The 57671-nt window shown below is 43.1% G+C and carries 47 protein-coding genes, 2 tRNA genes, 1 pseudogene and 2 other annotated features (2 of these 52 only partly in view); of the genes and pseudogenes, 7 read left to right on the top strand and 43 right to left on the bottom strand.

Translation table 11 applies throughout. The features are described from left to right. The 34 genes from CST_RS05240 to CST_RS05075 all read right to left on the bottom strand — a co-directional run. Positions 1–33, bottom strand: the 5' end (the start) of a protein-coding gene (locus tag CST_RS05240; protein ID WP_015358801.1) for an extracellular solute-binding protein. The gene continues 2931 nt to the left of window position 1, outside the view; 33 of the gene's 2964 nt are visible here — the first part of the coding sequence; it begins with the start codon at positions 31–33; its stop codon lies off the left edge, out of view. Between the two features lie 270 nt (positions 34–303). Then, positions 304–1866 carry a glycoside hydrolase family 43 protein gene (locus CST_RS05235; RefSeq protein ID WP_015358800.1) on the bottom strand — a complete coding sequence of 521 codons (1563 nt, stop codon included), beginning with the start codon at positions 1864–1866 and terminating at the stop codon, positions 304–306. Between the two features lie 19 nt (positions 1867–1885). Then, on the bottom strand, positions 1886–2866 hold the full coding sequence (locus CST_RS05230; RefSeq protein WP_015358799.1) for a glycoside hydrolase family 43 protein: 981 nt from the start codon (positions 2864–2866) through the stop codon (positions 1886–1888). Positions 2867–3091: 225 nt separating this feature from the next. Beyond that, positions 3092–3583, bottom strand: a complete 492-nt coding sequence (locus tag CST_RS05225; RefSeq protein WP_015358798.1) for a GNAT family N-acetyltransferase — start codon at positions 3581–3583, stop codon at positions 3092–3094. Between the two features lie 62 nt (positions 3584–3645). After that, the gene (gene glmM, locus CST_RS05220; protein ID WP_015358797.1) at positions 3646–4995 is read right to left on the bottom strand and encodes a phosphoglucosamine mutase; all 1350 of its coding nucleotides are present in this window, start codon (positions 4993–4995) and stop codon (positions 3646–3648) included. A 105-nt stretch (positions 4996–5100) separates the two neighbouring features. Continuing rightward, entirely contained in the window at positions 5101–5724 is a 624-nt protein-coding gene (locus CST_RS05215; RefSeq protein ID WP_015358796.1) for a DUF47 domain-containing protein, read from the bottom strand. Between the two features lie 78 nt (positions 5725–5802). Then, positions 5803–6858 (bottom strand): inorganic phosphate transporter, encoded by a 1056-nt coding sequence (locus CST_RS05210; protein WP_015358795.1) that lies wholly within the window; start codon positions 6856–6858, stop codon positions 5803–5805. Positions 6859–6886: 28 nt separating this feature from the next. Then, the gene (locus tag CST_RS05205) at positions 6887–8614 is read right to left on the bottom strand and encodes a Na/Pi cotransporter family protein (protein WP_015358794.1); all 1728 of its coding nucleotides are present in this window, start codon (positions 8612–8614) and stop codon (positions 6887–6889) included. Between the two features lie 69 nt (positions 8615–8683). Beyond that, positions 8684–10024 carry a CdaR family protein gene (locus CST_RS05200; protein WP_015358793.1) on the bottom strand — a complete coding sequence of 447 codons (1341 nt, stop codon included), beginning with the start codon at positions 10022–10024 and terminating at the stop codon, positions 8684–8686. Continuing rightward, a complete protein-coding gene (gene cdaA, locus CST_RS05195; RefSeq protein WP_015358792.1) occupies positions 10017–10889 on the bottom strand; it encodes a diadenylate cyclase CdaA in 873 nt (290 codons plus the stop codon). The genes CST_RS05200 and cdaA overlap by 8 nt, the downstream gene beginning before the upstream one ends. A gap of 217 nt (positions 10890–11106) precedes the next feature. After that, complete coding sequence (rplT, locus tag CST_RS05190; RefSeq protein ID WP_015358791.1) at positions 11107–11463, bottom strand: 50S ribosomal protein L20; 357 nt, start codon at positions 11461–11463, stop codon at positions 11107–11109. Positions 11464–11482: 19 nt separating this feature from the next. Continuing rightward, entirely contained in the window at positions 11483–11680 is a 198-nt protein-coding gene (gene rpmI, locus CST_RS05185; protein ID WP_015484955.1) for a 50S ribosomal protein L35, read from the bottom strand. 63 nt (positions 11681–11743) lie between these two features. Continuing rightward, complete coding sequence (gene infC / locus CST_RS05180; RefSeq protein ID WP_015358790.1) at positions 11744–12274, bottom strand: translation initiation factor IF-3; 531 nt, start codon at positions 12272–12274, stop codon at positions 11744–11746. Between the two features lie 229 nt (positions 12275–12503). Continuing rightward, on the bottom strand, positions 12504–13430 hold the full coding sequence (locus tag CST_RS05175) for a sensor histidine kinase (RefSeq protein ID WP_015358789.1): 927 nt from the start codon (positions 13428–13430) through the stop codon (positions 12504–12506). Positions 13431–13686: 256 nt separating this feature from the next. After that, positions 13687–15039: a glucose-6-phosphate isomerase gene (locus tag CST_RS05170; RefSeq protein WP_015358788.1), complete on the bottom strand. Its 1353-nt coding sequence runs from the start codon at positions 15037–15039 to the stop codon at positions 13687–13689. 120 nt (positions 15040–15159) lie between these two features. After that, positions 15160–16554: an oxaloacetate decarboxylase subunit alpha gene (locus CST_RS05165; RefSeq protein ID WP_015358786.1), complete on the bottom strand. Its 1395-nt coding sequence runs from the start codon at positions 16552–16554 to the stop codon at positions 15160–15162. Positions 16555–16629: 75 nt separating this feature from the next. Beyond that, on the bottom strand, positions 16630–17052 hold the full coding sequence (locus tag CST_RS05160) for a biotin/lipoyl-containing protein (protein WP_015358785.1): 423 nt from the start codon (positions 17050–17052) through the stop codon (positions 16630–16632). 74 nt (positions 17053–17126) lie between these two features. Beyond that, positions 17127–18677: an acyl-CoA carboxylase subunit beta gene (locus CST_RS05155; protein ID WP_015358784.1), complete on the bottom strand. Its 1551-nt coding sequence runs from the start codon at positions 18675–18677 to the stop codon at positions 17127–17129. Positions 18678–18903: 226 nt separating this feature from the next. After that, positions 18904–19467, bottom strand: coding sequence for a tRNA 5-(aminomethyl)-2-thiouridylate-methyltransferase MnmM (gene mnmM, locus CST_RS05150; RefSeq protein ID WP_015358783.1), 564 nt, complete (start codon positions 19465–19467; stop codon positions 18904–18906). 78 nt (positions 19468–19545) lie between these two features. Then, entirely contained in the window at positions 19546–20343 is a 798-nt protein-coding gene (gene spo0A / locus CST_RS05145) for a sporulation transcription factor Spo0A (protein ID WP_015358782.1), read from the bottom strand. A gap of 165 nt (positions 20344–20508) precedes the next feature. Next, positions 20509–21411, bottom strand: coding sequence for a LiaI-LiaF-like domain-containing protein (locus tag CST_RS05140; RefSeq protein ID WP_015358781.1), 903 nt, complete (start codon positions 21409–21411; stop codon positions 20509–20511). After that, entirely contained in the window at positions 21408–21824 is a 417-nt protein-coding gene (locus tag CST_RS05135) for a PspC domain-containing protein (RefSeq protein WP_015358780.1), read from the bottom strand. The genes CST_RS05140 and CST_RS05135 overlap by 4 nt, the downstream gene beginning before the upstream one ends. A gap of 72 nt (positions 21825–21896) precedes the next feature. After that, positions 21897–23558, bottom strand: coding sequence for a peptidoglycan D,D-transpeptidase FtsI family protein (locus CST_RS05130; RefSeq protein ID WP_034837968.1), 1662 nt, complete (start codon positions 23556–23558; stop codon positions 21897–21899). 40 nt (positions 23559–23598) lie between these two features. Further along, complete coding sequence (locus CST_RS05125; protein WP_237266375.1) at positions 23599–24537, bottom strand: bifunctional riboflavin kinase/FAD synthetase; 939 nt, start codon at positions 24535–24537, stop codon at positions 23599–23601. 49 nt (positions 24538–24586) lie between these two features. Beyond that, positions 24587–25498: a tRNA pseudouridine(55) synthase TruB gene (gene truB / locus CST_RS05120; RefSeq protein ID WP_015358777.1), complete on the bottom strand. Its 912-nt coding sequence runs from the start codon at positions 25496–25498 to the stop codon at positions 24587–24589. Further along, positions 25499–26488 (bottom strand): DHH family phosphoesterase, encoded by a 990-nt coding sequence (locus CST_RS05115; RefSeq protein ID WP_242823594.1) that lies wholly within the window; start codon positions 26486–26488, stop codon positions 25499–25501. Next, entirely contained in the window at positions 26457–26810 is a 354-nt protein-coding gene (gene rbfA, locus CST_RS05110) for a 30S ribosome-binding factor RbfA (protein WP_015484952.1), read from the bottom strand. Before rbfA ends, CST_RS05115 begins: the two co-directional genes overlap by 32 nt. Before the next feature lie 33 nt (positions 26811–26843). After that, on the bottom strand, positions 26844–30200 hold the full coding sequence (infB, locus tag CST_RS05105; protein WP_015358774.1) for a translation initiation factor IF-2: 3357 nt from the start codon (positions 30198–30200) through the stop codon (positions 26844–26846). Further along, positions 30201–30527 (bottom strand): L7Ae/L30e/S12e/Gadd45 family ribosomal protein, encoded by a 327-nt coding sequence (locus CST_RS05100; protein ID WP_015484951.1) that lies wholly within the window; start codon positions 30525–30527, stop codon positions 30201–30203. Next, complete coding sequence (gene rnpM, locus CST_RS05095) at positions 30517–30801, bottom strand: RNase P modulator RnpM (protein WP_015358772.1); 285 nt, start codon at positions 30799–30801, stop codon at positions 30517–30519. The genes CST_RS05100 and rnpM overlap by 11 nt, the downstream gene beginning before the upstream one ends. A gap of 65 nt (positions 30802–30866) precedes the next feature. Beyond that, complete coding sequence (gene nusA / locus CST_RS05090) at positions 30867–32000, bottom strand: transcription termination factor NusA (protein WP_015358771.1); 1134 nt, start codon at positions 31998–32000, stop codon at positions 30867–30869. A gap of 46 nt (positions 32001–32046) precedes the next feature. Next, complete coding sequence (rimP, locus tag CST_RS05085; RefSeq protein ID WP_015358770.1) at positions 32047–32511, bottom strand: ribosome maturation factor RimP; 465 nt, start codon at positions 32509–32511, stop codon at positions 32047–32049. Positions 32512–33499: 988 nt separating this feature from the next. After that, a tRNA-Arg gene (locus tag CST_RS05080) sits at positions 33500–33576 on the bottom strand. A 3-nt stretch (positions 33577–33579) separates the two neighbouring features. Then, positions 33580–33653: transfer RNA gene (locus tag CST_RS05075), tRNA-Gly, on the bottom strand. Positions 33654–33865: 212 nt separating this feature from the next. Here CST_RS05075 and CST_RS05070 point away from each other — a divergent pair. Beyond that, positions 33866–34936, top strand: coding sequence for an IS30-like element ISCth3 family transposase (locus CST_RS05070; protein WP_015357916.1), 1071 nt, complete (start codon positions 33866–33868; stop codon positions 34934–34936). A gap of 153 nt (positions 34937–35089) precedes the next feature. Here CST_RS05070 and CST_RS05065 read toward each other — a convergent pair whose 3' ends face one another. The 3 genes and pseudogenes from CST_RS05065 to leuA all read right to left on the bottom strand — a co-directional run bounded on the left by CST_RS05065 (position 35090) and on the right by leuA (position 39077). After that, positions 35090–36100, bottom strand: coding sequence for a M15 family metallopeptidase (locus CST_RS05065; RefSeq protein ID WP_015358768.1), 1011 nt, complete (start codon positions 36098–36100; stop codon positions 35090–35092). Positions 36101–36358: 258 nt separating this feature from the next. Further along, positions 36359–36695, bottom strand: a pseudogene (locus tag CST_RS13900) (M15 family metallopeptidase); the annotation flags it as partial. A gap of 714 nt (positions 36696–37409) precedes the next feature. Continuing rightward, on the bottom strand, positions 37410–39077 hold the full coding sequence (leuA, locus tag CST_RS05055; RefSeq protein ID WP_015358766.1) for a 2-isopropylmalate synthase: 1668 nt from the start codon (positions 39075–39077) through the stop codon (positions 37410–37412). Positions 39078–39143: 66 nt separating this feature from the next. After that, positions 39144–39489 (bottom strand) — a binding site (T-box leader). A gap of 157 nt (positions 39490–39646) precedes the next feature. On the opposite strand from leuA, the gene CST_RS05045 reads away from it, so the two are divergent. Then, positions 39647–40888, top strand: a complete 1242-nt coding sequence (locus tag CST_RS05045) for a nucleotidyltransferase (RefSeq protein ID WP_015358764.1) — start codon at positions 39647–39649, stop codon at positions 40886–40888. Positions 40889–40928: 40 nt separating this feature from the next. On the opposite strand, the gene pheT is transcribed toward CST_RS05045, so the two are convergent. The 3 genes from pheT to CST_RS05030 form a co-directional block, all read right to left on the bottom strand. Then, positions 40929–43307 carry a phenylalanine--tRNA ligase subunit beta gene (gene pheT, locus CST_RS05040; protein ID WP_015358763.1) on the bottom strand — a complete coding sequence of 793 codons (2379 nt, stop codon included), beginning with the start codon at positions 43305–43307 and terminating at the stop codon, positions 40929–40931. Positions 43308–43344: 37 nt separating this feature from the next. Beyond that, the gene (pheS, locus tag CST_RS05035; protein ID WP_015358762.1) at positions 43345–44364 is read right to left on the bottom strand and encodes a phenylalanine--tRNA ligase subunit alpha; all 1020 of its coding nucleotides are present in this window, start codon (positions 44362–44364) and stop codon (positions 43345–43347) included. Positions 44365–44437: 73 nt separating this feature from the next. Beyond that, positions 44438–44728: a binding site (T-box leader), on the bottom strand. A gap of 162 nt (positions 44729–44890) precedes the next feature. Then, the gene (locus CST_RS05030; RefSeq protein WP_015358761.1) at positions 44891–46573 is read right to left on the bottom strand and encodes a hypothetical protein; all 1683 of its coding nucleotides are present in this window, start codon (positions 46571–46573) and stop codon (positions 44891–44893) included. A 422-nt stretch (positions 46574–46995) separates the two neighbouring features. Between CST_RS05030 and CST_RS05025 the strand changes: the two genes are divergently transcribed. Further along, on the top strand, positions 46996–48798 hold the full coding sequence (locus tag CST_RS05025; RefSeq protein WP_015358760.1) for an outer membrane protein assembly factor BamB family protein: 1803 nt from the start codon (positions 46996–46998) through the stop codon (positions 48796–48798). Positions 48799–48890: 92 nt separating this feature from the next. Further along, positions 48891–49985, top strand: a complete 1095-nt coding sequence (ychF, locus tag CST_RS05020) for a redox-regulated ATPase YchF (protein WP_015358759.1) — start codon at positions 48891–48893, stop codon at positions 49983–49985. Between the two features lie 86 nt (positions 49986–50071). On the opposite strand, the gene CST_RS05015 is transcribed toward ychF, so the two are convergent. Beyond that, positions 50072–51790: an AMP-dependent synthetase/ligase gene (locus CST_RS05015; protein WP_015358758.1), complete on the bottom strand. Its 1719-nt coding sequence runs from the start codon at positions 51788–51790 to the stop codon at positions 50072–50074. Positions 51791–51926: 136 nt separating this feature from the next. Then, positions 51927–52628, bottom strand: a complete 702-nt coding sequence (locus CST_RS05010) for a Crp/Fnr family transcriptional regulator (RefSeq protein WP_015358757.1) — start codon at positions 52626–52628, stop codon at positions 51927–51929. 105 nt (positions 52629–52733) lie between these two features. Between CST_RS05010 and hcp the strand changes: the two genes are divergently transcribed. The 3 genes from hcp (at position 52734) to CST_RS04995 (ending at position 57438) form a co-directional block, all read left to right on the top strand. Then, complete coding sequence (hcp, locus tag CST_RS05005; RefSeq protein ID WP_015358756.1) at positions 52734–54296, top strand: hydroxylamine reductase; 1563 nt, start codon at positions 52734–52736, stop codon at positions 54294–54296. A 268-nt stretch (positions 54297–54564) separates the two neighbouring features. Then, positions 54565–54750: a zinc-ribbon domain-containing protein gene (locus CST_RS05000; protein WP_015358755.1), complete on the top strand. Its 186-nt coding sequence runs from the start codon at positions 54565–54567 to the stop codon at positions 54748–54750. Positions 54751–55056: 306 nt separating this feature from the next. Continuing rightward, the gene (locus tag CST_RS04995) at positions 55057–57438 is read left to right on the top strand and encodes an ATP-dependent DNA helicase (protein WP_015358754.1); all 2382 of its coding nucleotides are present in this window, start codon (positions 55057–55059) and stop codon (positions 57436–57438) included. Between the two features lie 52 nt (positions 57439–57490). Here the strand turns inward: CST_RS04995 and CST_RS04990 are convergent, their stop codons facing one another. After that, positions 57491–57671: the final stretch of a LacI family DNA-binding transcriptional regulator gene (locus CST_RS04990; RefSeq protein ID WP_015358753.1), read on the bottom strand. The gene runs 839 nt beyond the window's last position; the window shows 181 of its 1020 coding nt (coding positions 840–1020); its start codon lies off the right edge, out of view; its stop codon occupies positions 57491–57493.

Raw genomic sequence — 57671 nt, 5'->3', positions numbered from 1 at the left:
GGCGGATAAACCTTTTCGGATTTGAAATGCCATGGTATCCCCACCAATACATTTTAACTATAAATATTTTATTAAATTTAAAAATTAAATATAATATAAAATAATTTATAAATTTATGAAATATCTATATAGATTATACACAACATTCTATGCTAAGTCAATATAATTTTGGCAATATTCCCATGGAAATACATGATAATTATTTCCACTGTTGGAGTTTAACTGATTTTTATAGAAAATCAAGCTATTGATTATAAAATACCAAAAAAATTAAAAAAGCCGGATCAGAAATGATCCGGCAAACTATTCAATGGCCCAAATACCGCTTCCCCATATCGCAACGCCTGTATCCGAAAGAGCGGTAAAAGTCATAACATTCTTTTTTCCGTATTCATCCCACTGCATTACGAACACGCCTTTATAGACCTCTTCACCGATGACAATCTCAACACTTCTTCCGTCGTCTTTAAGTTTCCAGGTGCCTTTTACAGCTCCCGTAATCGTATAATCCTCATTCAGTTGAATCAACTCAGATACTATCGCCTCTCTGTTAATGGATTTTCCATGGTTTATATATTTATAAATTCCTGTTACCTGTTCTTTCGTATATGTTCCCAATGTTTCCCCAGTATACCTGTAAGGAGCCACAACCGGCCATCCGTCCTCGTTTATGAAGAACTGATGAACGCGAACTTCATGGACTTCGCCCCTGCCTTCAAATCTTGTGTGAAAGATGAGGAAATACTTACCCGTCTTCTCATCATAATACGCAGAATTATGCCCCGGTGAAAGATACCCAAAACGTATTTTCGACTGCTCACCCTCAATCCATGCAAACCGGTGACCGCCCATCAGCTTGACACCATATCCTTCTATGGACGGATCATGAAAGAAGGTTCCCGGCGCACCCTTGCAGTTTATCATATCATTTCCGCTTGCATCATAATACGGCCCGTCGGGATTTTTCGAACGGGCAACCCTTATATTGTAACCCCCTTTTGAATCAAGACCTCCGAAGGATAAAAACAGGTAATAATACCCGGTCTCAGGGCTGTATAATACAAACGGGCCTTCAATCCGTGCGTGGTTTCCTCCCAATATTTTTTTACCATATCCCTTATTAAGGGGAAAACCCGTTTCGGGATCCATTTCCAGAATGTAAATCCCGCCGGAATATGAGCCATATACCATCCAAAGCCTTCCTTCAGTGTCATAGAACAGACATGGATCAACAACGTTCGGATGCACATTGGCATTATACATATTTCCGTCTTCACTGGGCATATCATATCCCATCCCCGATTTCAGTATAATACCGAGATCCCTGTACGGTCCTTCAATGTCGTCAGATACGGCAACGCCCAGCGCAGACAAAGGAGAACTCCCTTCGCAGGTGCAATAATACATGTAATACTTTCCGTTCTTTAAGCGTATTACGTCAGGAGCCCAAAAAGTGTTGGTTTTGGACCACTCAAAGGCCTCCCTCATTTCCTCCAGGGCATTGGGAATTATGGGGTTGGAGGCGTTCACTCCCGAACCGATTAATTCCCAGTTCATAAGGTCTTTTGACTTTGCAGCCGCCAGATGGGATCCGAATATGTAATAGGTGCCGTTGTCTTCGACTATTGACGGATCATGAACAGAAACGTTGGCAAAGGAGTAATTAATCGGATTGTCCGCAGTTAACTTAACATCCCTTCCGATGACAATCCCGCCTGTATCCGAGTCATTACTTTCAGTGCCGGTAGGCTGAGCACGATTATCCTTCGTTTCGGCCGGGACTTCATTGCCCGCTGTTCTTTTCCCGCAGGCCGCAGTCAGTAATAAAGCCCCGACGGCCAGCATGAATATAATTTTTTTCCTCATTTTCAACTCCCCCGCTAATTTATTCATAAACCTGTTTTTGATACTCAAAAACAGGCATTCCGTCATCACTCCAGCCGATTTCCATTGTTAATGTATGACGGTTGGGATCATATAAAGGATTACCTATTATTTCTTCATACTGCCTTGCATGGAAAAACATTATATCTTTTGTGCCGTCTTCTGATTTTGTAAAGCTGTTATGTCCGGGCCCAAAAATTCCTTTTTCCCTGTCGGTAGCCAATACAGGGTACCTGGACTTCTTCCATGACAACGGATCCAGTAAATCGGAATTTTTATTTGCATAAAGCATTCCCATACAGTAATTGGCGCTGGTATCGCTGGCCGAATAGGTAAGGAATATGTATTCGCCATGTTTTAGAACCGCAGGTCCCTCGTTCACCCAGAATCCTCTCCGCTCCCAGTCATAGTCAGGGGTTGACAGCATAACCTGCACGGTCTTTAATTTCCACGGTGTTTCCATTTCGGCTATATACAGATTTGAAATCTGTCTGCCCACTCCCACTTTTTCAGCCCATACAAAATAATATTTTCCGTTGTTTTCAAATACCGTCCCGTCCAGCGAAAAAGAGCGGAAAGAAAATTCGTCCTCATCGGCACATTGCATCTTTCCCAGTTCCTTCCACTCACCCGCAACAGGATCGGCATCCCTGCACTCCAGCACGTATGGTCTTATCTCCCACTGATTTTCGGCTTTTCCCGCCGCAAAATAAATATACCAGGAATTATTAATGTAGTGTATTTCCGGAGCCCATATATGTTTGCTCATCTCACCGCTTTCATGTTTTCTCCATATAACATGTTCTTCCGCATTTCTTAATCCCTTAATTGTTTCAGATTTTCTTAAAATAATTCTGTCATATTCCGGTACCGAGGCCGTAAAATAATAATATCCGTCAGTATGCCTGTATATATACGGATCGGCTCTTTGTTCCAACAGCGGCTTGTTATAGGGCGTTGTTCTTATGTTCGAATTCTGCATTGCAAGTCCCCCTCAAATCTGTTTGTAAAAAAATCATAGACTTACTTTATATTATAATAAAATATTTTAGGTTTTTATGAATTACTATTTAATAATATAACATAACCTTATTCATGTCAACAATTAACGAAAATAATAAAAATCCCCACCTACAAATCTCAACGATTGTAGAATGGGGACTTCATTACAACTTATATTGGATTCCGTGCCTGTAATAAACTCAGACTACAATACACGGTAATGAGGAATAATATCCTCATATGTACCGTCTTTATTTAAAAATCCTCCGGGAATAACTCCAAGTTTAACAAACCCTAATTTTTCGTATAAGCGGAGCGCTCTCTGATTTGACTTAACCACCGCATTAAATTGCAAAATTCTGAATCCCAGCTCTTTTGCCTTGCTCATACAATGCTGAACGAGCTTTTCGCCGATTCCTTTTCCACGCATGTCCTTCCTTACTGCATAGCTCGCATTACAAATGTGCCCGCACCTGCCGACGTTATTGGGATGAAGTATGTAAAGCCCTACAATTTCTTCGGTTTCGGTGTCAAAAGCAATACCCGTAAACGACTGCCGTGAAAAAAACTCATGCCCGCCTTTTTCATCAAGAAGCTCGGTTTGCGGAAATGCATTGCCTTCTTCAACAACCTCGTTCCATATTTTAACGGCTTCCGTCACGTCGGCTTTCGTATATTCCCTTATTTCAACATTCACCTGTCTTCACCCCTGAAGTTGTGTGGTTAAACCATCCGGTTAAAACTTTACCTAAATTGTTCCTATCCCAGCTTCCGTTCTATAAACTCAGCCAGTTCTTCAGCTTTTTTTGAAATATAGTCATAATCCCTGCCTTCGATCATTACCCGTACCAGGGGCTCTGTTCCCGACGGACGTATCAGAACCCTGCCTTCGCCATGGAAAGCATTTTCCAGCTCCCTGCATTTTGCAGCAATTTCGGGGTCATCCATAAATCTGTTTTTGTTTTCGTTTTTAACCCGTGCGTTTTTAAGGACCTGCGGATATACTTTCATTATCGAAGCCAGTTCGGCCAGACTCTTTCCGGAATTCTTCACAATCTGAACCAGTTGCAGCGCCGTAAGCTGACCGTCGCCGGTAGTGTTGTAATCCAGCATGATAATGTGCCCTGATTGTTCACCGCCAAGAGCATATCCGTTTTTCAGCATATGCTCCAACACATACCTGTCGCCCACTTTTGTTTTTTCCAGCACCAGTCCGTGTTCCTTTGCCATTATGTCAAATCCGATATTGCTCATGACAGTGACAACAATCGTATTTTGGGGCAGTTTATTCCGCCTTTTGAGTTCAAGGCCGATAATACCCATAATCTTGTCGCCGTCTACATAGTTTCCTTCAGAATCAACTGCCAGAACTCTGTCGGCATCACCGTCAAATGCGAGACCAAGATCGCATTTGTTTGCCAGTACGGTTTCCCTCAGCATTTCCATATGGGTTGATCCGCAGTTTACATTAATATTCATACCGTCAGGGGTATTGTTTATTACAATCACGTCGGCTCCCAGTTCGCGGAAAACCCTCGGCGCCGTTTCATACGCTGCACCGTTTGCACAGTCGAGCGCTATTTTCAAACCTTCAAAAGATGTATTTACCGTATTTTTAAGATAAGATATGTAATCCTCTTTTGCTCCTTTTATTTCGGTTACACGTCCAACTGCACATCCCGTAGGATTTGGAAGTTCCTCACTGTTGTCAAGAATTATGGATTCAATCCTCTCTTCAACGCTGTCAGGCAGTTTATACCCCTGCCTGTCAAAGAACTTAATCCCGTTAAATTCCGCGGGGTTATGGGATGCTGATATAACAACTCCGGCATCCGCGTTGTAATGACGTGTCAGATACGCAACCGCCGGCGTTGAAACCACACCAAGGCATATCGCTTCGGCCCCGGCGGAACATATCCCTGCGATAAGGGCCTTTTCAAGCATGTCACCCGATCGTCTTGTATCCTTACCTATAACAATTCTCGGGGTACCTTTCGATTCCTCGGCCAAGACATAAGCCCCGGCCTTTCCCAGTTTATACGCCAACTCGCATGTCAGTTCTGAATTGGCAATACCTCTTACCCCGTCAGTTCCGAACAGTCTTCCCAAAATAATTCCTCCTAACGCTTAAATAGACTCTTTAACAATTTCTCACAAAAATTCCACAATCATTATACTCCAATGCCGTCAGCACTATCAACAAATTTCCCGGTTTCAGGAATTTTTCAGCATAATGTATTCAATCACGTTTGCAACTTCCTCACAGGCATCACAGCAGTTTTCCAGATAATCATAGGTTTGATCCCATGCCATTATTTCAACTACGTTTTTGCTGTTAACATACAAATGGTGAACTGCGTCGGTATAAATCCTGTCCCCCTCTTCTTCAAGAACATTGACTTCCACAATTAAGTCATGCAAAACCTTCGATTTTTGAAAATCCCTGAACTCCGACACCGCCTTTTTCAAAGCATTGCAGCATTTTACAATAATCTCTGCCATCTGCTTTGCATGCTCCTTGATACTCCGTATATTGAACATATACAGGCGCAACAGGACATCTTCTATCGTGTCGGTTACATCATCAATTGCATCGGCCAGCGCCATGATGTCCTCACGATCTATTGGCGTTATAAACTCCCGTGAAAGCCTGCGGATCATTGCATGCCTTTCGGTATCTCCGCCATGTTCAATTTCGTGCATCTCGCTCATTTTATCACGAAGTTCTTCAGCATTGAAATCATTCATAATGTTATATAACAAATTTGCCGCTTTACAGGAATGATCAACAAGTCTGACAAAAGTGTCAAAATAATCTTCGCCTCTTTTTCTCGCCATACTCCTATACCTCTTTTTTAATATTTTTAACTTTTTATAATCACTGTTCCTTACAGTCACGAACTAAAAAACAGTCCGTTAAAAAACCAGCATGAATAATTTTGCCATCAGGAAGCCTATTATACCACATCCGGGGAAGGTAAGCACCCATGCACTTACCATATCCTTAACCACACCCCAGTTGACATTTGACAGCCTTTTTGCCGCGCCGACTCCCATAATTGAAGTTGTTTTTGTGTGAGTCGTGCTTACCGGCAAGCCAAAAACAGAAGCTATAAAAAGGCTTAACGAAGATGCCAGATCGGCAGAAAAACCCTGATATTTTTCCAGTTTGACCATGTCCATACCAACGGCTTTTATTATTCGGTAACCCCCGATGGAAGTTCCAAGGGCCATCACGACCGAACATAGGAATATAAGCCAGATGGGTATTTCGAATTCGGTGACATCAGTCCTGCCCTGGGCCAAAAAAACCCCCAGCAGAAAAACACCCATGAATTTCTGTCCGTCCTGCGCGCCGTGCATAAATGCCATTCCTGCACTGCCGACAATCTGGGCATACTGGAAAAATACCGACGTTTTTCTTCTGTTAAAATTCCTGAAAATCAGCTCAACCAGTTTTACAATTATCCAGCCCATTATGAATCCCATAAACAGGGAAAGGAACAGGCCGTAAATAACTTTTACCCATTCCCGTGGATTAATCCCTGCCAGTCCTCCCTGAACGGCTATTGCAGCCCCTGTTATGCCCGCAATCAAAGCATGGCTTTCGCTGGTAGGAATACCAAACCACCATGCTGCAGTTGCCCACAATACAATGGCAAACAGCGCAGCACACAAAGAAACAAGCGCATCATGGGGATTTCCACCGAAATCCACCATACTGTAAATAGTCTGCGCCACCATTGAATTAAACAGCGTCATTACAAGCACGCCGAAAAAGTTAAATATTGCGGCCATAATAATGGCTGCTCTCGGACCCATTGATCTGGTTGAAATAGATGTCGCTATTGCGTTAGGCGCATCGGTCCAGCCGTTTACAAAGATAACTCCCAAAGTCAGAATTACAGTTATTGCAAGTGCAGGGTTGCTGAAAAACTGTTGCAGAAAATCATTAAGTTCTATTCCCACCATTCATTTTCCTTCCTGATATAGTTTTTATTTAATTAATGTTTTTAAGCATTTTATATTCCAGAGCTCTGCCTTCGGTATCATAGTGTCCGGCCAGCCGGTGATTTATATCATCAATGACCGATTCCGCAATGTTTTTGCAGTTGTCGGTCATTCGTTCAATCGTATGGATTAATTCCACGTAAGTTACAGCCGTAACCGGGTTGCATTCACCCCTTTTCAGGCGTTCCAGATGCCTCTCCCTTAAAACTTTTTCTATGTCATCCATTTTATTTTCTTCAGACAGTACCGACAATGCCAAATCTTTATCATTATTTTCCAAGGCAACAAGAGTCTGATCCATGATAAGTTCAATTTTCTCAAAAGCTTCACGGATTTCGACCAACGCTTTTTCGGAGTACTGAATTTTATTTTCCATATTATTCTGCCCCAGCAGTGTCGAACTTTCGCAATGATCGCCTATTCGTTCCAGATCATGAACTATGCGCATGTATCCGGTCAATCTTACTGATTCCGATTCGCTCAGTGTATTTTCGGAAATAATTTTTGAAAGGTAATTTAATATTTCGTTCTGAAGCATATCGACTGTTTCTTCCATTTCCTCGACATCCTTTATCAGCGATTCCTTCTGTTCCAGTATGACTGTTTTTGTGCAGGATATCATTTTCTGAATTAACCTGCCCATCCTCACCATTTCCCTCATGGCGAGATCCATGGCAACCGCCGGAGACGAGACTTTATCGCCGATATACACAAGAACCCTGTCGGTAAGCTCACCTTTTCCTTTGTATACACGCGTAACCAATCTCGCGAGCAAATCTATGAAAGGCGCAAAAAGAACAGCATTTACAATATTGAATATACTGTGGGAGTAGGCTATGGCCAAATCCATCCGATGCGGCTGGATACTTCCGCCCATTAATATGGAAACTATATACTCATAAGGATTTATAAGACAAATAAATATCAGACTGCCTGCCACATTAAAAATAGTATGGGTCAATGCAGCCCTTTTTGCGTTTACACTTGCGCCTATCGACGCCAGAAGCGCAGTAACCGTTGTCCCGATATTGCTTCCGAAAAGAATGGGAAGTGCTGCACGAAGTGTTATCAGCGGCTCGCCTGATGCAGTCGTCTGCAGTGCCAGCTTCTGTAAAATCGCAATAGCCGCGCTGCTGCTTTGGATTATGGCTGTAAATACCGTACCTATAAACAGACCCAAAAATCTGTCACTGCTTACCTTTAGCATCGTGTCTGCCACAGCCTGAGACTTCGCAAGGGGAGCCATCTGATCGCTCATTACATTCAAGCCTACAAAGAGGAGCCCGAACGAAAAAACTATATATCCTATATTTTTTATTTTTTTTGATTTCGGAAAAAAGTAAAGAATAAAACCTATCCCTGCAAGGGGTAACGCCAGCTCACCGATATCTATGGATACAAGCCAGGCAGTTACTGTTGTACCGATATTGGCACCTATTATAACTCCTATTGCCTGTTTCAGAGTCATTAAGCCTGCGCTGACAAACCCGATAACCATTACCGTTGTAGCGCTGCTGCTCTGAATGACTGCCGATACGGCAGTGCCGACCAGAATTCCGATGATAGGATTGTTGGTCAGAATACTTATTATATATTTAAGCTTTTCGCCGGCAACCTTTTGAAGTCCGTCACTTAGCATGTTCATGCCGAACAGAAAAATGGCCACACCGCCCAACAGACCGGGCAAAAAGCCCAATATGCCCGCCGCAGTATTCATATGCACCTCCAAAAAACGACATCGGTTACTATTTTAACACAAAGAAATTCAGGTACACAAGTATATAATTTATGTACCGGACGGGCTTTCTCCCGTTCCTTCCGAATTTGGAGCAGGTGTGGGCGATAATTCGGATTCACTGCCCGGGACGGGCGTGGGTGTAGGTGTTGGTGAGGGTGTGGCCCTTTCTGTTTCAATATTTACATAAACTTCCCCTTCAAGATATATTCCGGACGGAAGGGATATACGGACTATAACAGGCTGAACACCTTCGGTTGTGCCCGAAACATCAACAAAGCCTTTAACCGATTTAACATTCAATGTTTCCAGTATTTCCGAAGGTCCCTTCACGCTGAAGGTTATCTCGTCTTCAAGGATTCTGTATTTTGTCTGACCGCTGATATCTCCTCCGAAAATGGTTATCGATGACCTTGGGATGGTCACAATTTTATGCGAATATTTCCTGATATTCACATGCGCCGTTACAAAGGGCGGGCTATTATAAAGCTGGACATTATCAGGAAGAATTAAATTTAAATCTTTCTGAAAGGATTCACTTGCGTTTTCGACACTTAACTGTTCGGCCTCTATGGATTCTATCCTCTTCAGCACATCATAATTCCCTGTAATTTTGACTGTATTCTGGGATAATGTATAATCCTGAACATAATAATCATCTTTAGGTTCTCCTGTAAGAGTTGTGGAAACCGGTACAGTTTTTGCAACGTTGTAATCTACGGCAACCTGAACACTTCCGTCAAGCGAAGATATAAGCCTGCCGTTGCTGTTATACACCTCTATCCGTTTGGTTATTGTCTCACCCGTCAACACCTGTTCAACGTCCACCGACACAACAACGCTTTCCACGCTGTCCATCACGCTTTCCAAATCCTGCAGAATGACGGTGTTGGGATTTAACTTGACATTTACAATTTCATACCCTTCCGGAAGTTCACCAACCCACTTTACATTAACGGGAAATTCTTTCCTTACTATATTTTCCAGCCTTATTTTTACAACTTTAGGATTGACATCGGCAACAATAATATCCTGATCTCCTGTATATTTGGGAAGATCTATCCTCAATTCGGTGATGCTGGTATCCTGAATTCCGCTGAAATCCAGAAATGCTTCAAAGTCGTTGGCGGTAACCTTATCAACACGCTGTTTCCTTCCTTTTATAACAACATCCACATTGGTGGGGATATTTGATGAAACCAATCTTATATTGCTGGAATCAAGTATCTGCACATTTGTTCTCAGGGGAATTGAAATTGTACGCTCTACAAGCGGGTTTTGGTGATCAAGGACTATAAACCAGATCAAAATACCGATAAGTACCGATATTACCCTTAAAAACGAATCCTTTTCCACAATCTTGTTTAAGTTTATATTTTTTATTTTAATCATTGGTTTTCACCTTTCTGAACCAAAAGCGCTTTTTATTCGTGTTTTTGTCAATAAGGAAACGGTACAGCGCCTTTCTCAGGGTATCAGGAGTAAGGTTCCGTGTAAGGTTTCCGTTATGAGCATAGGAAATCTTCCCTGATTCTTCCGAAACAACGATTGATATAGCGTCAGAAACCTCGGTTATGCCCAGCGCAGCCCTGTGCCTTGTCCCAAGTTCCTTGCTGAGTGTGGTATTTTCAGTAAGCGGCAGGTAACAGCCTGCCGCTTTTATTTTATTGTTTCGTATTATTACGGCACCGTCATGCAGGGGCGTGTTGGGCGTGAATATATTTGTCAGCAGTTCATAGGATATTATTGCATCCATTTGTGTTCCGGTATTTATTACATCACCTATTTTGGTGTTTCTTTCAATCACTATCAGGGCGCCAATATATTCCTGTGAGAGGTGTGTACAGCACTTTACTATTTCTTCAATCGCAGCCGTTGTTCTGAGTTGATCCTCGTCAGAGTCCAGCGGCAACAAATTTTGAAATCCGCTGTTACCTATTTTTTCAAGTCCTCGTCTGAGTTCAGGCTGGAAAATGACAATCAACGAAAAACCCAGTAACGATATGGCGCCTTCAAGAATAAAAGCTACCGTTTTAAGGCCTATTAACTGGGCTACTTTAAGGCCGATGACAATAATCAGTATGCCCTTTACCAACTGCATTGCGCGGGTTTCACGTACAAGCTGGATAACCTTGTACACAATATATGAAATTATGCCTATATCAATAATCATCAGAAAAAAGTCCAAAGGTTTCTCCAGTCCCAAGTAATTCCCGATTAGTATAAAAAATTCCCTGACATTACTTATATCTGCCACTTTTTAAGCTCCCCGATCCTTTGTCCTGTTTTTTCGTATAATAATATACGCAAAAGACAGACAAAAATCCTCTTCACCTTTTTAACATTTTATCAAAAGCATTCTTTACAATGAGAATTATATCTCTTTATTCCATGAATTTGTACCTCTCCGTTTACTTTGTAATAAAAATGAAAAAACTTTCGGAATAAAAAAAAAGCGGCAATAAGCCGCTTTATCACGCTAACTGTTCTTTGGCCTTTTCAACAAGCTTTGCAAACGCCTCAGCATCATTCACAGCCATATCGGCAAGGACTTTTCTGTTCAGTTCAATGCCGGCTTTTTTAAGTCCGTTCATAAACCGGCTGTATGAAATACCGTTTCTTCTTGCTGCAGCATTTATTCTTGTTATCCAAAGTTTTCTGAATTCTCTTTTCTTTTGTCTTCTGTCCCGATATGCATACATCAGGGACTTCATAACAGCCTGGTTGGCAACTCTATATAATTTGCTTTTTGCACCAAAGTAACCTTTAGCAAGTTTCAGGATTTTTTTATGCCTTGCCCGTGTTCTGACACCGCCTTTAACTCTTGCCATATTTCACACCTCTTTCTAATCATTTGTATGGAAGCATTGCCTTAATTGTCGCAGTATTTGCGGACGAAGCAATGGTTGCTTTGCGAAGATTTCTCTTCCGCTTTGAAGACTTTTTGGTAAGAATATGACTTTTATATGCTTTATTCCGTTTTACCTTACCGTTAGACGTTATTCTGAACCTTTTTTTCGAAGAACTATGGGTTTTTAATTTTGGCATGGATAAAACCTCCTCTGCTATAAATAAAGTCTGCCATGATTGTAGGCTCTGCAATTATACCCTTTACTGCTTATCCTTAATGGGTGCGAACGTAACTGACATGCTTCTGCCGTCCATTGTAGGCTTATTTTCCATCTTACCGTATTCCTTTATCATTTCGGCAAACCTGTCAATTACGTCATAAGCCATGGAGGTGTATTGCATCTCCCTGCCTCTGAACCTTATGGATATTTTAACCTTATCCCCGTCTTTAAGAAATTTTATTGCATTTTTTGCTTTAAACGCAAAGTCGTGCTCTTCAATTTTTGCCGAAAGCCTGATTTCTTTCACAGAGATACTGGCCTGTTTCTTTTTTGCTTCCTTTTCCTTTTTGGCCAATTCATACAAATACTTGCCGTAATCCATAATCTTGCAGACAGGGGGATTTGCATTCGGTGAAATTTTAACCAGGTCTAAATCCCTTTCATTGGCCTTCATTTGAGCTTCCCTGGCTGACATAATTCCCAGCATTGTGCCGTCAACATCAATCAACCTTACTTCCTTATCCCTGATCTGACTATTCACCTGAATCTGATCTTTCTTAATAAATAACACCTCCGTATTTTTAACCCATTAATTCAAGGGTATGTAGTATAGTTTTTAATTTAAACATAAATTTGACAAATAAAAAAGCAGGTAAGCCACTTCACCTGCGTTAAATCACAGCAACATACTGCTACGATTTAAACCCTGAAGTCAACAGGACACAGGGTGAGAAGTGGACACTTCTACTTTGTTGTCAATTCAACTATACACGAACTAATTGAAGTTGTCAAGCAGAAATTTATATGACATAAATATCCGAAAATTCTATTTCAAGATACTCGGTCCTGCTTTTTATATAATCGGGAGAAAGCTCTTCCTTCACTGTACACGACTGGGGCAGTTGCAGATTTGGCAGCGAAAAGGTCAGAGTGGCGCCTTTGTCTTCATTGTTGCAAAACCATATCCTTCCGTTCATCTTGTCCAAAAGTTTCTTCACCAGATACAGCCCCATTCCGCTGCCCTTTTTCTCTATCAGACTTTTCCCGCTTGTCTGGCAATACCTTTCAAATATCATGTTTCCATATTCTTCGGGAATCCCGGGACCGGTATCCGAAACCGATATTAGTATTTCCTTTTCCTCCACTTTCAGAATGACTTTAATATTTCCGCCGGAAGGAGTAAATTTTATGGCATTGGACAGAAGATTTAACATTATGCGTTCGAGCTGAAAAATATCTATTGCTGCGATATGATGATCTTTGTTACTTTCAAATGCTATGTCAATATTCTTTATTTTCGCGTATTCTGTAACAGAAAAGGTCATTTCCCGTACTATATTAACAATGTCTTCGTTTTTCAAATCTATGTTAAAAAATCCTGAATCCAACCTGTTAATCTCAATAAGATTATTCACCATTTTAAGGAGGCGGTAACAGTTCTGCTTCATAATTTCAAGATATTTTGTCTTCACTTTGCTGTATTCGCTGTCTTCACATTTTTTCATTCCCAGCTGCGCTAACTGAATAGTGGACAGAATAACATTCAGAGGCGTTCTTAATTCATGAGAAAGAGCAAAAATCCAGTCATTTTTGTCCGCATCAAGTTCTTCAAAATTTGCGGAATTCCCATTCAACGGTTTCTTCTGTGAATTCCCCTGTTTGCTGTCAACATTCTTGCCTGATTCTGAATATGAAATATTAGTGGCCACTTTCTCTTTCACCTTCACAAAAGAACCCCCTTATAAAAAGGCGCATTCGCCTCTGAAATTATATGCTTTCTCTCTAAAATTTATTACACTTGCAGGATGTGACATATCATTTCAGGCAAATAAACTTAGTTATGCAAATATTAATCAAAGAAAACATTTAATGATTGTATTATAGATCAAATTTTTGGTAATGATCAATACCATGTTTGAAAATTATACCCATTCTTAATGAAAAAGTCAGGTAAAATTCAGTATTTACCTGACTTTCAAAAAATTATCTCTGCCCGCCTTGCAACCGCTTTTCAAGCCGTTTCATTTCCTGCTCATAGCCCGGTTTTCCCAGCAGAGCAAACATGTTTTTCTTGTATGCTTCCACGCCGGGCTGATCAAAAGGATTCACTCCCAGAAGATAGCCGCTTATCCCGCAGGCTTTTTCAAAGAAATAAACCATCTGTCCAAAGTAATACGGTGTCATTTCAGGTATATTTACAACCAGGCTGGGAACTCCGCCGTCATGGTGGGCCAGAATTGTTCCCTCCATAGCCTTCCGGTTCACATAGTCAAGACTTTTATCTGAAATATAATTCAATCCGTCAAGATCCTTTTCGTCTTTGGTGATAAATATTTCCTTTCTCGGCTTTTCAACATTCAGAACGGTTTCAAATATATTCCTCAGACCGTCCTGGATATATTGCCCCATGGAATGCAAATCGGTTGTAAAATCAACGCCGGCAGGAAATATCCCTCTGCCATCTTTTCCCTCACTTTCTCCGAAAAGCTGCTTCCACCACTCGGTTACATAGTGAAGCGAAGGTTCATAATTCACCATTATTTCTATGGTTTTCATCTTCCGATATAATATGTTCCTGCAGGCTGCATACAAATACGCAGGATTTTCTTCATAAGGCTTTCTGTATTCTTCATAGCCTGCACGGGCACCTTCCATCATGCTGTCGATATCAATTCCGGCAACGGCTATCGGAAGAAGCCCCACGGCAGTCAATACCGAAAAGCGGCCCCCGACATCGTCAGGTATAACAAAGGTTTCATACCCCTCGGTATCCGCCATGGTTTTTAACGCTCCCCTGGCTTTGTCGGTAGTGGCATATATCCTGGTTCTTGCCTCGGCTTTTCCGTATTTTTTCTCCATATAATCCTTAAGAATCCTGAAAGCAATGGCGGGTTCGGTTGTTGTCCCCGACTTTGATATCACATTAACGGATATGTCTTTTCCGTCTATAATGTCCAAAAGTTCGGCAAGGTAAGTGGAGCTTATCTGATTGCCTGCAAAGAAAATCTGCGGGGCTTTCCTTTTCTCTTTCGGAAGGAGATTGTGAAACGAATGGGCAAGCGCTTCTATAGCCGCTCTTGCGCCAAGGTAAGAACCCCCTATGCCGATTACAATGAAAACATCGGAATTGTTTCTGATACGTTCCGCAGCTTCCTTTATACGGGAAAATTCAGACGTATCATAGGAAACAGGCAGTTCAAGCCATCCAAGAAAATCATTTCCGGGGCCCGATTTTTGATGCAGCATGGTATGGGCAGTCTCGACCATAGGCTTCAAATATTCTATTTCATGCTCGTGAATAAAACCTTCGGCTTTTTTATAATCAAATCTGATCATGAATATTTCCTCCCTGTTCGCTGAAAATTATTTCAACCTTTCCGGCAATTATACAAAAGAGGCGGTAAACCGCCTCTTATATACTACTCTCTTTCACGCAATCGGCCACTGCCGCAGACCTTAAACCGGATGAACTCTTTCCTCATAATTCACCATGTCGGGATCTATCTTATATTTTGCAGCCTTTCTGTATTCAAAGAATTTCTTTGCAACCTGCGGGAACAGTGCATAGGTCAGCACGTCTTCATCCTGTTCAAGGTACTCTTTCATTTCGTCCCTGATCTTATCCAGTTCGGGCTCGAGCAGATCGGCAGGACGGCATGTAATCCTCTTTTCATCGCCTATAATCTTTTTAATGATTTCTTCCTTTATCGGTGCAGGGGTTTTCCCATATTCGCCCTTAACAAGCGCTTTGGTTTCTTTCGGAACCATCTTGTAACGTTCGCCTGAAATAACATTCATAACGGCCTGAGTTCCGACAATCTGGCTTGTGGGTGTAACCAGCGGCGGATATCCCAAATCTTCGCGTACCCTCGGCACTTCCGCAAGAACTTCTTCAAATTTGTCCTCCTTGCCGAACTGTTTGAGCTGCGAAACAAGGTTCGAAAGCATACCACCGGGTACCTGATACAGCAGCGTGTTGATATCCACACCGAGAACCTTGGTATCCAGCAGCCCCGATTTTAGATACTTTTCCCTCAGCGGACGGAAATAATCGGCAATCTCCGACAGCAATTTCAAATCATACCCGGTATCATAAGGCGTTCCCTGCAGCGTTGCCACAATTGCTTCGGTGGGTGGCTGGCTTGTTCCCATTGACATCGGCGAAATGGCGCAGTCTACCACATCACATCCTGCCTCAATGGCTTTCAGGTATGTCATTGAAGCAACTCCGCTGGTATAGTGGGTATGCAGCTGAATCGGGACCTTTACGTTTTCCTTCAGGGCTTTTACAAGCTCATAAGCATTGTATGGCGTCAAAAGTCCGGCCATATCCTTAATACATATTGAGTCGGCACCCATTTCAACCAACTTCTTTGCGTCCTTTACAAACTGTTCAAGACTGTGAAAAGGACTTATAGTATAGCACACAGCCGCCTGTGCATGGCCGCCTTCCTTCTTGGTTGCCTTTATTGCCACTTCAACGTTTCTCGGGTCGTTTAATGCATCAAATATGCGGATAATATCAATACCGTTGGCAACCGCTTTCTGAACGAAATATTCAACCACGTCGTCGGCGTAGTGTTTATATCCCAGAAGATTCTGCCCGCGCAGAAGCATCTGGAGTTTTGTGTTCTTTGCCTTGTCTCTTATTTTTCTGAGCCTCTCCCAGGGATCCTCATTCAGGAAACGAAGACACGCATCAAAGGTTGCGCCGCCCCAGCATTCCAAAGAATGATAACCCACTTTGTCCATTTTTTCAATTATCGGAAGCATGTCTTCAGTTTTCATTCTCGTGGCTATCAACGACTGGTGCGCGTCCCTGAGAACGGTTTCAGTTATTTTTATTCCCATGGCTTTAAGCCTCCTTTACCGGTTTTGTTGAACTCGCGTGGCAACCGCCAAATTCCGCCCAAACAGGTTATCCTGTCAGTTTAACGATACGAGCAGATCACCACTGTTAACAGTTGTTCCCTTGGAAACATGTATTGCAGCTACAGTACCGTCCTGCGGCGCCAGAATTTCGTTTTCCATCTTCATTGCTTCCAGAATAAGCAGAATATCGCCGCGTTTTACCCTGTCGCCCGGATTAACCTTAATGTCAAGAATGGTTCCCGGGATTGGGGCGTTTACTTTAACCGCGCCTGCAGGTGCCGATGCCGCCGGTGCCGGAGCCGGTTTCGGGGCTTCAGCCTTCGGTGCTTCGGTTGCAGCAGCCTGTGCCGGAGCGGGAGCTGCCTGAGCGGCAGGCGTCACAACGGGCGTAACAGGTGCCGCAGGCTGTACTGCACCTACTTCTTCAACTTCTACTTCATATTGATGTCCGTTAACGGTTACAATAAACTTCCTCATATTATATACCTCCATAATTCTCAGATTAACATTTTCTTAATGTCGTTTGTCATTCGGCGGTACAGAATATTGTTTTACAGAGGAATATTTCCATGTTTCTTTGCCGGCCTTGTTTCCCTCTTGCCAACGAGCATTTCGAGGGCAGAAGCAATGTGTATTCTTGTCCTGGCCGGTTCAATCACATCATCTACATAGCCTCTTGCTGCGGCTATATACGGATTTGAGAACTTATCCCTGTATTCCTGAATTTTTTCAGCGCGGAATTTTATCGGATCATCGGCCTGACCGATTTCTTTCTTAAAAATAATGTTTGCAGCGCCTTCAGGACCCATAACCGCTATTTCGGCAGTGGGCCATGCAAATACAATATCAGCGCCAAGATGTTTGCTGTTCATCGCAATATACGCCCCACCGTATGCCTTGCGGACAATAACATTTATTTTCGGTACGGTGGCTTCTGAGAAAGCATATAAAAGTTTTGCACCGTGACGGATGATTCCGCTGTGTTCCTGCTTAACACCGGGCAAATACCCCGGAACATCGGTAAATGTAACAATGGGAATATTGAACGCGTCACAGAATCTTACAAACCTGGCCGCTTTGTCTGACGAATCCACGTCCAGCGCTCCTGCATTAACCTGCGGCTGATTTGCAATTATTCCCACCGTTCTGCCGTTAATGCGGCCGAAACCAACAATTATATTCCTTGCAAAGCCTTCCTGCACTTCAAGGAAATCGGCATTGTCAACAACCGAAAGTATGATTTGCTTCATGTCATATGGTTTATTTGCATCATCGGGAATAACGGAATTCAGTTCCGGAATTATACGGTTAACATCATCGTTTGTATTGACAAGTTCGCTGTCTGAAAGGTTATTGTCGGGTAGAAAACCTATAAGACGTCTGATTTGCTTCATGCATTCCTCTTCGTTTGCACATTTGAAGTGAGCCACGCCGCTTAATGTATTATGGGTTTCGGCCCCGCCGAGTTCCTCAAGGGTCACATCCTCACCGGTTACCGGCTTTATTACTTGAGGTCCGGTTATAAACATATGGCTGGTTTTATCCACCATGAAGATAAAATCGGTAATGGCCGGGGAATATACCGCTCCGCCAGCACATGGACCCATTATGACCGATATCTGGGGTATTACGCCTGAAGCAAGGGTGTTTCTGTAGAATATCTCACCAAAACCGCTAAGAGCATCAATTCCTTCCTCGATCCTCGCGCCGCCTGAATCATTAATGCTGATAAACGGCGCACCCATTTTCATGGCCATATCCATGACTTTCGTTATTTTTTTCGCATGCATTTCGCCCAGTGAACCGCCTATTACGGTGAAATCCTGAGCCGAAACGAACACCAAACGCCCGTCTATCGTACCGTATCCGGTAACGACGCCATCTCCCAATGCCTTTTTCTTTGGCATGTCGAATTCGATGCTGCGAGTTTCTACAAAGGCATCGATTTCAACAAAACTGTCAGGATCCAGTAACATCTGAATTCTTTCCCTGGCGGTTTTTTTGCCCGATTCATGCTGCTTCTTGATACGTTCCTCACCGCCGCCGAGCAAAGCTTTCTGTCTCCTGGCATAAAGGTCGTTAATCTTGTCCATTGTAGCCATTATTAACCCACCTCATGATTATTTAGAATTGTTCATCATAAAACGCCATTTATATTAAATTATCATTCAGTATCACCACTAATAACAGCATTATTAACAACAATTACTAAGAATTATAACGTAATTGAACAATCTTTTCAATAAAATAAAGCCAAGTTTTTGCTAAAATTTTAACAATTATGTTTATTTATTTTTTACCCTGTTTTTTTAACACGTAACCGCTGTCTTAGCCCAATTTTTCAATACATACGAGAATAGGCGGATTATTCGGAAGATTAATGAAACTTGTCATCATAACTGCAGCTTTTTTGGGATTTAAATCAGGAAGCGCTTTCAGCAGATAATCCCGTTCTTCAAAACCCGTATCTCCGCCGTGATATATGACCAAAACAATAAGGCCGTGAACCACCAGCAGATTAAGGGCTGTTTCGACGGCTTTTATGGTTGTCTCCCCTCTGGTGCATATTGAATGGTCACCGCCGGGCCTGTACCCAAGGTTGAACAAAACAAGCTTAACGGGTTGGTTAACATAACGGTGCATGTTCTGATGCCCGTCAGGAATTAAAAAACATCTGTGAAGCATCCCGTTTTCCAGAAGTCTTTTCCGTGTGATCCCCAACGCTTCCTTCTGAATATCAAAAGCATACACTTTTCCTGAATCTCCCACCAGTCCGGCGAGAAACAAAGTGTCATGACCGTTACCGCAGGTGGCGTCAATTACGGTGTCACCTTCCCTCACAACCTTTTTTGCGTATTCGTGCGACTGAGCTAAAGCCTGCTGCAAAATCATAAAAATTACCTCCAAAAAAAAGGTATCAGAGCTGCTCTGATACCTTAAATTTTACAATTTATGCGTTATATTTTCAATTTAGCTCACTTTATTTTCAAGACGCAGCTTGTCTGCGATCATTGCTATAAATTCAGAGTTTGTAGGTTTGCCTTTTTTTGTGTTTATTGTGTATCCAAACAGTTCATGTATAGTCTCCACCTGACCTCTGGTCCATGCAACTTCAATAGCATGCCTGATGGCACGTTCAACCCGGCTTGGAGTGGTTTTATACCTTTTGGCAAGCTCAGGATACAGTCTTTTTGTAACAGAACTTATCATTTCCATATCATCAACAACCAGAAGTACTGCATCTCGCATATACTGATACCCTTTAATATGAGCGGGTACTCCTACATCCCGCATTATTTGGGTGACACGGCTTTCCAGGCTGACAGGCTTTGCTGACTGCTGCTGTTTGGGTGGCTTCGGCGCTGTTTCAGGACGGCTGACCAAATTATCCCCTTTTCCCAGTTGTCTGATTCTTTCAACCAGGATTTCCAGATCAAAAGGCTTTACGATATAATATTCTGCCCCGAGATTAACCGCCTGCTGTGTTATTTTGTCCTGTCCCACTGCTGACAGAATAATGAATTTGGGCTTGGTAGAAGAGGGAGCTTTATGGTAGTGTTCCAATACTGCCAATCCGTCCATATGAGGCATAATAATGTCCAAAATAACAATATTCGGGTTGGTTTCATCTATCAGTTTTATTGCTTCCAAACCGTCCTCTGCCCGCCCTACTACCTCCAAATCATCATAATTTGATAGGTAATCACATACAATTTCACCAAATTCCACATTGTCGTCAGCAACTAATACACGGATTGGATACGCCACGGAAAAAACCTCCTTCTTTGAAATCTAAAAACATTATATTTCCAATTTTATCATGTTGCAAGGTTTTTTCCAATTCGTACTAACCCGTTTTTTGCAAATGCGCTTAAATTCAAGCTTTATAGACATTTATTTTTTCGGTTTACAGGAAATAAGAGGGAAAATATACTATTGTGCAAAGATTTCAATTGTGCTGACTGCAGACTGGATTTGCATCTCTATTTTCTGAGTTGCTTCATCATAATTATCGGAAATGTACACATCATCTTTATTTACCATGTTTATATTATGAAATGAAATGTTGGATAAAAGTCTTCCCGATTTAACCATTAATCCTGCATTTTCAGGAATGTATATGTCAAGATCTGTAGCTCCTGCCTGAATATTTACTGTCATATGTTCCTGTCTGTCCCCGATTATAAGGTCAAGATCTCCCACTCCCAATTTAAGATTCAACTTTTTTACAGGAATTTTACTGAGATTTAGTTTCCCGTCAACTACCGACAACGTTGTGTCCATTTCCCATGGTATGTCGTGATTAATCCACAGCGTAAAATTTCCGGCTATGTTGCTTTTTTCAGTTTCCCGGTGCATGTATCTCAGAACGGCCTGTTTTCCTTCGGCAAACTGCTGCTCAAGATTTGGAATATCGGTATCCAGTTTGGCCAGTAATTCGCCGTGTCCATCCTCAATATTTACTTTGGCGGTTTCCAGCTCAATAATGAGCTTTCCTTCCTCAGTTGCTCCGTCTAAAAATATTTCGTCCGCTGCCGGTACTATATCTGCTTCCACATATTTAAAATCCGATTTGTCCTTCTCAAACTCAAAATCCTTTTCAACCTCATCGATAATGCAAAATCCTATAAATACCACAAATACCAGAATCCACGCCAAAATTGAAATGAACCTGTTCCTATCGAACAGAAGCGATATGCCTGCCGCAATAAAAATAACAGGCCAAAGCGTTCTAAGCGCTTTGGTCCAATCCAACTCCATAACGCCCACCAAATCCATAATCCATATAATGCCAATAAAAATCAGAACCAACCCCACGGTACTTTTTCTTTTCATTCAGAGTGCCCCCTGCTTTTGTATACCAGTATCGCGCCGATTATTACCAGTGCCGGAGGAATGATGTAACGGTAGTCTATCCATTTGAAGATAAGTCTTGCAAGGGCAAAAAGCCCAATCAGAATAAGCGCCACGCCGATAACCAAACGGGCGTTTTCCGGATTCGAAGCCGAGTAGTGTGGTGTCTGTTCTCCGTTATTATACATTTTATCCTTGAAAACTGCGTCTTCTGTCGGAATAATCAGAACGCACAATATATATAAGATTAATCCGGGGAAAACACCGGTAGCAATGATAGCTACTGCAGTCAGAAATCTTAACAGGCCCTTGTCGACCTGGGCATATTCAGCCAGCCCGGAGCACACACCTCCGAAAACCCTGTCGCGGGTGCTGCGGTATAATCTTTTTTGCATACGGTCAATCACCTCACCAATGATCTCCTTACACCAACAAATACGATAGGCTTTTCATTTTGTCTGATAATTTTATCTGCTCTCCTCCCATTCCATAATTCTTGCGGCAATTTCCGCAAATACAGGGGCCGCGGAAGTGCCCCCTCCCGTTCCGTCCTCCACAAAAACACACATGGCGTATTTCGGTTCAGCATAAGGAAAATATCCGGTAAACCATGCATGAATAATCTGTCGTTCATCATCAAACATTCCCGTTTCGGCACTTCCGGTTTTCCCTGCAGAACCGCCGTACCCCCATATATCCGCACGCTTACCCGTTCCGTATTCCACTGTGGCTTCCATCATCTTCATAAGGGCTGTTGCCGTCTCCCTCGAAATTACCCGTTTCCATTCCCTTTTTTTCATATCCCTGACTATTTCACCCTCGCTGTTGACAATGCTGTCCACTATATTAAAGGTATGGCGGATACCGCCATTGGCTATAATTGCCGCCATACCCGCTGCCTGTACCGGCGTGACGAGTATTTTCCCCTGTCCCATTGCAAGGTTTGCGATATTACCGTCTCCGATTAACTCGTTTATATCAGGGAGCATTCCCTCATATTCGGGAATCAACTGCTCACTGATTCCGGTGGTGCTTCCAAGGCCGAATTTTTTAGCCATATCAAGCATCTTTTCCGCACCAAGCTGAATTCCAAGATGTATGAAATAACTGTTACACGACTGGGCAAAACTTTCCGTCAAATTCAGTATGCCGTGGCCTCCGTCTTCATAATTCCAGCATTTGAAAACCTGTTCACCAACCCGGATAAATCCGGGGCAGTCAAAAGTAACCTCGGGATCGAAATTTTCTTCAAGGGCGGCTGCGGTAGTTATTATTTTAAAAATGGATCCCGGCGTATAACCGGCTATTGCCCTGTTAAAAAGGGGCTGCCTTTCATCGTTGAGATATTCGGAAATATTCGCGGGGTTAAATCCCGGCCTGCTGGCAAGAACCAGTATGTCGCCGGTTAACACGTCTATCACCACAACGGCGCCCGAAACCATCATCCTGTCCATTACTTCCTCGGCCAGTTTCTGCATATGATAATCAAGGGTGAGTTTAACACTTAGCGGTTCATCAGCCCTGCTTTCCATGAGCCTGTATCCGTATTCTTCGAGATACTGGTATCTCGCATCTGTTGTCGCAACAGCATAAACAGCGTTATCCGACCTGAGAATATGCTGATAGGCTTTTTCAACCCCAGACATTCCCTGAGTTCCGGTTTCATCGGTATATCCTACAATATGCGCCGCAGGCATAGATTTATCGGTTCTGACTTTCCGTTCCACAATTGAAACTCCCTTTACCGGATTTTCGATAAACATCCTGGCTGCGCCTTCATCAATACGGTATATCACCGGTGAAGCATTGTATATTGAAAAATTGGTAAAATCCTCAATACTGGTCTTCAAAGCATCAGCCACCGTTTCCCAAACTTTCCGGTCACGCGGAAATATTGCAGGCTGAAGCACGGCAACGTATTCGGTAGTCCGGTCGGTAAACGGTATCATGTTTCTGTCGAAAATCTGCCCTCTTTCATGATAAACCGGCGTCATACGGCTTCGCTGCCTGAATGCCGCCGAAGAAAAAACTTCATATTGTTCAACCTGAATCTGATATAACCTGTAAACAAGACACGCCATCAGAGCGGTGATAATGTACAAAACCAGCCTGACTCTTCCCTTGCGCATAATTAAAACACCCTTGTCTGAATTTTTAAATCTTTTTGAATTATCCCAGACAAAGGTGTTTTTTATACATTTTCGCATTTTCTATGTCAGTCCTGATTTGGTTAATTAACTCCTCGCGGTTTTTGAACAGCTTTTCACCCCTCAGCCTTTTGATGAAAGACACTTCAATGTCCTCTCCGTACAGTTCACCCGTAAAATCAATCATATGAGTTTCTATCGTCGTCGCGCCATCACTTCTTACAGTAGGGCATTTGCCCACATTTGTTACACTGTCGTACCATTTCCCCTGATATAATGTACGGGTTACATACACACCCTCTGCCGGTGTTACAAGGAATTTTTCGGGATCAATGTTTGCAGTCGGAAACCCCATTGTATTTCCTATTCCTTTCCCGGTTACAACCTTTCCGGAAATGGAAAAAAACCTTCCAAGAAACTCATTTGCTTTTTCCATCTGTCCCTCAATTACATACTTTCTTATGGCGGTGCTGCTTACAACTTCATTGCCAATCTTTACCGGAGGTATCACAATAACTTTAAAGCCGTATTCCTGCCCGAGCTCTTTTAAAAGTTCACAGTCACCCTTTCCCATATATCCAAAGCGGTAATTAAAACCAACTACGACAAGCCTCGCTTTGAGTTTGTTTACAAGTATTTCTTCGACAAATTCCCTCGGCGAAATTCTTGAAAATTCTTCATCAAACTCCTGAAAAACCAAAAACTCCAGCCCGGTTTTTTCCAGCAGCCGCACTTTGTGCTCGGTAGTCATTATCAGCGGTGTTAGAAGTTCTTTTCTTAAAATGTGTTCGGGATGTTTTTTAAAAGTATATACAACCGAGTGCAAATCACTAATCCTGCATTCATCAAGCAAGGTATTTATAAGAGCCATGTGCCCGCGGTGAAGGCCGTCAAAATTTCCAAGCCCTACACCGCAGTATTTCGAGTCTGTAATGCTGAACTCATTTTCGAATACTTCCACCAACTGTCCCTTCCTTTTTATGACAAACAAAAACTTCAGCACCCGATCTTTACACACCGGATACAAAGAGTTTGTCAGGCCGCAAAATCATTTTATTCCCACGAACCAGAATTCTGCCCAGTCCGAGGAATGCTCCCGTTTCCGCGTATACCCTTACCGCTTCGTTATTCTTCAGCGTTGTAAATTTGTGCAGAACAACAGGCGCACCGTTCAAAAATCCCGGCAATGCTCTTCCTTCAACAACCACACGGTTATAATCGTTAAATAAAATATCCACCGGCCTGATAACAGATGACAGGGTTCCTTTCTCCAGCCTGTCATTTATTTCTTCAAGGGTTATTCCTTCGGTTAACGGAAAAGGCCCAACCCTTGTGCGTATCAGAAAGGACATATGTGCGCCGCATCCGAGCCTCTGACCTATATCATGGCACAGAGTCCTGACATACGTACCCTTTGAACAGTCCACGTCAAATCTCACAGCCACAACGCCATCCCGCCGCTTTATATCGATTACTTTAATTTCAGAAATTTCAACCTGCCGGGGTTCCCGCTGTATTTCAATCCCCTGCCGTGCAAGATCATACAATTTCCGTCCGTTGACCTTTATCGCCGAATACATCGGCGGAATCTGCCCGTACTTTCCTTTAAATGAATTCACTGCTTCAATAATGGCGGTATCATCCAACGTTACATCTTTTTTTTCCAATACCCTTCCCTCGGCGTCCTGGGTATCGGTAACCACTCCCAGTACCATTTCGGCACGATAGGATTTGTCAAAATTCAAAAAACGTTCAATGGCTTTTGTGGCTTTTCCCAAACAAACAGGAAGAAGACCGCCCGCCGAGGGATCCAATGTCCCCGCATGACCGATCTTCTTTACCTTCAAAATTTTCCTTAAATAGGCCACCACATCGAAGGACGTCATACCCGGCGGCTTTATAACCAGCAGTATCCCGTTCATTTACAGCACCTTTCCTATCTCCGACAAAACTTTTTCCATCGTCTCTTCAAGCCCGCCTGCCATGGAAAATCCAGCCGCCCGTTTATGACCCCCGCCTGAAAAAACAGAAGCTATCTGTGCCACATCAACATATTCGTTAGCCCTGAGACTGCCTTTGAAAACCCCGGGCTGCTCCTCCCGGAGAAACAGGGATACTTCCACGCCTTCCAGATTACGGCCCACATTCACCAGACCTTCAAAATCGTCGGTCTGTGCGTCCACCGATTTTATGTCATCATACAGAAGATATGAAACGGCAACCTTGCCGTCAAAATGCAAAGTTAAATTATCAAGGGTTTTTTTCATCAAAACCATTTTGGAATAAGACACCGTATCAAAAACCTTTTTTATAATGTCGGTAAACGGAACGTTTCTCGACAGTAAATCAGCGGCAATTAAGTGACTTTCCGGAGTGGTGTTACTGTATCTGAAACCTCCGGTATCGGTCACTATCGCCGTGTAAAGGTTAATGGCTATATCCCGGCTTATATCCACATTCAACGCCTTAATTAGCTTATAAATCATTTCACCGGTTGCTGCGGCACTTTCATCAATCCACAGCCCGTCTGCCTGCATATTGTTGGTTGTGTGATGATCAATGGTTATTTTCCTTGCTGCGTTTGAATAAATCTCAGCCCGTTCGCCAAGCCTTTTCATGTCACTCGTATCTACGCATATGCAAAGGTCATGAAATTCGCCCTTGTATTCTGCAACCAGATGCTGCCCGGGAAGGAAATTAAGCATTTTAGGCACGGGTTCTTCAAGAAAAACCGACACTTTTTTACCCATACCTTCCAAGGCGAGGGCAATGCCAAAGGAAGATCCCAGGGCATCGCCGTCTGCCGAAGTATGGGTCACTATTGCTACCTTGGAAGAATTTTGAATAATATTTATCAAATTCTTCAAAATCTCAATCCCTTCATTCTTTTTCTGAATGCATGATTTCGTCAATCAGTTTACTTATATATAACCCCTGTTCAATGGAATTATCCTCTTTAAAAACTATTTCTGGAGTATACCTGAGCTGTATTCTCTGCCCTATTTCACGTCTTACAAACCCCGCAGCGCCTTTCAGTGCCGTCATTGCATTTTTCTTTTCTTCCTCGCTGCCGTAAATACTGATATAAACCTTTGCATAGCGGAGATCCTTGGTAACTTCAACCCGGGTAACGGATATCATTTCGGGTATTCGCGGATCCTTTATGCTGTTCCTGATAATATCGGATACTTCTTTCTGAATTTCAACCGATATTCTGTCTGTCCTTTCCATCATATCACCATCTTTCGCCTGTTTATTAAACGAAAGTTATACTCTCTCCACTTCAACCATTCTGAACGCTTCTATAATGTCCCCCTCTTTAATGTCATTGAACTTATCGATTAGCAGACCACATTCATAGCCCTGCGTAACTTCACGCACGTCGTCCTTAAATCTCTTCAGAGAAGCCAGTTTTCCTTCATAAACCACAATGCCGTTGCGCACAACCCTGACATCGGAATTACGGCTGATCTTGCCGTCCAGTACATATCCACCGCCAATGGTTCCAACACTGGAGACCTTAAAGATCTTGCGAATTTCCACATGCCCGTCGACAACTTCCTTGTATTCAGGTTCAAGAAGCCCTTTCATTGCTTTTTCTACGTCATTTATCGCATCATAAATCACTCTGTAAAGGCGTATGTCCACACCCGCATCTTTGGCGGCTTCAACGACATTCTGCGGAGGCCTTACATTGAAGCCTATAATAATTGCATGGGAAACACTTGCTAATGTAACGTCGGCTTCATTGATGGTTCCTACACCGCCATGTATAACCTGAACTTTAACTTCGTCGTTGCTCAGTTTCTCAAATGACTGTTTCAATGCTTCAACAGAGCCCTGTACATCGGCTTTTACAATAAGATTAAGTTCCTTCATGTCTCCCTGCTGGATTCTGTTGAACAAATCCTCAAGGGAAACAACGGGTTTTGCGGAACCTATTGCTTTTTCACGCTGCTCGGCTCTGCGTTTTTCCACCAGTTCCTTTGCAAGTTTTTCATCCGCAACTGCATACAAAACCTCTCCTGCTTCCGGCACCTCATCCAGTCCGATTATCTCAACGGGAGTGGAAGGTCCTGCCGCATCAACCCTGTTGCCGTTTTCATCAACCATCGCACGGACATGCCCGAACGCCGTGCCTGAGATGACGGCATCGCCGGTGTGCAACGTACCTCTCTGTATCAGGACTGTGGCAACAGGCCCGCGGCCCTTGTCCAGTTTTGCCTCAATTATAATACCTTTTGCCCGTCTGTTCGGATTTGCCTTAAGCTCAAGCATATCCGCGGTCAGCAGTACCATCTCAAGCAGCAGGTCAATATTTTGTCCCGTTTTTGCCGAAACAGGCACGGCAACAATATCGCCGCCCCATTCCTCTACCAGCAGACCGTGCTCCGCAAGCTGCTGCTTTACTTTTTCGGGATTTGCTTCAGGTTTATCCATTTTGTTTATAGCCACAACAATACTTACATTGGCCGCTTTGGCATGATTAATAGCTTCAATGGTCTGCGGCATTACCCCGTCATCGGCTGCGACAACAAGAATGGCAATATCCGTTGCCTGCGCACCACGCGCTCTCATTGCGGTGAACGCTTCGTGACCTGGCGTATCAAGGAAAGTTATGCTTCTTCCATTTACATTAACCTTGTATGCGCCTATATGCTGGGTAATTCCGCCGGCCTCTCTGCTTGCCACGTTGGTTTTCCGTATTGCATCAAGCAGCGACGTCTTACCGTGGTCAACATGCCCCATAACCACAACAACCGGGGCTCTTTCAACAAGTTCTTCTTCCTTGTCCTCCTCATCATCATCAAAAAGGATGTCTTCAATGTTTACAACGGCTTCTTTGTTAACCTTTATTCCGAATTCTTCACCAACAATCGCGGCAGTGTCAAAATCGATTTCCTGGTTCATCGTAGCCATAACGCCAAGACTCATCAGTTTCTTGATTACTTCGGCTACCGACTTCTTTATGGTTTCAGCAAAACTCTTGACCGTAATGGTTTCCGGTATCGTAACTTCTGTAACTGCCGGTTTTTGAGCAACTTCCTTCTCCTGTTTTTGAGGAACCTCTTTTTCCTTTTTCTTCGTTTTTTCCTTCTTTACCTTAATTTTTTCTTCATAGAATTCTTCAAGTATATAATCGTCGGAATACATGTCGGACACGCTTGCCATGTGCCCCACATGAATATGCTTTTTGTATTTGGTCTTCCCTTTTATTCCTGCACCCAAGGCAGACTTAATATCCCTCTTCGACTCTTCCTTCTCTTTCTTTGCCTCTCGCTTTATCCCCTTTTCCAAATCGCGAATTGTAGACGAACGTCTTTCACTTCTCAGATTGTTCTTTTCTTCAGGCTGCCCAGGTGCCACTGCAGCTTTCGGTATAACAAGATTCTTATTCGTGCCCTTTTGTTTTTCGGCAAAGTCATGCTTTTTCTCCTTACCGTCACGCGCTGCACTTTCGGCCTGTTTATCACCATGTTTATGGTGTTTTTTATTCTTTGCCTTATCCTGAACTTTCATACCATCCTTTTCTGTATTTTTCACAGATTCGACTTTTTTATCTTTATCTTTTTCGGCATCTCTGGCCTGAACCGAAACCTGGCCGGGAATATCCTTTCTTTCTTCCTTTCCGGCTTTGACTGCAGCCTCACCGGTAACGGTCTCTGCTTTCCCCGCTCCTTCAGCAGATACCTGCTCCTTCTCCGCAACGGCTTTCTTTTCAGATTTCAGTTCTTTTGTTTCTTCTTTACCTGTTTTTTTCATATCTTTAAATGTTCCAGCTTGCATATGTCCCTCTTTTTGTTCTGCCCCCGCAGAAATTGCCTCCTTCTGATTGCTTTCTGTAATAATTTCTTTTTCAGTTTTTATATTATCAGCCTTTTTGTCTTCGGCGACAGTTTCCACTGTCTGTTCCTTCTGTTCAGCCGAAGCCACGGCTGCTTTATCCTCAGCTTTATCGGTTTCACCGGCTTTTCGCCTCTCCCACTCTTTTTTCGACGAAACTTTCTTTATACTTAATATGCTGTCAACAGGTCTTCTGATAGTTCTTTCGGTTTTCTGTCCGTCGTCCGGGGCGTTTTCAGACACAGTGTGCGCGGCCTTTGTCTCTTCATTTCCCTTTTCTTCGGCACTTGTGCTTTGTTTCGAGGCAACTTCCGTTTTCTTTGTTTCTTCCTGTTCGGCTTTATGCTTTCGTATTGAAGTAATCAGAACATCTTCCTCACGCTTCAGCCCTGCCCTTAATCCGTCTGTACTGCTCGAAGTACGAACATAACTTCTTGTGCCTTTTTTATTTTGTTGTTTGTCTTTATTAACATCGTTTTCTTCATTTTCATCATGAATAATAATTTCGGTTTTCCTGATGATTCGCGGAATTGTTCTTCTGACAAGCTGACTTCCCGGTTGTTCTGGCTGATCGGTACGCTCGGTACTGCTTCCTTCATCAGAGCCGGAAATACGGTCTCTGTTCACAACGCCTATATGCTCATACAGCCGTTCCAGCTGTTCGTCATCCAGCAAACTCATATGGCTTTTGACCTTTATGTTTATCTCTTCCAGTTTTTCCATCAACCTTTTGCTGGTAGTATTCAATTCCTTGGCCAGTTCAAACACTCTTTTACTCAATCAGCCCACCCCCGTGCTTTGTTTGGTTTCTTCGATCAGTCGGATTAACCTGCCGGAAAAATTCTTATCCGTTACTGCGATTACAGAACGCACACCCTTTCCAAGGAATTTACCCAATTTTTCCTTTTCGCCGAAAACGCAAAAAGAAATACGGTAAAATCCGCAGGAATCCATAAACTTCTTTTTTGTGTTTGCGGAAGCATCCTCAGCAACAATTACCAACGAAGCTTTACCGCTTTTTATGGCCTTTTCACAGCCCAATTCACCGGAAACCAACTTTCCGGCTTTCATAGCAAGACCCAAAAAATTATAAATATTATCCGCCACTATTCCCCTCCAAACTGTTCAGCTGTTCCTGCAACTGTTCATATATTTCAACGGGAATTTCTGACTTAAATTCCCTGTTCAACGATTTTGCCTTGCGCGCTTTGGCTATGCATGCAGGATCCTTGCACAGATAAGCCCCACGGCCGTTTTTTTTGCCTGTCGGATCAATAAATATTTCGCCTTCTGGGCTCTTCACCACACGTATTAATTCTCTTTTATCCTTCATCTGATGACATGCCACACACCGCCGCATAGGGATTTTCTTTGCCTTCACCGGTTCCATCACCTGCCTTAACGGTCGTTTTCCATCGGTCTGGAACTACTTCGTTCCATTGTTTTTCATTCTTTGTCTTCGGTCTCATCAACAAAAAGACTTTCATCGGCTGATTCTTTTTCATCGCCGGTTTTTGGTTTTTCAAACAACTGCTGTTCTATCTGCGCCCTTAACTGTGATTCACTCTTTATGTCTATTTTCCAGCCCGTAAGTTTCGCCGCCAGCCTTGCATTCTGACTTTCCTTGCCAATTGCAAGAGAAAGCTGGAAGTCCGGAACAATAACCCTTGCAACCTTGTTTTCTTCGTCAATGTCGACACGGAGTACTTTTGCCGGGCTCAGGCTGCTGGCAATGTATTCTTCGGGCACATTGCTCCATCTTATAATATCTATCATTTCTCCCCTAAGCTCTTCCACAATGGCCCTAATGCGGCTGCCTTTCTGTCCGACACATGCTCCGACAGGATCCACGTTTTCATTCTTGGAATATATGGCAACTTTTGTTCTGGAACCCGGTTCACGGGCAATGGTCTTAATCTCTACCGTACCGTCATGTATTTCAGGAACTTCAAGCTCTAAAAGGCGTTTTACAAGGCCTGGATGAGTTCTTGAAATAAAAATCTGCGGGTTTTTGTTCGTTTTTTTAACATTAAGGACATATGCCTTAATTCTGTCATGAACATTCAACACTTCGCCCGGAATTTGCTCGCTGGGCGGAAGTATTGCTTCAGCTCGTCCCAGGTCGACAATTATGTTCTTTCTTTCAAACCTGGTAACTACTCCTGATACAATATCATCTTCCTTGTTGGAGAATTCTTCATATATGAGCCCACGCTCCGCTTCGCGTATGCGCTGCATAACAACCTGTTTTGCGGTCTGTGCCGCAATTCTTCCGAATTTGCGCGGCGTAACTTCAACCTCCACCACGTCGCCGATTTCAAAATCAGGTCCGAACTGTTTTGCCTGTTCCAATGAAAGCTCTGTCGCCGGATCCTTTACCTTCTCAACAATATTCTTAAGGGCAAACACGCGGACGTCTCCCGTAAGCCTGTCAATATAAACCTCAACATTCATCGCTGAACCGAAATTGCGTTTATATGCCGTAATTAAAGCCGCCTCAATGGCATCAATAAGTACTTCTTTGCCAATTCCCTTTTCCTTCTCAATTTGTTCCAATGCATGAATTAATTCAGCACTCATTTCTTATGCCTCCCCATTATTAAACCATTACCGGTCATTTCAATCTTTATAACTTAATAATTCTGTTTATTTTTGATATATCCTTCAGTCTATATATTTCCCTTTTGTCTTCATCAGTCAGTATTGTCACGGTTTCTCCGTCATACCCTTCCAGAATTCCTTCCACCGTCTTTTTGCCGTTTACGGCTTTATAAAGCTTAGCCATTACATATTCGCCCATTGCCTTTTCAAAATCCCTTGCTGTCTTAAAAGGCCTTTCCGCACCCGGTGACGAAACCTCAAGCAGATATGACTGCTCAATGGGATCCACCTCATCCAGTTTATCACTCAACGGTTGGCTTACCGCTTCACAGTCATCCAGTGTAACTCCGCCATCTTTATCGATATATACTCTGAGATACCAGTCCCTGCCTTCACGAACAAATTCCACATCCACCAGTTCAAGTCCCAGCTCTTCCACAATCGGTTCGGCTATATTCCTGACTGTTTCCACTATCTCTTTTCTTGTCATTTTTTACCTCCGTGAAATATGCTAAATCAACAACCCACAACAAATTTACCGCCTTTATGATAAAGGATTTGACATAGTCAAATCCCGATGAAGCATAAATGTTCCGTCCATGTTTTCAGTACCCGTAACAAAATCGCAGTTTCATGCATCAAAACACAGCCAACAGTCTCAAATTAAAACTTAAAGAGTGGGAAATACCCACTCTTTACTGTCACCTGCCAAACTACGTTAATTAGCTAAATTCATTATATCATGGAACACTTATCAATGCAAATGTTTTTGTTAAAATTCACATGTTTTATGTACAACACCCGTCCGATACAAATTTTAACTTTTCGCGGAGTAAGGCATTAACCTGAAGTAATTCTATTTTTTCAATTTTAACAGCGGATTATTCATAAGTTTTTAATTAATAAAGTCTTATTTCTGCCAGTGTATTCTGTATTTCACCGGTATCAGACATCGGAATATTTTATGGGACATTTTTTGCCCTCTTTGGTTTTCTTTTTCGGCAATTTTTTTATAAAGTTCCTTCTTTTAGACAATCAGATACTGATTATGATTCCTTATAATAACTTTCCCTTTGGACGTAGCTTTATAAATTTCCCAGCTATCTCGGCCTGCGTCCGCGCAAAAACGATTTCAAACTGTTGCCGAAATACACGAATATCTGAAATACATACCTATGCTTATCGTATACAAAACAGCCATTCAGTTTGTCTTAACGCCTAACTCTGAAATAGGCTTACCGAAATGTCGCTATACTTTTTTACACAAAAACCCGCTTCTGTGAATTAGCATAAAAGCTTTCCCAGGCTTTCATCAACTTTTTTGGTATTTTAACTCTGTTTTTGTATTCAACACGGTTGAACAGAATCCATGTTTGTTTTGTATCGACTTAACAATACCAGCTGATTAAGAATTTATGGAAATAAAAAAAGGATTGCCATATTCCAACGTTCTTTTTATTCCGACAATCCTCTCTAACTGGCGTGCCTGGAGGGATTCGAACCCCCGACCCACGGCTTAGAAGGCCGTTGCTCTATCCAGCTGAGCTACAGGCACAAATGGAGCGGGTGATGGGAATCGAACCCACACGGCCAGCTTGGAAGGCTGGTATTCTACCATTGAACTACACCCGCATTTTTTATTGCTCCGTATTCAAGCGACTCTTTCATTATACTAATGGCTTTGATTTTTGTCAATAATATTTTTATTCTGTTTTGTAATGTTTTTATTTTGGTTCGTTGTAAAATTAAATGCAACAGTAAAATGAAATAAATAATTGACAACCATAGTGAGAAATCATGTATGATTTAGGTGTCCAATCCAAACATACAGGAGGTTCTCAACTATGGCTGTACAATATAAGTCTACCACAACTGAGCATAAGTTTAAACACTTAAGTGTTTATGAAAGAGGGCAGATTGCAGCTCTTTTAAAAGAAGGAAAGAGTCAACGTTATATTGCTAATAAACTAGGTCGCTCGCCAAGTACAATTAGCCGTGAAATTAAAAGAGGGACAACAATGCAGATGAGAACTGATTTATCGACATACAAAGTATATTTTCCTGAAACAGGGCAGGCAGTTTATGAGAAAAATCGTATGAATTGCGGAGCAAAGCGTAAATTGGCTCAAGTTGAAGATTTTCTTAAGTTTGCAGAAGATAAGATACTACGCGAAAAATGGTCTCCAGATGCAGTTGTTGGTTTATGTAGGAGAGACCCCAAGTGGCAAAATTCTACTATTGTATGTACCAAAACACTGTATAATTATATAGACCTGGGACTCATAAAAGTACGAAATATAGATTTAAATCTTAAACTACGTTTAAAATCTAAAATAAAAAGGATACGTCAAAACAAACGGGTTGTAGGGAAAAGCATTGATCAAAGGCCGGAAGAAGTACAATCACGTCAAACCTTTGGGCATTGGGAAATTGATACGGTAACAGGCAAAAAGTCTAACGATTCAGTAATTTTAACCTTAACTGAACGAAAAACCCGCTACGAGTTATTGTTTCTTTTGGACGCAAAAGACAGTAATACTGTTAACGAGGCACTTTCAGAACTTAAGAATTGTTATGGTAAGGATGTTTCAAATGTATTTCGCACTATAACGGCAGACAATGGTTCTGAATTTAGTAGACTATCCGAAATGTTACAAGGGCTAGGAATTGAAGCTTATTTCACTCATCCTTATTCCTCATGGGAGAGAGGAACTAATGAACGTCATAATGGACTTATTAGGCGTTTTATTCCTAAAGGAAAGGCTATAAAAGATTTTTCTGAAGAAACGATAAAACGGATACAACAATGGTTAAACAGCCTTCCACGAAGGATATTAGGTTACAAAACACCTGAAGAATGTTTTAATGAAGAGATACATAACCTGGTAAACAAAAATATATCAGCAATAGTCTGAGCCCTTCATCCAAGATATTTTAAAGCTCATTTGAGGGTAGTCAAGGGTAAAGACTTTGTCTTATCTATCGATAACCCTTGACTACCCTCTGCACTCGCTCAAGATAGTAGTTAAGAAGGGCTAAAAGATGATGTTGTACTTTAACACCTAAAATTATGGATGATTTCCACTATAGGTGTTGCATTTAATATTGCAATTTACAATGTTTTTATTTTTTGCCGGTTGAATTGCCTGCACATAATACTCATCATAAGTGATGCCTTTTTCATAAACTTCTTTCGCAATTTCAGGCCCTACATACCTTAAATGCCACGGTTCATATTTGTATCCGGTTATATGCTCCTTCCCCTTCGGATACCTTATAATGAAGCCGTATTTATGGGCATTCTCGCTGTACCATTTGAATTCTTCGGTCTGTTCCACGGCGTAATCGTTTATTATCACGTCCACCGCCAGACCGGTGTGATGCTCACTGTGCCCGCCCCTCGCATTCAGACTGTCAACTTCTTCAACGGTGCGCCCGCTTTTCACGGCGTTATTCCAAATTTCGTGCTGCTTCTTAATGCTTCTGTACGTGCCATATGCGGTAATATTCAATCCCAGCTTTTTCGCATCACTGTGCATCTTAACAAAGGCCTCACAGGCCTCCCTGCGAAGGTATTGCGGGCCTCTGCCAGGAACACAAACCGACTGATCAAGCTGAGTAAGTTCGGGGGTAAAATCATCATCGAGCTTGTTATACTTGTTCACCAGTACGGTTATTTCATGCCCGTCTTCAACAACATGAACATTTTCGTAAAAGTCATAATCCAATCCGATGTTTACGTAGGTAATGACTTTTTCATAAGGCAAATCGGGATTTTTCCGCTTATAATCAATATACCTCTCGGAATATTCCTCAATAAAATAAGGCAAGCCCGAATATAAAGACAGCTCACTGCATGCCGTTAACTGTTCGCCAGACGGAACCGCCGGAGGGTTTGTTTTTTCCCGTTTATCCGGAACGGCAGCATTTTGGCCATAATTCCGTGAATTCCCTTCGTTTTTTGCATCGCCGCTGCCTCTATTCTCCTTAACAATTCCGCACACAGCCGCCGTTAAAAGAAAAATCAGCGCTATTTGTACGATTTTATAGAGCCTTTTCCCAGTATTTCCCGCTTCCATAACAAAATCCCCGAACCGTTAATATTATGGACCGATTCGGGAATTTTATTATGCCATGCGGAATAATAACGGCAGTAATGTCAAAACTAAGAAACCCGCATGAAAAAGGCTTGCTCCGCTGACGCAATGTTTTCAAGAATTGACCTTAAAAGCAACAGCGGTTTCCACGTCCCGTGCCGTTGCTTTTTCCCGGCTGAATTACCTGAACGTAATATTCATCAAAAGTTATGTCTTTTTCATAAATCTCTTTTGCAATTTCAGGTCCCACATACCTTAAATGCCACGGTTCATATTTGTATCCGGTTATATGTTCCTTATCCTTCGGATATCGGATTATAAAACCGTATTTATAGGCATTTTGGCTGTACCATTCAAATTCTTTGGTTTTTTCCACATCATATTCAGCAGTTATTACATCTATTGCAAGACCGGTATGATGCTCACTGTGCCCGGCTCTTGCTATGGAACTGTCAACATCTTCAAGGGTACGGCCTCTTTTCAGGGCATCATTCCAGATCAGTTCCTGCGTTCTGATACTCCTGTAACCACTGCAAACCGTGATATTCAGGCCTAACTGCTTGGCGTCTTCGCGCATTTTGACAAACGCTTCATAAGCCTCCCTGCGGAGGTACTGGGGGCCCACGGTAGGCGCACACATGGACTGTTCCACCTGAACCAGTTCAGGCTCAAAATCGTCGGGCAGTTTTTTATATTTGTTCACCAATACGGTTATGCTGTCAGCATCATCAACAACACTGACATTTTCATAAAATTCACGGTCAAGACCGATATTTACGTATGTAATAATTTTTTCATAAGAATAGTCAGGATACCGCTTTTTAAAATCAGTATACCTTCCGGCATTTTCTTCAATAAAATACGGCAATTCCGTATATAAAGCCAATTCAAGGCTTTCAGCCGGCTTTTCTCCGTAAACATCTCCCGCAACGGCTTTGGACTGCCCGCTATCTGCCGGCAGAATTCCACGACCGTTCAGGAAATCATCCGCTGAACTTTTTTCCATCTGTGAAGCCTCTCTCATTAAAGGATCACTGAATCCACCTGCAGCCTTCGGACCGGTTTCATTCCGGTAATAGAAAAATACGCATATAATCAGAATTATGAACAGGAATATGTTCAATTTTATAATGTTTCTGATTTTTCTTCTTTTGTGACCGACCCCCATGACAAAATCCCCCAGCTTCTTTTATAACCATTATAAAACTTTTGGGGGATTTTATCAAATTTTTACCGAATACCGGACATTTTCGGTTAAATTAAGGCCGATGCTCGATTTACAACATCGGTCTTATACATGTTTATTCTCTGCCGCAGCCCTGTTCAGCGCGCAAATTATCGCCTCAAAGGAGGCAGTAGTGGTGTTCCTGTCCTTTCCCACGCCAAAAATACTCTTTCCTCCGCCGTTTGCCAATTGTATATATGCTACGGCTTCGGCATCCGCACCGCTTGAAAGAGCATGCTCTGAATAGGCTTCAAACCGGAACGGGAGATCTCCGCTGATATTTTTCAGCGCATCAAAGAAAGCCGAAATTGGTCCGTTCCCTTTCCCTGATATTTCCAAAAACTCATTATCCTTGTATATTCTTGCATTTACGATTACGGTACCGTCCCTTGTTTCAACGTGGTAGCCTATCAGTTTATACGGTCCTGTGACATTCAAATAGTTTTCGCTGAACACTTCCATAACTTCGTCAGGCGACAGTTCTCTTCCGGCCTCGTCGGATTTCTGCTTGATCATTTCCCCGAATTCAGGATGCATTTCCTTAGGCAGTATGTATCCGAATTCGTGTTCCATAATGAATGCCACACCGCCTTTGCCTGACTGGCTGTTAATCCTGATAATGGCTTCATACTGCCTTCCTATGTCTGTAGGGTCTATTGGGAGATACGGAACATCCCAGTATTCGGGCTTTTCTTCCCTCAAATACCTGAAACCTTTGTTGATTGCGTCCTGGTGCGACCCTGAAAATGCGGTAAACACCAGTTTACCGGCATATGGGTGTCTTTCATGCACCTTAAGATTGGTGCATTCCTCATAAACCTTTATTATTGAATTTATGTCAGATATGTCGAGGCCGGGATCTATGCCTTGGGAGAACATATTTAACGCAACGGTTATGATGTCAAGGTTTCCTGTCCTTTCCCCGTTACCGAAAAGCGTGCCTTCCACCCTGTCGGCTCCGGCAAGCAAGGCCAGTTCGGTTGCAGCAACTCCGGTTCCGCGGTCATTGTGCGTATGAACGCTTATTATAACACTGTCCCTGCAACTTATTTTGTTGCAAAACCATTCAATCTGATCGGCATAAACATTCGGTGTTGTCAGCTCAACCGTGGCAGGAAGATTGATTATGGCTTTCTTTTCGGGAGTGGGCTGCCATACTTCCAATACCCGTTCGCATATTTCAAGCGCAAAGTCCATTTCTGTACCGGTAAAGCTTTCAGGAGAATATTCAAATCTGATATCTGTATCGCATTCTTGGCTCAGCTGTTTAACCAGCTTTGTCCCGTCAACGGCAATCTTTATGATATCGGGTTTGTCTTTTTTGAAAACGATGCGGCGCTGCTGTTCCGAAGTTGAATTATACAGGTGTACTATGGCCTGTTTCGCTCCTTTAAGGGATTCAAAGGTTTTTCTGATCAGATGTTCCCTTGATTGGGTCAAAACCTGGATTACGGTATCATCATCCAGATACCCTTCTTCAATAAGCTTCCGTACAAAGCGGAATTCAGTATTCGAAGCAGAAGGAAAAGCAACTTCTATTTCCTTAAACCCTATCTTTTTAAGAAGATTGAACATCTTAAGTTTCTTTTCAACATTCATCGGGTCGGGCAAGGCCTGGTTTCCGTCCCTAAGATCAACACTGCACCATATCGGGGCTTTTTCAATGGTCCTGTCAGGCCATGTTCTTTCCTTAAAGACAAAGGCCGGAAATTTTCTGTATTTTCTCCAGTTCATTTTTGTTACCTCCTTTTTTTATAATCTTTACAGTTCTATAACTAAAAAACCTTCCGCCTCTTTTGCCAAAGAGACGGAAGGTTTCTTCTCCCGCGGTACCACTCTTCTTTATTCCTTATCGGAATACACTCGTCCGGAGACCGGCAGATGCACCCTGCCTTTTATTTGTTTTTCCGTTTTATAAAAAAACCTTCGCCAAAAGAGACGAAGGATCAATTAACCACTCTTTTTCCAGATACAGGTGCGTTCTACCGATATCCTGCCCAGATAACGATGGGCTTTCGTCCTGTCCTACTCTGATTTCAGACGGCAACTCCGGGGCCAGTTCAATACCGTTCCCCTGCTGTTTCGCACCGGCCAACAGCTCTCTGAAAGGTTCCGGGTATCTACTACTCCCCTTCATCGTCTTTAACGATTATTTAGCAATATATTACTATGGAAAAGAACGTATGTCAAGACATTTTTTTTGCTGCAGTGAGCTGTAAACAAAATGTTGTTCTTCCCCCTTTGACCGGTTATAATTTATGGTACAGAGCTTTTCCGGACTGAAACTTTCAGAGGATGGATATATGAAGGTTCTCGGTATAATTTCGGAATATAATCCCCTGCATATGGGGCATGTTTATCATATTAAAACCTCAATTGAAAAAACCGGCGCCACCCATACCCTTTGCGTAATGAGCGGGAATTTTGTCCAGCGTGGCGAGCCTGCCATTGTTGACAAATGGGCAAGAACGAGAATGGCACTTAACGCAGGCATAGACCTCGTACTGGAGCTGCCCGTAGTTTTTGCATGCGCTTCAGCCGAGATTTTCGCGTACGGAGCTGTCCGGACCCTTCATAATACCGGTGTTGTGGATTTTCTCAGCTTTGGCAGCGAACAGGGCGAACTTGAGCCGTTAAAAAGGATTGCTTCGATATTGCACGAAGAACCCGATGAATACCGAAAACTGCTTAAAAAATACTTAAACGAGGGATATTCCTTTCCTTTGTCCCGCGAAAAGGCAATTCTTTCCATTATCAATGATTTACCCGGAAACATTATGTCCCATTCAAACAATATCCTTGCAATAGAATACATTAAGGCACTGAAAAGGCTGAAAAGCGACATGCAGCCTGTAACGGTAAAAAGGGTTGGCGCGGCATATCTGAGCACCGAAATGCTTTCCTCCTTCTCCAGCGCCACCGCAGTCCGGAAATTTTTACAGGACGGGGGCGCTATAACAGATCCCGTATTATCGCACAATCTGCCCGATTTTACCTTTAAGATACTTCAAGCTGAGATAACCGGCAGGAGAGGACCTGTTTTTGCCGACGCCTTTTCTGAAATAGTTCTCCACAGGCTGCGCACGATGAGCCCGGAGGAACTGCGCAATGTTCCCGATGTCACCGAAGGTCTTGAAAACAGGCTAATCTCCTGTTCCCTCCGGTCGGGTACGCTCAGTGAATTAATCGATATGGTCGCAACAAGCAGGTATCCTTCCACCCGTATAAGGAGAATTACCGCCAACCTGTTGTGGGGAGTCACAAAAAATCAGCTTAAAAGTTTTGTCAGCGACGACCGTTGCGGTTACCTCAGGGTACTGGGATTTAACAGCAAAGGCCGGGAACTTCTTGCAAGGATTCGGAAAGAGGCAAAAGTCCCCCTGATAACAAAGGTGGCAAATTACAGAGACCAGCTCTCGGGGGCTTCCAAGTTAATGTTTGAATACGATATAAAAGCAACCAATTCATATGTATTGGCATTTCCCGATCCCGGACAAAGAATGGGTGATCAGGACTTTACCACACCTATAGTAAAAACCGATTAATTGAAAAGAGGCGGGATTGCCCCGCCTCCTTCTGGTTATTTTACCTTAATGTTGCACCCAAATCCTTTTTCAGCCCGTTAATTATTTCTTCCATTATTCCGTTAATCTCGTCGTCATTCAGCGTCCTTTCAGGGGAACGGAAAGTAAGGGTATAAGCCACGCTCTTCATCCCTTCGGGAACCTGTTCTCCCCTGTACACATCAAAAAGTTTTATTTCTTCAAGGAGTTTTCCGCCGAACTTCCTGACTGCTTCCTCAATATCCTTTACAGGAATCTCGTCCTTTACCACCAACGCAATATCCCTTAACACAGCCGGATATTTCGGAAGTCCCCTGTATTCTTTTGCCATACTTGAGTTTTCTATCATCGGTTTTATCTCCAGCACGCCGATGTATGTCCTGTGCGGGCATTCAAAATTATCGGCCACTTCGGGATGTATTTCACCGATATAGCCTATTGTTGTCTGTCCGACGGATACCCTTGCGCATCTGCCAGGATGGAAAGCAGGATGATTTTTTTCAGGAGAAAAATCCGCGTTCTTAATATTCATCTGAACTAACAACTGTTCAACAATTCCTTTGAGATAATAAAAGTCGGTATTGCCGTAAAGGCCTATTGTAAGCACCTTTTTTTCCTCGGGAAGCAGACCTTCCTGCAAAGGTCTGTATACATAAGATATCTCAAAGAAACGGCCCTCCTCAACCTTGCGGTTGTAATTTGTCCTTATCACGTCCAGCATATCGGGAATGGTGGTGGTTCTCATAACGCTGAAATCTTCACCAAGAGGATTTTTTATAACAACGGCGTTTCTCAGCTCGTGATCCTTTGGAAGCCTCAGTTTGTCCCAAACTTTCGGACTGGTAAAGGAAAACGTGTACGTCTCGTATAATCCATACGCCAGCATTACCTGCATAATCAGGTCTTCCATCTTCTGGCTGTAGGTTTTTCTCCCGACGGTTGATTCTTTTCCCTTAAGCAATGTGGGCGTAATACGGTTATAATCGTAAAAGCGCGCCACTTCCTCCGCCAAATCGGCCTGAAGGCGTATATCGGCGCGGAAGGACGGAACTGTTAATTTCCCTGTGTTTCTGTCTACGCCAAACCCAAGCCTTTCGAACAGGTCCAGCATCCATTCCCTGTCAATGTTGGTTCCGAGGAGATTGTTTATTTCAACGTCATTAAGCTCAATTTCCACTTTTTCAGGCTTAACAGGATAGCAGTCCACTATGCCGGGAACAACCCTGCCCGCTCCCAGCTCTTCAATAAGCTGTGCACAGCGGTTAAGAGCGGGTATAACATTTTCAGGATCCAGGCCTTTTTCAAAACGGCTTGACGCTTCGCTTCTGAGCCCGACCTTTTTACTGGTAAGCCTGACAGAGGTTCCGTTAAAATTGGCGGATTCAAGCAAAATCATTTTTGTTTCGTTGGTGATTTCGGAATTCTCTCCGCCCATGACCCCTGCCAAAGCCACAGGCTTGTTTTCATCGGCTATGACAAGCATTGAAGAATCCAGCCGGCGTTCCTGACCGTCAAGAGTGGTAATTACTTCGCCGTCTTTTGCCGTTCTGACTATTATCTTCCCGCCGTCAAGGCATTTAAGGTCAAAAGCGTGCATTGGCTGACCCATTTCGAGCATTACGTAGTTCGTTATATCGACAATATTGTTTATCGGTCTCATTCCTGCCAATGCCAGCCGCCTTTGCATCCATTCGGGAGACGGCCCGATTTTCACGTCGGTTACAACCCTTGCAGCATAGCGGCTGCAAAGCTCAGGATTTCTTATCTCAACCGAAATGAAATCCTCAGCCTTCCCCACGCCCTCTTCCTTTACTGTAATCTCAGGCTCCTTAAACCCGGTTGACAATGTTACCGCCGCTTCCCTTGCAAGCCCTACGATACTCAAACAATCGGGACGGTTTGAAGTTATTTCGAAATCCAAAACAGGTTCAAGGCCAAATACTTCCCTGACGTCCCTGCCCACTTCCGGGTTATTGTGAAACACATAAACCCCGTCCTCAGGCGCGTCGGGTAAAAATTCACGGGTTAAATTAAGTTCCTCAATTGAACACATCATTCCGTTGGACTCAACACCTCTGAGCTTTGTAGCCTTTATTTCTCCGCCGGGAAGATGCGCCCCCACCAGGGCAACGGGAATATAATCCCCTTCCTTTACATTCGGCGCCCCGGTAACTACCTGAATCACTTCTTTTCCGATATCTACCCGGGCAATTCTCAGCCGGTCTGCGTTGGGGTGTTTTTCCAGTGATATAATTTTCCCCACAACCACATTATCAAAAGATTTTCCCAAATCTTCCACAGCTTCCACCTTGCTGCCCGAAAGGGTCATCTTCTCAGCAAGTTCCTTTGCGTCCACATTTATATCAGCAAAATCCTTCAACCAGGAAATTGGCGCTTTCATTTCGTAATCCCCTCCCATTGTTGCGTTAATTTAAACATTAGAATTGTTTAAGGAAACGCATGTCATTTTCATATAAAAGCCTCATATCGTCAATATTGAAGCGACCCATCGCCGTCCTTTCAACGCCAAGGCCGAAAGCAAAGCCGCTGTAAACCTTCGGATCAATACCGCAAATCTCCAATACCTTCGGGTGTACCATACCTGCTCCGAGTATCTCTATCCACCCTTCGTTTTTACAAACCCTGCATCCCTTTCCTCCGCAGGACCAGCACGATACATCCACCTCGGCACTTGGCTCGGTGAATGGGAAATGATGGGGCCTTAAGCGGATTTTTGTATTTTCACCGAACAGGCTTTTAGCAAATACCTGCAGTGTTCCAATCAAATCCCCCATCGTTACGCCCTTGTCAACTACAAGGCCTTCCACCTGATGGAAAATAGGAGAGTGGGTTGCGTCAACCTGATCAGAACGGTAAACCCTTCCGGGACAGATAATTTTTATAGGCGGCTTTTTGTTTTCCATAACCCTAATTTGTACAGGCGACGTTTGTGTCCTAAGCACTACATTTTCATTGATATAAAACGAATCCTGCGTATCCCTGGCGGGATGGTTTTTCGGAATGTTAAGCGCTTCGAAGTTGTAATAATCCAGTTCCACCTCAGGGCCCTCGGCAATTTCATAACCCATTCCGAGGAAAACTTCCTTGATTTCGTCCAGTACCTGAGTTAACGGATGCTTTTTCCCCATCGGGTGTAAAGTCCCCGGCATTGTCACGTCAATGGTTTCCCTGAGCATTTTTCTTTCTCTTTCTTCCTGCAAAAGCCTGTTTTTGATTTTTGCTATGTTATCCTCCAGCTGTTCCCGTATTTCATTCACCAGCTGGCCTACAACGGGCCTTTCATCTGCAGGAAGGGTCCCCATTCCTTTTAAAATGCCTGTCAGTTTCCCTTTTTTTCCCAAAAACAACACTCTTATTTCTTCAAGGGTTTTAACATCCCTGACACTTTCCAGCTTTTCCATTGCCTCTCTGGCAATTGCCTGAAGTTGTTCCTTCATGCTTTCTCCCCTTTCAAATGTTTTTAGAACAATCATAAATATTTTCAACCAAAATCAAAAATGCTTCGTCCGAAAATAGGACGAAGCATTGGATCACTCCGCGGTACCACCTATATTTACACGGATTCGCCCGTGTACACTCTTACCCATTTAACGGTGGGAGCCGGCGTTCTCTACTTCATGCAGGAACGGAAGGAATTTACTGCAGCTTCGCCCATACGGTAAAAATTCCCCCGCCGCAGGTTCAAGAAGCTACTCCGGAGGGAAATTCGCACTGCTCCATTTAAAGGGATGCTTCCAGCCAGCGGCACCCCCTCTCTGGTTAAAGCGGGAACAGGCTACTTGACTCCTTCATCGTATTTTACGCGCGCTTTATAAATATTTGGAGTTTATTATAGCATAACAGTTTCACGTATACAAGACAGGGCGGCCGGATGTTTGTTTTAACGGGCAGTATATTACGGATGTTATAGCTTTTTGCTTCCAAAAAAAACCGGCAACACAGCGTGCCGGTTTTGTCCGCGAATCAGCTTGGCGAAGCGCTTATTTTCTGGGACTGTTTCCGGATAAATTCTTCGGCCCGGTCAAAACGTATTTTGTTAATCGCATTTCCGGCCTTTTCGTATTCCTTATCCCTTAACAGCTCAATGACATATACCATATCGTCATTTATATCTTTGAGAATATCCGCCCCTTCTTTTACGGCTTCAACATCGGCATTTCTGACTGCTTCCGTAAGATCGGCCTTTATTGTATCAAGATCATCCACATACGCCATAAAGGTATCATAGGATTCCTGATCCACCATTTCAAGCTGTTCCTGGATATATTCATCCTTTTCAAGGTGATAAACCAGTTCCTGAATATAATCGGTGTCAACATCCTCCAATATATCAAGGACATACTGCTGACCGTTTTCCACTTCATATGCATATTTTACCGCTTCATTCACATACTTGGTAATCTCCTCATCAGGTATGGAATTTAAAAGCTCTGTCAAAGACTTCGTGAGATCGACATACATGTTATAGTAATTTTTAACCGAACCAAGATAATAGTCAACCGATTCCCTTGATGCCACCAGTGTAAGGGCCCGATACAAATCCCTGTCGGCAATTAGCAGTTTTATTGCCCTTTCAATATCGCCGCTCTGGATGGCGGCGCTGAGGCCGTTCAATGAGACCTCGGCCCTTTTGTAAATGGTGTAATATGTACTCGCCGTATCCACGTATTCCGACAGTGTAGTGGCAGGAATAAACCACGTAAGCATATCATGCAGTTTATCGTTTTCAATTATGCTTAAAACAATTTCATCAATCGTGCCGTCAAGTTTTATAGTCTGAATAGGCTCTGCCCATTTGACTATCGCCTGGCGATACTTTTCTATACCTTTTGCGTATTTGTCCAGATTGGGGGCGAATGCAAATTTAATCGCGCTGTTGACAAGCTCTTCGTTACTGAGGAGATCTTCCACATATTTTTCAACATTGTCGGCCGAAAGGAGCCCTTCCGCAAGAGCCCTGTCTATAAAAGTCGCTATAAAGGGTGAGGCGGTGCGTCTGAATCCGTTTATCTCCACTTCAAGATCATCGACATAGTCCTTCGCCAGTTCCTTAATTGCATCAACGTCAAGCTGGATAAAGGCATTTAAATTACCTGTACTGTATTTGATTTCTTTTACGGTAAATATCTTAGGAACACCGAGATCTGAAAAGTTGATTGTATATGTTAACAGTTCGGACGGAATGCGTTTTGTGATAAATTTCGGAGCCTTTTTATTGCCTAAATTCAATTCACTTGCTGAAATTGTAATTCCCATATCGGTGGGTTCAATATTTATTTGGGCACTGACCGGGAGATTGATTGAGCCGTATTTTGCATTTATGTAGAGGCGCTGATCGGCTGTTTTGAAAACAACTTCCTGAATTTTTAATTTGTCGGGGAGACCTAAATCGGTTTGTTCCAACTGATCCTTGATGAGGGAATTGATTAAATCCTGGTTGATTTCAATTTCCACTGTTCTGGTTGATGCGTCATAGTATAAATGTTTTTTGGCGATTTCACTCAGCAGATCATCGTAGTGCACATAGGTGAAACTCAAATCGTCATAGGCCGAGCTGTTCAGCCTTATTATTATCGACAGCGGCACAGCCAGAATAATTAAAACAACCGCCACGATAACATAAAACCACCATTTTTTTAATAACATAACTGGCACCCCCTGAATTTTGAGCTTGTCCCCTAAACCTTTATATATAAATATACAGGCATATAAAAACATATGCCTATATATTCATACTACAGTCTTAAAAATCAGTTTTACAAATTATACAAGCCCCTTTCTTCTTTTTTGTACAAATTGAACAAAGAAATAGATTAAATTGCCAAATCACATGTATAATATTACTATAAAGCAAAACCCCTGTCAATTGAAGCCTGAACAACAAACCAAAAAAAAATAATATTTCCACGTAAACATCAGACAGAATTCCGATATATGAAATCAATTACATTTTCCAAAAAACAAATTCAAAATAAGCCATGTGATCGGTAACGAATAAAAAAGACCATTCATGGGGATAATTATAAATTCGTCAAAAATTATCCCAAAGGATGAAAGAAGGTATTCATATGAAAGTTATAATCAAAAAAATACTCATTTTATTTATTTTGATAATCACAGCAATCCTATCGCTTGTTTTGACATCGAAAGAACGGCCGGATACAAATACAAACGGCAACGGCATTACATCAGCGCCTTCCGGCGCTAATGACCAAAAATCACTTGCCGAAGCACAGGCAGAAAAAACATCATCCGCCGATTTTACAATTAAAACGGTAACTCCCGAATACAACTTTAATGATATTGATCCTAGAGACGTAAATCCCGAAATTCCTCCCATATACGACGGAAGCAATGCTTTCACGGAATACGCCAAAGAGAAAAAATTTGGTGATACTGTTCTGAAATACTGGCACTTTTATGGCTACGACATTGTAATTTCTGATGTTGAAAATCCCGGAATTTATTTCGGTTCCGATGAAAATTACACCGATGTTGAAGGAATCACCACTTTCCGCGGGAATCATTACCGTAACAGCGCCGCCTACGGCACAAGAAACGTTATCGAAAAAAAACTTGAAATTGTATGGATAAAGGATATAGGCTCGGTAAGCGCAAATGGCTCATACTGGCCGGGTGTCGGATGGACGGGGCAGCCGCTAATTGTTCATTGGGATGAGGACATCAGAAAATTAATGAATATAAAGCCTGAATATAAAAACACCGATCTTGTGGAAGTAATATATCCAACCCTCGACGGAAACATATATTTTTTGAATCTTGAAAACGGCCAACCCACAAGGGACCCGATATATATAGGTTTTTCCACAAAGGGGACGGGAATGATAGATCCGAGAGGATATCCCATTCTCTACACAGGACAGGGATTAAATCAGAACGGTGAAAAATTCGGTCATCATAAATTCAGAATATTCAGCCTTATTGATCAGACCGAACTTTTTTCAATCACCGGAACAACTCCCGAGGCTTTCCGGCTTTGGGGAGCTTTTGATCCGTCCCCTCTTCTGCACAAGGAAACAGATACTTTGATTCAGCCGGGCGAAAACGGAATTTTATACAGAATTAAAATGAATACGTATTTCAACAGACAAACCGGCGAACTTTCAGTAAATCCCGAAATAACCAAATACAGATACAAAGGTGTTTTTCATCAGAACATCGGTTTCGAGAATTCGCCGGCGTTTTATAAAAATTACCTGTACCTTGCTGACAATGGCGGGCTTTTACAGTGCATCGACATTAACACCCTCGAACCCGTATGGATAGCAAACCTGGAAGACGACACCGATGCCACACTGGTAATTGAAGAAACCGAAGCCGGAGTTTTCCTGTACACAGGCAATGAAGTGGACTTACGGGCGGCCGGGAAACAGCAGCCGGCATATATCGACTGCCAGCTCCGCAAGTTCAACGCACTGACAGGAGAGCTGATATGGGAAAAATCCTATAAATGCCTCTATCAGTCCGGAGTCAACGGAGGGTTACTGTCAACACCCGTAATAGGAAAAAACGACATTTCAGATATAGTAATTTTCAGCATTTGCAAGACAACCGACTGGAAAAGCGGGAAAATGGTGGCTCTTGACAAAAAAACAGGGGAGGAAGTGTGGGTTAGAAAACTTGAAAATTACAGCTGGAGTTCCCCTGTGGACTTTTTGTCCGCTGACGGAAAAACCTATATGATTTTTTGTGATTTTGCAGGTATGATGCATCTTATGGATCCTTCCGACGGGAAGATACTGTATTCCGTATCGGTGGGCGAAAACGTTGAAGCGTCGCCGGCGGTATACAACGATATGGTGGTTGTGGGAACTTACGCTAAAAAAATTTACGGAGTGAGAATAAAATAAAAGTTCGGATTTTATTCTTAACAAAACAGATCATATTCGTTATAATACCTTCTTAGAGCTAAATATCCAAACATTACGAAAGGAAGAATAAAATGAAACTTGGAATAGTAGGGCTTCCAAACGTCGGAAAAAGCACGCTGTTTAATGCAATTACAAAGGCAGGCGCTGAATGCGCCAATTATCCCTTTTGTACAATAGATCCCAATATAGGAGTTGTAAACGTGCCTGATGAGCGCCTTGACAAACTGGCCGAAATGTATAAGCCCAAAAAGGTAACCCCCGCCACGATAGAATTTGTGGACATTGCAGGGCTGGTAAAAGGCGCAAGCAAGGGTGAAGGGCTTGGAAACAAGTTTCTGTCCCATATTCGCGAAGTCGATGCCATCGTTCACGTGGTAAGATGTTTTGAGGATCCGAATATAGTACATGTCGACGGTTCCATTGGCCCTGTACGGGATATTGAAACAATTAACCTGGAACTGATCTTTGCCGATCTGGAGGTTCTGGAAAGGCGGATGGACAAAGTAAAAAAACAGGCCAAATCAGGCGAGAAAAAATATCAGGAAGAGCTTGAGTTTCTTGAAAGCATTAAACAACACCTTGAATCCAATCAGCCCGTCCGTACAATGAAAATCGACGAGGAATGGGAAAAATACGCCGAACAGCTGTTTCTTCTAACGGCGAAACCCATGCTGTACTGCGCCAATATATCCGAAGATGACATAAAAAACCCCGATGCCAATCCCTATGTCAGAGAGCTTAAGGCATATGCAGCAAAGGAAAAAGCAGAGGTTATAACCATCTGTGCCAGAATTGAAGAAGAAATTGCCCAGCTGGATGACAGTGAAAAAAAAGCCTTTCTTTCCGAGCTGGGCATTGGAGAATCCGGGCTTGATCGTTTGATAAAGGCAAGTTACAAACTTTTGGGCCTGATAAGCTTCTTAACGGCAGGCGAAACAGAAGTGCGGGCGTGGACAATTAAGAAAGGGACGAAAGCACCGCAGGCCGCGGGCAAAATCCACAGCGACTTTGAGCGGGGCTTTATCCGTGCCGAAGTTGTAGCGTATGAGGATCTGATAAAAGCGGGTTCTTACACCGCAGCGAAAGAAATGGGCCTTGTCCGTTCCGAAGGAAAGGATTATGTGATGCAGGACGGAGACGTAACGCTGTTCAGGTTTAATGTATAAGTATTTACTGTATTTAACCTGCATAAAAAACACCCCCGACTGCCGGATTTTGGTTCGGTCTTTCGGGGGTATGTTTTTCTGTCGCTTTATTTTTTGCTGTCGTATTTCCTTTTAATTTTCTTTGAAGTGGTTTTTTCGAATTCGGTATCCCTTATTGTTATATGTCGGACATACTTATAAAGCACCAGCGTCCTGTTTACCTTATGAACCTCTTCCTCTATGAGTTTACGTACCTGTTCTTCGTCGGGATTTTCGGTTCCAAGCTCTTCTTTTACCTTTTCCATGTCAGGATATATTTCAGCGGCCACTTCAATATCTCCGTCGGAATCACTCTCTCTTCCGTAAACCACGCATTCGGCTATAAACGGACTTCGGTTCAAAAGGGTTTCAATTTCTTCGGGATAAATATTTTTACCGTTTTTTGTGACTATAACGTTCTTTTTTCTGCCCGTAATATACAGAAAACCGTCCTCATCAATATAACCCAGGTCACCCGTATGGAACCATCCGTCAACTATCGTTTCTTTTGTAAGTTTTTCATCCTCATAATATCCAAGCATTATATTCGGTCCTTTGGCAACTATTTCCCCTATTCCTTCCTCATTCGGGTTATGAATTTTAACCCTGACGTTAGGAAGAGGAAGGCCCGCCGCATTGTTCCTGTAATCCACATCCCGGTTCAGTGCAATAATCGGCGAGCATTCGGTTAAACCGTAACCCTGAACGCAGTGAATACCGAAATCCTGAAAGCCCTGTACCACTTTGGGATCAATTGCCGCGCCGCCGCTTATGAAAAGCCTTAACGAACCGCCGAAGTTATCGTGAATAGGCTTGAAAAGTTTTTTTCTAATGTCAATTCCTATTGACTTTAGTATTTTGCTGATTTTCAGCCCGAGTTTCAGTTTTCTGAGAAGTTTCGGATCCTTTGCCGCATGGTCCCATATGCGCTTGTACATGGATTCAAGTATAAGAGGCACAGCCAGCAGGACTGTGGTTTTTGACTCCTTAAGGTTTTTAACGATATGCCTTAACCCTTCACAGAATGCAATCGTGGAACCGCGGTATATCTGGCACAGAAATCCGCATGTACATGCATAGGTATGATGCAGCGGGAGAATAAGTAGAAAAACGTCATTATGGTCTATATACAGCATGGAGCACATATCCATAAGATTAGAACAGACATTTTTATGTGAAAGCATAACCGCTTTGGCTTTGTCAGTGGTTCCGGACGTAAACAGAAGAATACTCATGCCTTCCCTGTCCACTTTCGCGTCTATAAATCTTCTGTCCCCGCCGTTAACCAGTTCAAAACCTTTTTCCATCAGCGATTTGTAGGACACAATCCTGCCGTTTGACTGGGTATCGTCAAGAGAAATCAGATATTGCAGATTCGGCAATTCACTGGCTATAGTTTCCACTTCATTTTTTTTGGCGCCGGAATAAAACACTGCATCGGCCTTTGAACGGAGAAGCAGATTTTTTATTTCAGCTGCGGGTAAATCCTTGTCCAAAGGTACCACTACCCCCGTGCCGTTCACTACAGCCAGGTAGGCCACAGTCCATTCATAGCGGTTTTCACTGATAATCGCCACTCTCTTGCCTGAAAGTCCAAGACTGATTAACGCCGTCCCCAGTGCATTCACGTCGTTCAAATACTGTTCAAAGGTTATCGGCTTGTATGAACCACCTTCTTCTGTTTTAACAAGAAAAGCAGCCTTATCCGCGTATAACCTGGCACTGCTTTCAAGCATGTCCTTTAGCGTGGAAATCGGCCTTACCTCATATAATGGTATGTTTTTCATAGCAATCCTCTCCGTTTCACGTTACATCCCATAAAAAGATGATTATTACAATAATTATACCCGTCTTTTTTATGTATTTCCACAATAAGGCTGTCTTTAAACAACTGAGGTTATTGCCGCAGTTCGGTCTGCCAATTTACCGGACATATTCCGCCAGTTTTTCAGGATCCAGAATTTTCACCGTTGACAGGTGAAAGTCAATAATTCCTTCATCGCGCATTCTTCCCATTTCCCTTGACATAGACGGCCTTGAAATGTTTAAAAAGTCGGCCATTTCGTTACGTTTCATCGGTATTTTTATCAATAAACTGCCCTGCTCCCTGGACAGCTCCCAGAAAAACGTACAGAGCTTTTCCCGCATTCCGCGAATGGACATATACTCAACCTTTCTGTTCAGGTGCATGGCCTTTTCCGACAGTATTTTCAGCATATTCATCGTCAGCTGCTTATGAAACGAACAGGCATTTGAACATCTTCCCACTATTTTGTCCGGGGAAATGAAAAGAACGGTTGAAAGAACCAATGCTGAAATGCTTGCGGGCCATATCTTTTTGTTCGAAAAAACCGCCATTTCACCAAACAGGTCGCCGGGTTTCAGTATATTCATTATTATTCTGTTCCCGTTTACACTCTCCTTAATTACCGACAGACTCCCGTCCACAAGCAGCCCCAAGCCTCTCATCGGCTGTCCTGCCTGTGCGACAAACTCACCCCGGACGAAAGACTCTTCCTTCGGATTCAAACATGCAAGCATTTTACCTATGTCTTCCTTTTCAATATCCGAAAATAACAGCGAACTTGCCAGTACATCCTCCCATTTGTTTTTTATAACAACCACCTCATTTTGTAGCCACGGCTACCGATTTGTTTCTTTAAATATATTACAATGAAACGCGTAAATCAAGCAATATTTAAAATTCATTCAATAAAGGAGGAAATATCTATGTCAATGTTCTGTTTTCAGTGTGAACAGACCGCAGGCGGAAAAGGATGTGTAAAAACAGGTGTGTGCGGCAAAAAACCCGAAGTTGCCATTGCTCAGGATAAACTTACCTGTGCATTGATAGGCCTTGCACGCGCCGCAGGCGGAAAATCCCCCGGCAGAGACACCGCCGTCCTTATGATTAAATCGCTTTTTGCCACTGTTACGAATGTGAATTTTGACGAAAAAAGGATAAATGAGCTCATTGAAGAAGTCGAGAAAGAAAAAAACAGGCTCGGCGGCGCCGAAAACTTCAACATGCGGGATTTATGGAACGGCAATGTCGACATCGTTTCTTTCCGTTCCACACTGCTTCTGGGCATCCGCGGAATGGCGGCATATGCTTACCACGCCCACGTGCTTGGTAAAGAAAACGAAGAAGTAATGAACTGGTTCTTTAAAGGGATGAAGACCATAGGCGAGGATCATACCGTTGAGGAATGGCTGGATCTGCTTATGGAATTTGGAAACATAAATCTCCAATGCATGGCTCTGCTTGACGAAGCCAATACATCGGCTTACGGTCATCCCGTTCCGACGAAGGTTACAACCAATGTGGAAAAAGGCCCGTTTATAGTAGTATCAGGCCATGATTTGCATGATCTGAAACAGCTTCTGGAACAGACCGAAGGAAAGGGCATCAATATCTACACTCACGGCGAAATGCTTCCGGCCCATGCTTATCCGGAACTTAAGAAATATCCGCATCTGAAGGGTAATTTCGGTACTGCATGGCAAAATCAGCAGAAAGAGTTTGACGGTATTCCCGGTGCGTTTCTGTTTACTACAAATTGTCTGATGCCCCCGAAAGCATCTTATGCCGACAGGGTATTTACCACCTCGGTTGTAGGTTATCCCGGACTTAGGCATATACCCGAAGGAGAAAACGGCGTTAAGGATTTCACTCCTGTAATTGAAAAAGCCATTGAACTCGGCGGGTATCCCGAGGACATGCATTTTACCGGCATTAACGGCGGTTCGGTACTGACCACCGGTTTTGCAAGAAACACTGTTTTGAGCGTCGCGGACAAGGTAATTGACGCGGTCAAGTCGGGTGCTATAAGGCATTTCTTCCTTGTTGGCGGATGCGACGGCGCAAAACCCGGAAGAAACTATTACACCGAATTTGTAAAAAAAGCCCCGAAAGACACGATTATTCTCACGCTGGCATGCGGGAAATACCGTTTCAACGATCTTGACCTGGGCACCATAGGCGGTCTTCCGAGGATTATGGACATGGGGCAGTGTAATGACGCCTATTCGGCAATACAGGTGGCACTGGACTTGGCAAAAGCCTTCGACTGCACGGTAAACGAACTGCCTTTGACCCTTGTCCTGTCATGGTATGAGCAGAAGGCGGTATGCATTCTCCTGACGCTGCTCGCCCTGGGCATTAAAAACATCTACCTTGGGCCTTCGCTGCCGGCATTCCTTTCCTCAAACGTCCTTGGCGTTCTTGTTGATAAGTTTGGCATCCGGCCGATTACAACCCCAGAGGAGGATCTTAAGGCAATACTCGGTTAATGCCGGAAAAAGTTCATACTCCTTCCAAAGTCCGCCAAATGTCGGATAATTTAGATACGGGTTGAATTTTGGGATTTCATGCAGATCATTTTTATTAATTTACCACTTGTTTTTTTCTGGTTTCCATGTTATAGTGAATTTACTGAAGCCATTTCAGATAAAAAATTGGATTAAATATGTTCCGTTCCCATTGTCCAGCCTCTTTAATTTATTTTGGATCATCGGGTCAGGGAATATTTAATCCAAAATAATTAAGGAGGTTTGGAAAATGGCTGATAAAACAATAATTTGCAAAGATTGCGGCGCAGAATTTGTTTTTACCGAAGGTGAGCAGGCGTTCTACAAGGAAAAAGGTTTCGAGAATGAGCCCCAGAGATGCCCGGCATGCAGAAAGGCAAGAAAAGCTCAGAGAAATAACAGGAACAATCACAGCCATAACGGTAACAGATGGTAAGCAACAGGAGAGTAAACAGCTCTCCTTTTTTATATGCCTTTGGCAGGGATACCCGAAAAGTTCGGATGCTTTCCCGCCTGCAGTAATGAATCATTTGCCTCGGCGCACGTTTCAATGTATGAATAACCCTTGTAATCCGATGTCTGGTTCTTTCATTTTTCTGACTTTTCGGGCATCAGAACCCCGGTATATTGCCCGGCACATCTTCCGGCTTTCCGCCTATCGGACATTGATATCCGGCGCATTATAAGTTACAATAGAAAATGAACATTTGTTCTTAAATCCTTTTGATTTCTTGGAGGCATAATGGAACCTGTTAAAATAAACGTTTCGGTGCGTGAGCTGGTTTCATATTCTATCCCCGGCGAGGAGCACTTTTTTTCTTTTGTTTCCGCAAAAGAAGGCATTGAGGGCCATATGTTCATACACGGGCTGCTGAAACAGCGGACCGAACCCTTTGGAATTTACCGGCAGGAAATACCCGTATCCACCACCTTCGCCCATGACATTTTCCTGCTGCAGATTTCAGGAAGGCTTGACGGGCTTATCGAAAGAAACGGAAATTTCACCCTTTGCGAGATTAAGACCACCGACAAACCGCTGGACACGCTGGACGAATCGGATAACCCAGCCCACTGGGCGCAGGGACGCTGCTATGCCTATATCGTGGCAAAAGAAAAAGGCCTTGACAAAATTGGCGTAATGCTTTTGTACCTTCACCGCCAAAGCAGGGAAATCCGCGTTTTTGAAGAAACACTCACTTTCGGCGAACTGGAAAGATTCTTTAATTCCCTTGTTTTTCCGTTTATCTACGGGCTTAAAAAGCGCTATGACTGGCAGCATTTGCGTAATGTCTCAATAAAGGAACTGACCTTTCCGTTCCCCGATTTCCGGAAAGGCCAAAGAATAATGAGCGGAGCTGTTTACAGGGCGATACGGGACGGCAAAAAACAGTTTATCCAGGCACCCACAGGCATAGGAAAAACCATCGGAGCGCTGTTTCCGGCGATAAAGGCAATGGGCGAAGGCCATGTGGATAAGATTTTCTACCTGACCGCAAGGAATACAACTCAGGCGGAAGCACTGAAAGCATATAAAATGTTGGCCGAAAAGGGACTGAGGCTTAAAACGTTGCAGATTACCGCAAAGGAAAAGGTGTGCTTCATGCCCGGGAAACAGTGCGTGGAAGAGGAATGTCCGTATATTTTCGAATACATGCAGAGATCAAGGAGTGTTGTTTCCAATGCCGTAAGCCGGACAGACTTGTTCAGCAGGGAATTTATAGAGCTAACCGCAAAGGAAAACGGTCTGTGCCCTTTTGAACTTTCCCTTGACCTTAGCACCCAGGCTGATCTCATAATATGCGATTACAATTACGTTTTCGATCCGAGGGTTTATCTCAGGAGATTCTTTCAGGACAAAACGGATGAAAATATCTGTCTTCTGATAGACGAAGCCCACAACCTTCCTGAAAGGGCCAGGGAAATGTTTTCCGCGGAACTGAAACGCTCAATGGTAAGGATAGTTTATCACAAACTAAAAAACACGCTGCCGTACCTTGCCAATTCTTTGAAAAAGGTGCGGAAGGCACTTCTGTCATATGCCGCAAAAGTATCACCGGTATCCGGAAAAAAGCCTTATCCGCAGGTGACGAGCGATTCTGAGCCGCCAAAGGAATTGACAGCGCCGATAGACAACTTTATCTACCTTGCAGAGGGCGTATTAAACGACGAAACCCCATATCCGTTCAAGGAGGAACTGGCGGCGTTGTTTTTTGAAATGGTACACTTTTCAAGGATTTTTGATTTGTACGGTGAAAACTATGCCACAATTTACAGCCGGGAAAAAGGGGATTTCTCAGTAAAGCTTTTCTGCGTTGATCCGGCGCCGATGCTGAAAAAACGCACCGAGAATTCAAAAAGCTCGATCTTTTTCTCGGCTACATTATCCCCTCCGTCATATTTCAGGGAAATTCTGGGGGGAAACGAAGGAGACGGTTTTATAATCCTTCCGTCGCCATTTCCCAGGGAAAACCTGTATCTGTACGTGGACAATACCGTATCAACCAGATTCAGGCACAGGGCGGGCGCCCTTTCAAGTATAGTTGAACGCATTCACGAATGCGTCAGTGTCAAAACCGGTAACTACATGGTCTTCTTCCCGTCATTTGAATATATGCAGAAGGCCGCAGCCGAATATATGAACAGATTTCCCGGGGACAGAATTCTTATTCAGGAGCAGGACATGGACGAAAACCGGCGTGCCGAATTTCTTGCCAGTTTTTCGGAATACGGGAAGGAAACCCTGATAGCTTTCGTCGTAATGGGCGGCATATTTTCAGAAGGAATTGATCTTAAAGGAGAATGCCTTTCGGGTGTGATAATTGTGGGGGTGGGGCTTCCGCAGGTATGCGAAGAAAGGGATATAATAAAAAAATATTACCAGAAAAAGAACGGCAAAGGCTTTGAATTCGCATACACCTATCCGGGGCTTAACAAGGTCCAGCAGGCCGCAGGGCGCGTAATACGGTCGGAACATGACAGAGGTTTTGTTGTACTTATAGATGACAGGTTTACAACGCCGCTTTATCTTAAAATAATGCCCCGGGAATGGTTTCCGTTGAAAACCTCAGACAACGGCACTGATTTGATCGGGGAACTGAAAAAATTCTGGAAGTGTATGGCGTAAACATCAAACCCGCTCTGCGGAATATATGGTTTCAGCCATTAAAATAACCACACTATGTAATTGTTTTAACGCTGTCCCTTTCCACAAGCGTTACGCCAAGGGTTGTTTTAAAAAAGATCCTTTTCTCCCTTTCCATTATATAAATCAGGTTTTCAACGGCAAGCTGCCCGAGGGCGTTTTTATCCACGTTTATTGTGGTAAGTTTCGGTTCAGTTATAGTGCAGAACGGCATG

Origin of the sequence: Thermoclostridium stercorarium subsp. stercorarium DSM 8532 (genome assembly GCF_000331995.1) — a bacterium.
Classification (GTDB): Bacteria; Bacillota; Clostridia; order DSM-8532; family DSM-8532; genus Thermoclostridium; species Thermoclostridium stercorarium.
The sequence above is the reverse complement of the archived record's forward strand: the minus strand, read 5'-3'. Positions and strand labels throughout refer to the sequence as shown.

What these genes read in the sequence shown, in the direction of transcription:
- CST_RS05235 (WP_015358800.1), bottom strand. Translation starts at nt 1,866, where the DNA reads ATGAGGAAAAAAATTATATTCATGCTGGCCGTCGGGGCTTTATTACTG.
- CST_RS05230 (WP_015358799.1), bottom strand. Translation starts at nt 2,866, where the DNA reads ATGCAGAATTCGAACATAAGAACAACGCCCTATAACAAGCCGCTGTTG.
- CST_RS05215 (WP_015358796.1), bottom strand. Translation starts at nt 5,724, where the DNA reads ATGGCGAGAAAAAGAGGCGAAGATTATTTTGACACTTTTGTCAGACTT.
- CST_RS05210 (WP_015358795.1), bottom strand. Translation starts at nt 6,858, where the DNA reads ATGGTGGGAATAGAACTTAATGATTTTCTGCAACAGTTTTTCAGCAAC.
- CST_RS05205 (WP_015358794.1), bottom strand. Translation starts at nt 8,614, where the DNA reads ATGAATACTGCGGCGGGCATATTGGGCTTTTTGCCCGGTCTGTTGGGC.
- CST_RS05200 (WP_015358793.1), bottom strand. Translation starts at nt 10,024, where the DNA reads ATGATTAAAATAAAAAATATAAACTTAAACAAGATTGTGGAAAAGGAT.
- rplT (WP_015358791.1), bottom strand. Translation starts at nt 11,463, where the DNA reads ATGGCAAGAGTTAAAGGCGGTGTCAGAACACGGGCAAGGCATAAAAAA.
- rpmI (WP_015484955.1), bottom strand. Translation starts at nt 11,680, where the DNA reads ATGCCAAAATTAAAAACCCATAGTTCTTCGAAAAAAAGGTTCAGAATA.
- CST_RS05170 (WP_015358788.1), bottom strand. Translation starts at nt 15,039, where the DNA reads ATGATCAGATTTGATTATAAAAAAGCCGAAGGTTTTATTCACGAGCAT.
- CST_RS05165 (WP_015358786.1), bottom strand. Translation starts at nt 16,554, where the DNA reads ATGGGAATAAAAATAACTGAAACCGTTCTCAGGGACGCGCACCAGTCG.
- CST_RS05160 (WP_015358785.1), bottom strand. Translation starts at nt 17,052, where the DNA reads ATGAGGAAGTTTATTGTAACCGTTAACGGACATCAATATGAAGTAGAA.
- CST_RS05155 (WP_015358784.1), bottom strand. Translation starts at nt 18,677, where the DNA reads ATGGCTACAATGGACAAGATTAACGACCTTTATGCCAGGAGACAGAAA.
- mnmM (WP_015358783.1), bottom strand. Translation starts at nt 19,467, where the DNA reads ATGATTTTGCAGCAGGCTTTAGCTCAGTCGCACGAATACGCAAAAAAG.
- CST_RS05140 (WP_015358781.1), bottom strand. Translation starts at nt 21,411, where the DNA reads ATGAAAAGAAAAAGTACCGTGGGGTTGGTTCTGATTTTTATTGGCATT.
- CST_RS05135 (WP_015358780.1), bottom strand. Translation starts at nt 21,824, where the DNA reads ATGCAAAAAAGATTATACCGCAGCACCCGCGACAGGGTTTTCGGAGGT.
- CST_RS05130 (WP_034837968.1), bottom strand. Translation starts at nt 23,558, where the DNA reads ATGCGCAAGGGAAGAGTCAGGCTGGTTTTGTACATTATCACCGCTCTG.
- truB (WP_015358777.1), bottom strand. Translation starts at nt 25,498, where the DNA reads ATGAACGGGATACTGCTGGTTATAAAGCCGCCGGGTATGACGTCCTTC.
- rbfA (WP_015484952.1), bottom strand. Translation starts at nt 26,810, where the DNA reads ATGATGGAAAGGACAGACAGAATATCGGTTGAAATTCAGAAAGAAGTA.
- nusA (WP_015358771.1), bottom strand. Translation starts at nt 32,000, where the DNA reads ATGAGTGCTGAATTAATTCATGCATTGGAACAAATTGAGAAGGAAAAG.
- rimP (WP_015358770.1), bottom strand. Translation starts at nt 32,511, where the DNA reads ATGACAAGAAAAGAGATAGTGGAAACAGTCAGGAATATAGCCGAACCG.
- CST_RS05070 (WP_015357916.1), top strand. Translation starts at nt 33,866, where the DNA reads ATGGCTGTACAATATAAGTCTACCACAACTGAGCATAAGTTTAAACAC.
- CST_RS05065 (WP_015358768.1), bottom strand. Translation starts at nt 36,100, where the DNA reads ATGGAAGCGGGAAATACTGGGAAAAGGCTCTATAAAATCGTACAAATA.
- leuA (WP_015358766.1), bottom strand. Translation starts at nt 39,077, where the DNA reads ATGAACTGGAGAAAATACAGAAAATTTCCGGCCTTTGTCTTTAAGGAA.
- CST_RS05045 (WP_015358764.1), top strand. Translation starts at nt 39,647, where the DNA reads ATGAAGGTTCTCGGTATAATTTCGGAATATAATCCCCTGCATATGGGG.
- pheT (WP_015358763.1), bottom strand. Translation starts at nt 43,307, where the DNA reads ATGAAAGCGCCAATTTCCTGGTTGAAGGATTTTGCTGATATAAATGTG.
- pheS (WP_015358762.1), bottom strand. Translation starts at nt 44,364, where the DNA reads ATGAAGGAACAACTTCAGGCAATTGCCAGAGAGGCAATGGAAAAGCTG.
- CST_RS05030 (WP_015358761.1), bottom strand. Translation starts at nt 46,573, where the DNA reads ATGTTATTAAAAAAATGGTGGTTTTATGTTATCGTGGCGGTTGTTTTA.
- CST_RS05025 (WP_015358760.1), top strand. Translation starts at nt 46,996, where the DNA reads ATGAAAGTTATAATCAAAAAAATACTCATTTTATTTATTTTGATAATC.
- ychF (WP_015358759.1), top strand. Translation starts at nt 48,891, where the DNA reads ATGAAACTTGGAATAGTAGGGCTTCCAAACGTCGGAAAAAGCACGCTG.
- CST_RS05015 (WP_015358758.1), bottom strand. Translation starts at nt 51,790, where the DNA reads ATGAAAAACATACCATTATATGAGGTAAGGCCGATTTCCACGCTAAAG.
- hcp (WP_015358756.1), top strand. Translation starts at nt 52,734, where the DNA reads ATGTCAATGTTCTGTTTTCAGTGTGAACAGACCGCAGGCGGAAAAGGA.
- CST_RS05000 (WP_015358755.1), top strand. Translation starts at nt 54,565, where the DNA reads ATGGCTGATAAAACAATAATTTGCAAAGATTGCGGCGCAGAATTTGTT.
- CST_RS04995 (WP_015358754.1), top strand. Translation starts at nt 55,057, where the DNA reads ATGGAACCTGTTAAAATAAACGTTTCGGTGCGTGAGCTGGTTTCATAT.